The following is a 57,671-nucleotide window of genomic DNA, read 5'->3' on the forward strand; positions in this document are numbered from 1 at the left end:
ACGAGCATATTCTTTCGCAAGCAGATCACATTGATAGTATTACGAAACGGAAGTACGAAAGCCCGGGGCAATTTAAATTAAAGAATCAATTTTTTATTGAAAAAAGCGATGCGCTTTTAGCGGTATATGATGAAGAAAAGCCTGGGAGCCCGAAATATATTGTAGAAGCAGCAAAGAAAAAAGGAGAAATAGAAAATTATCACAGTTATTTCATTCTTTTTTCTGATTTACAAGATATAATAGAAGAGGAACAATGGAATAATGCAGAGTAATATGTAATATAGTGCTCGTATATATGATTGACAAAAGGCGTTGTTTCTGAAAAAATTTAGTTAATGAAAGTTTTGGCAAAAATTTGAGGTGAAGAAAATGATTTCGGATAAAATTAAATTAACGGCGAAAGATATTTTAGAAAAAGAATTTAAAACAGGTATGAGAGGTTATCAGCAAGAAGAAGTAGATAAGTTTCTTGATATGATTATTAAAGACTATGAAGCCTTTCATAAGGAGTTTGATCAATTAAAACAACAAAATGCTCGTTTGAAACGTGAATTAGAAGAACAGAAAGTAGCGGCAACACAAGTTCCGCAACAACCGGTACAAACACCAGTTGCACAACCGGTATATAACAATACGAATACGGATATTTTAAAACGTCTATCTAATTTAGAAAAAGCTGTATTTGGAAGCAAGTTATACGAATAAATTAAGGTAACAAAAAGGTTAAAGCATTTTACATAGAAAAAAACATTGCAAAATCTTTTTGTTTCCACTATACTAATGTTTGTCATAACGTTTGGGTAATCGCTGCAACGCCAACGTTGTAGAGGAAAGTCCATGCTCGCACGGCCTGAGATGGTCGTAGTGTTCGTGCCTAGCCAAGTCATAAGCTAGGGTATTCTGGCTGTGAGGCTAGTTTAACGGCAGGGAAAAAACCTAAGTCCTTTAGGATATGGTTTGACTACCTTTAAAGTGCCACAGTGACGAAGTCCTTGAAGAAATGATAGGAGTGGAACGAGGTAAACCCCACGAGCGAGAAACCCAAATAATGGTAGGGGAATCTTTCCTAAGGAAATGAACGATGGGAAAGGACAGGTTTTCGTAACCTGTAGATAGATGATTACCACCGGAGTACGAGGCGTGGGCCGTTTGCAGTACAAAGGAACAGAACATGGCTTACAGAACGTTATGAACCAACTATGAAATAACTCAGCTCTCCTTTGTTAGAGGAGGGCTTTTTATTTGTATGAAGTTATAAATAGTGAGTTAAAATGGTAAATGAGAAGATTCTTCGTAATATGTAATAATTAATAGGACAACATGTTATTAATTATTGTTTGATTATACATAAGAGGTGAATGCAAATGGGAAAAGTTACTTTAATTGCAACAGCGGCAATGGGTATTGAAGCGTTAGTTGCCCGAGAAGTTCGCGATCTTGGTTACGAATGTGAAGTGGAAAACGGAAAGGTAACGTTTGAAGCGGATGAAAAAGCGATTTGTCGTACGAATTTATGGTTACGTACTGCGGACCGTGTGAAAATTAAAGTCGGTGAATTTAAAGCAACGACATTCGATGAGTTATTTGAAAAAACAAAAGCGTTAAACTGGGGAGATTATATTCCAGAGAACGGAGAATTCCCTGTTATCGGAAAATCTTTGAAATCAACATTATTTAGTGTATCAGACTGCCAACGTATTGTTAAAAAGGCTGTCGTTGAGAAATTAAAAACAACATATAGACGTACAACATGGTTTGAAGAAGATGGTCCGTTATTCCGTATTGAGATTGCAATGTTGAAAGATATTGCAACGTTAACAATTGATGCGAGTGGTGTAGGTCTTCATAAACGTGGGTACCGTCTTGAGCAAGGTGAAGCGCCTTTAAAAGAAACATTAGCCGCGTCTTTAATTAAGTTAACAAACTGGAAGCCGGATCGTCCTTTCGTTGATCCTTTCTGTGGATCTGGAACAATTCCAATTGAAGCTGCATTAATTGGACAAAATATCGCACCAGGATTTAACCGAGGCTTTGCATCGGATGAATGGGGCTGGGTTGGTAAACAAAATTGGCGCGAAGCTCGTCAAGAAGCTGAAGATTTAGCAAATTATGATCAACCATTGCAAATTATTGGATCAGATATCGATCACCGTATGATAAGAGTTGCCCAAGATAACGCAGAAGAAGTTGGATTAGGGGATCTTATATCATTTAAACAAATGCAAGTAAAAGATTTCACGACAAAAGAGGATTATGGCTATGTTGTAACGAATCCTCCATACGGAGAACGTTTAAGTGAAAGAGCGCTTGTTGAAAAATTATATAAAGAAATGGGAGAGGTATTCCGCCCATTAGATACGTGGTCAATGTATTTATTAACAAGTTATGAAGCATTTGAGAAGTGTTACGGAAAAGATGCATCGAAGAAGCGTAAGTTGTTTAACGGCTTTATCCGTACAGATTACTACCAATACTTCGGAAAACGTCCACCGCGTAACTCATAGTATAAAACTCCTCCGGCGCGCATATACTGGCTATTATGTAATGCGTAAAAGGAGGAAGCGATATGGATGGTTTCCAATTATCAATGATTCAAAAGGCTATTCACCGTACGTATGATGAGCTCGGAAAAGAAGTGGATAGTCACGGCGTAATTGCGGATGAAATACAAAAAGCGCAGGAAGAGTATTTATCGGCACTGTCACATGAAACAGCGATTGATAAACGGTATTTAAAGTCATTAATATAGAAAAAAATTTTCCTTTTTCGAAAGGAAATTTTTTTCGTGTATTTTTATGTATCACAACAGGGGAAAAGCAACTGCGCACGTATGAGTAGCAGTTGCTATATCTTTTTATAGAAAAACTTTTTGGTTGGAGGCTAAGGATGTTTACTGAGAAGAGGTTACCATTTGAAGTAGGAAAACAAGATAATTTTTATGATAAGTTGAATGAGTGGATTGGAGATGTGTTTTACGACATCCTTCCGGAAAAAGGCTTCGAAGAACGTGATGAGCAAATTTTTATGGCGTTTCAGTTAGAACGTGCTTTCCAAGAGAAGAAAGTTATGTTTGCAGAGGCGGGAGTAGGAACAGGGAAAACAATTGTATATCTTCTATATGCAATTTGTTACGCGCGTTATACTGGAAAACCGGCTATTATCGCTTGCGCAGATGAAACGTTAATTGAGCAGCTTGTGAAAGAAGAAGGAGACATTGCTAAGTTATCTGAAGCATTAGGACTATCTGTTGATGTTAGACTTGCGAAATCAATGGATAATTATTTATGTTTACGTAAACTTGAAGATGTTATGAGTGGACGAGCTCCAGAAGTAATTGAAGATGTATATTACGAATTACCTCAGTTCGTATTCGATCATGGTACGATGCAAAACTTTACTCACTATGGTGATCGAAAAGAATTTCCACTATTAAATGACGAGGAATGGTCAAAAGTAAACTGGGATTACTTCCAAGATTGCTTCACTTGTGATTCTCGTCATCGTTGTGGTCAAACACTTTCTCGTGAACATTATCGTAAAGCTGCAGATCTAATTATTTGTTCTCAAGACTTCTATATGGATCATATTTGGACGTATGATGCTCGTAAACGTGAAGGGCAAATTCCGTTATTACCTGAAAGTAGCTGTGTTGTATTCGATGAAGGACATCTTGTGGAGTATGCAGCGCAAAAAGCTTTAACATATCGTTTAAAGCAAACAATGATGGAACAACTTTTAACGAGATTGTTACAAAACGATATTCGTGAAGAGTTTGCACATTTAGTAGAAGAAACAATTTGGCAAACTGAACGATTCTTTGAGGTACTACAAGAGAATAAAAAGGAAATTGAAGGTTCTGATCGTTTAGAAATTACTGTAACGGAAAAGGTAACTGCTGAAGCGAATAGACTTTATGCAAAAATCGGTGAGGTTGGTGACGCATTAGTATTTGAAAGTGAAATGCATACAGTAAACACATACGATTTAAATATCGTTGATGAGCATTTAGATGTGTTAGAGCACTCACTACGTCTTTTCATGCACGAGAAAAATGTAATTACGTGGGGTGAAGAAGGTGACGGTGCCTTCACGTTAGTTATTATGCCGCGTGCAGTTGAAGAAGTGTTACAAGAAAAAGTATTCTCGAAGAAAATTCCGTATATTTTCTCTTCTGCGACATTATCGGACAACGATTCGTTTGCATTCACTGCAAATAGTCTAGGGGTAAAAGATTACTTATCATTCTCAGTTGCTTCGCCGTTTGATTATGAAGAGCAAATGACAGTAAACTTACTTCCGTGTGCGGAAGAAAATGAATGGGAAAGAAAGTGTCAATATACACTTGAAAATATACAAAAAACAAATGGACGTACACTCGTATTATTCCGTACAACGCAAGAACTTGCAGCGTTTAAAGAATATGTAAGTAAAGAGCAAATGTCAGTTCCGTTCCTATATGAAGGAGATCAAGAAATTAGTCAGCTCGTTTCTCGTTTCCAAAATGAAGAAGAGACGGTACTTTGTGCCGTTCATTTATGGGAAGGTTTAGACATTCCAGGTTCATCATTATCACATGTTATTATTTGGTCATTACCATTCCCTCCAAACGATCCTGTGTTTGAGGCGAAGCGTAAACATGTAAATGATCCATTCTGGGACGTAGATGTGCCTTATATGATTTTACGTCTTCGTCAAGGAATTGGACGTTTAATTCGTACAAGTGAAGATAAAGGTGCTATATCATTATTCTTATCAGAAAGTGAAGATGAAAAAGTGATAGAAGCAGTGAAGAAAGTGCTTCCGGTAGAAGGAAAAGTACTATAAGTGAAAAAATATTTGTTATAGGAAAAAGCTTGGCGCTTGCCAAGCTTTTTTTCTATTAGAAAAGGAATTTATGTTTTAATGTCGAAATAATTTTGAGGTAGAAAAAGGAGGTTTTTTATACTATGACAGTTGCTACACATGAAGTAGAAAAACAATTTTTAGCATATGTGAAGAAGATAGGGAATTATGGGGAAGCATTAAGTTTAATGTTTTGGGATTTAAGAACAGGTGCACCAAAGCAAGGTGTAGACCAGCGTTCAGAAGTAATTGGAATGCTTTCATCCGAAGTGTTTGTAATGTCAACTTCAGATGAGATGGGGAACTATTTAACTGAGCTAGAATCATTAATTGCTGAAAATAAACTTTCTGAAACGACAAAGAAAATGGTTGAAGAGTGTCGTAAAGAATATGATAGAAATAAGAAAATTCCACAAGCGGAATATGAAGAGTATGTGAAATTAGAAGCGAAAGCGGAAAGTGTATGGGAAGAAGCTCGCGAAAAATCTGACTTCGAAATGTTCCGTCCGTATTTAGAAAAAATTGTTGAATTCAAAAAGAAGTTTATTACATATTGGGGTTACGAAACGTATAAATATAATACACTATTAGACATGTATGAGCCAGGAATCACAGTAGAAGTATTAGATCATGTATTTGGTCAATTGCGTGAACGGATCGTTCCGCTTGTAAAAGAAATTTCTGAGTCTAAAAAAGAACTGAAAACAAATTCTTTATCCGAACATTTTTCAAAAGAGCAACAAAAGAACTTTACTTTAGAGTTATTGAAACAGTTGAATTATAACTTTGAAGCGGGTCGTCTTGATGAAACGGTACATCCTTTTGAAATTACATTAAATAGAGGCGATGTTCGTATTACGACTCGCTATGATGAGAAAGACTTCCGTATGGCTGTTTTCGGCACGATTCATGAATGTGGTCATGCTGTATATGAACAAAACATTGCAGAGGAATTAGAAGGTACACCGCTTTGCAGTGGAACATCTATGGGTATTCACGAATCACAATCGTTATTCTTTGAAAACTTTATCGGCCGTAATAAATCATTCTGGAAGAAAAATTATGATTTATTAAAACAATATAGCGATGGTCAATTTGATGATATATCAGTGGATGAGTTTTATGATGCGATTAACGAATCGAAGCCGTCATTCATTCGTATAGAAGCAGATGAGCTTACATATCCGCTTCACGTTATGGTTCGCTATGAGCTGGAGAAAGAATTATTTGATGGCACACTGCAAGTAAAGGAGTTACCAGCAGCATGGAATGATAAGATGGAAACGTATTTAGGAATTTGTCCGGAAAACGATGCGCAAGGTGTATTACAAGACGTTCACTGGGCTGGCGGCTCATTTGGCTATTTCCCATCTTATGCGCTTGGTTATATGTATGCAGCGCAATTTAAACAGAGGATGTTAAAAGATATTCCGAACTTTGATGCATTATTAGAAGATGGAAACGTGACACCAATTCGTGAATGGTTAACAGAAAACATTCACCAATATGGTAAAACGAAAAAGCCACTTGAAATTTTAGAAGATGTGACTGGTGAAGGGCTAAATGCAAACTACTTAGCTGATTATTTAGAAGCGAAGTATAAAGAGATTTATGAGTTGTAAAAAAAGAGCTGCTTAATTGCAGCTTTTTTTTTTGAAAGGGGAGTGTAGTGATGGGATATGTTTTTACAGTAATGACGCAAAAGGAAGCAGAAGAAATTGCACACAACTGGCATTATGAAGGGGAGTATTCTTTTTATAATATGGAGGCAGATCAAGAAGACTTAGCTGAGTTTTTAAATGGTGAGATGAGGGGAAATCATACATTTTCGGTGAAGGAAAACGATACCATAATTGGTTTCTTTAGTTTTTGTAAAATAAATAATCGAACGGTTGATATGGGACTTGGAATGAGACCTGATATAACTGGAAATGGATTGGGTTTAAAGTTCGTAAACGCTGGACTAGGTTTTAGTAAAGAAAAATACGGCTGCAATTATAGAACATTATCAGTAGCGACATTTAATGAAAGAGCAATTAAAGTATATAAAAGGGCAGGATTTGAAGCAGTTGGGACGTTTATTCAGAAAACAAATGGCAGTTGTTTTGAGTTTTTGAAAATGAACTATCTATGTGAAAATAATTAAAAGTAGAAATAAATGATGTTTGTTTTTATACTTGGTGTAATTTGAAGTTTTGAAATTTTGGAAGAGGGTGTGTATGATTGAACTTAAGTAGCAAATAGCAAGTTTAGCAAGGAGAGATAACATGATTACAATTAAAACGAAAAATGAAATAAATTTGATGCATGAATCTGGAAAATTACTTGCTTCATGTCATAGAGAAATTGCCAAAATGATGAAACCAGGTATAACTACAAAAGAAATTGATACGTTTGTTGAAATGTATTTAAGAGACCATGGTGCAATATCTGAACAGAAAGGTTACAACGGGTATCCATACGCGATATGTGCATCTGTAAACGATGAAATGTGTCACGGTTTTCCTAGTAATGTACCTTTACAGGAAGGAGATATTGTAACAATTGATATGGTAGTAAACTTAAATGGTGCACTCTCAGATTCTGCATGGACGTATGTAGTAGGGGATATTTCTGATGAAGCAAAAAGGTTATTGTTAGTAACTGAGAGTGCTTTGTATAAAGGGATTGATCAGGCGATAATCGGTAATCATGTAGGAGATATTGGCTATGCAATTGAAAGTTATGTAGCTTCTGAAGGTTTTTCTGTTGCAAGAGATTTTACGGGACATGGGATTGGTAAAGAGATTCATGAAGAACCAGCAATTTTTCATTTTGGGAAGCCAGGACAAGGACCAGAACTACAAGAAGGAATGGTAATTACAATTGAACCGATTGTAAATGTAGGTATGAGGTATTCTAAAGTAGATTTAAACGGATGGACTGCACGAACGATGGATGGGAAATTATCTGCTCAATATGAGCATACAATTGTAATTACAAAAGATGGGCCAGTCATCTTAACGACGCAGTAATAAGAAATGTAAGAGTTTACAAAACTCGAACGAAAATAGTGTTTTTATAAAATTCGTACGTGTTTTTTTGATAAATGCTTTTCAAAGTATAAAAAGTGCGTTATAATCCTTCTATAAAATAAATAGTTAGCTACACTCATATAATCGCGGGGATATGGCCTGCAAGTTTCTACCGAAGTACCGTAAATACTTCGACTATGAGTGAGGACGAATATATTTGCTTGTTTAGCATTCTTTTTTGCGAAACTCCAAAAGCACGTCTCTCACTTGTAACGAGTGGTGGCGGCTTTTGGAGTTTTTTTATTGCATAAGAGGGGGAATCAACATGAAAGTATTACAAGAAAAGATTTTGAACGAAGGAAAGGTTTTATCTGGAGATGTATTAAAGGTAGATGCATTTTTAAATCATCAAATTGATCCAGTACTTATGCAAGAAATCGGAAAAGAATTTGCTAAACGTTTTAAAGAAGATAACATTACAAAAATCGTGACGATTGAATCTTCTGGCATTGCACCAGCAGTTATGGCTGCTTTAGAGCTTGGTGTAAAAGTGATTTTTGCAAGAAAGCGTAAATCGTTAACGTTACAAGATAATATGTATGTTGCGAAAGTATACTCATTTACAAAACAAGAAACGAACGAAATTTCATTATCTCGAAATCATATCGATGAAAATGATCGCGTGTTAATCATTGATGACTTTTTAGCAAACGGTCAGGCTGCTTTAGGTTTGATGAGCTTAGTAGAGCAAGCCGGAGCAAGTATTGCAGGAATTGGTATTGTTATTGAAAAAGCATTTCAAGATGGAGGAAAGAAACTGCGTGAACAGGGCGTTCGTGTTGAATCACTAGCAGAAATTGCATCACTTGATAACGGCACAGTTACATTTGTACAGCAAGAAACTGCGGAGGTGAACTAACAATGAAGCAGCACCCATTTAAAATCGCATCGCTTGGTATTCAGCACATGCTTGCTATGTATGCTGGTGCAATTATCGTTCCGCTTATTGTGGGCGGCGGACTTGGTTTAAATCAAAAAGAGTTAACATATTTAGTCTCAATTGATTTATTAATGTGCGGCGTTGCGACAATTTTACAAGCCTTATCAAATCGCTTTTTCGGTATTGGACTTCCAGTTGTACTTGGTTGTACATTTACAGCGGTTGGACCGATGATTGCAATCGGGAAACAATACGGCGTATCTTCTATTTATGGAGCAATTATTGCTGCGGGGTTATTCGTTGTTATTTTTGCGAAATTATTTGGAAAGCTTGTAAAACTGTTTCCACCTGTTGTAACAGGATCTGTCGTTACCGTAATTGGAGTTACACTTGTTCCAGCAGCAATTAATGATATGGCTGGAGGAGTAGGAAGTAAGGATTTCGGTAGTCTTGAAAATTTAGCGTTAGCATTTGGGGTTTTATTATTTATCATCATTATGTATCGTTTCTTTGACGGATTTATCCGTTCAATCTCTATATTACTGGGTCTTTTGTTCGGTACAATCGTTGCAGCATTTATGGGGAAAGTAAGTTTGCAAGCGGTTGGAGAAGCGGATTGGTTCCACGGTATTCAGCCATTTTACTTCGGTACACCAACGTTTGAATTAACACCAATTATTACGATGATTCTTGTTGCTTGCGTAGGGATTGTGGAAGCAACAGGTGTATATTTTGCATTATCTGATATTTGCAATAAAAAGATTGGTGAAAAAGAATTAACAAAAGGTTATCGTGCAGAAGGATTAGCAATGATATTAGGCGGTATTTTCAACGCTTTTCCGTATACAACATACTCTCAAAACGTAGGTCTTGTTCAATTAACTGGAGTAAGAAATCGCGTTATTATTTATACTTGTGGTGGTATGTTAATCGCTCTTGGATTTATTCCTAAAATCGCAGCAATTACAACAATTATTCCGAAATCAGTACTTGGCGGTGCGATGTTAGCAATGTTCGGCATGGTAATGGCTTATGGCATTAAAATGTTAAGTAGTGTTGATTTTGGAAAACAAGAAAATTTATTAATTGTTGCATGTTCTGTCGGAATCGGGCTTGGTGTTACAGTTGTTCCAACGTTATTCTCACAGCTGCCTGAAAGCATTCGTATTTTAACAGATAACGGAATTGTACTTGGAAGTGCATCAGCAGTTCTGTTAAATATCGTGTTTAATATGGTACCGCAGCGTAAAATAAAAGTAAAAGAAGAGCCAGTCTCTATGCAAAGTGCAGTAAGAGAAGCATAAAAAAGCAAGGTCTCATTATGAGACCTTGCTTTTCTTTTTAAGTGGCATCATCTTTCCGTACGTACCCAAGCGCCATATATATTCAAGTGGCCCGTATTGGTAACGAGAAAGCCACCAATGGCTAACAAAGATTTGTAATGTGTAGAACCCGATGCAAAATAGTGGTCCAACCCATAATGGAGCAGGATAATAATTTTTCAAAATTAAGCCGAATACAATTAACGTAATAATTGTATGTGAAATATAGTTTGTTAATGCCATTCGTCCAACGTATTGGAACGGGCGTAATATCTTTTGCCATCTTTCTTTTTGTAACAAACGCATCAGTGTGAAAATGTAGAAGATAAATAATGTTTTTCCACTAAACATTGTAAAGGCTTGCATATAAAATGGTTCATAAGATGGTTTTGATAAGAAGTAACGGACCATGAAGAACCACATTGGTAATGTCAAAATGAACATAATGATTTGCCACTTTTTAAGTTTTGGATCTAACTCTTTTACACGGCGGAAAATATCTTTTTTGCCAGCGTATAAACCAAGTAAAAATAGCCCAACTGTTTCTGGGAGCATGAATACATTTAGTCCAATTCCTTCAGAATAAAATGCATGGAAACGATTTTGTATTTGTGACATCCAATCTTCAAGTGGCATGATCGGTAAGGAAAATCCTAACTCTGCCTTTGGTACTAAGGCAACCACTATACTAGCGATTAGCATGAAAAATTGAAAAATACTTAGTAAAACTAAAGCCCATATTAAAATAGTACGAGGCTCTCTCTTATAAAATAAGAATAAGAAAAATCCAGCGATGGCATAACTATGTAGGATGTCTCCGTCCCATAAAAGAACGTAATGCAAGAAACCAAATAGTAATAAAATGAGCAGGCGGCGAACAAATAAAGTTTTCGGACGATCTGTTTTCGCCTCAGCACGATTCATAAAGATATAGAAACCTAATCCAAATAAAAATGAAAAAATAGTATAAAACTTCGTTTGAATAAACATGTCATAAAATAAGCGAATATAGCTATCTAATCCCTCGTAAACGCCTGAAATGTCTCGAGAGTCAACACCAGCGATAACTGGCCAGTTAACAAGAAAAATACCAAGTACAGCTATGCCTCTAATAATATCGATGGAGTGTATCCTATCGCCTTGTGAAAGATTTTGTGTCATTATTTTCCTCCTTGATAAGTAATTCCCTTTTATTATACAAAATGTAAGATGACGGAGCTAGGGGAGATTTCCAATTTTTAAAACTGTTAAGATGTGTATTATGAGATATAATAAGAGTGCACAACAAGTTTTAAACTTCTTTAAAACAGGCAGTAAAGCTCCTTTTCCCGAAGGAGCTTTCTTTTTTAGAAAATTGTTGATAATGATTCTCTTTAATGATAAAATATATTCAAAAGTGATAATCATTATCAAAAAAGGTTGGTGTGTTAATATGGTATATGCACTTGTTGCAGGAACGGTTGCTATATATGTTGGTGTTACAAAGTATGTATTAAATGGAGTAGGAACAACAAAATGAACGATATGACATAAAATCCCTTTCATTTTTAAAAAGAATGAAAGGGATTTTTTATTTTTGATGAGAATATGCTGAAAATTTAGTATGATAATAAAGTGAAACTTTAATCAGTGAGGAGGTTCATCTCCTGCTGATTAATATCCCACATCAATTGGGCTTTTACTGCCCGTAAATAGTGGGATAAAGTATATACATCTTGGATAAAGGGGAACAAGGGGATGACAAACATAGTACAGACAAACGGTATGAAAAAACTTGTTTGTTTTTATGAAGAGTGGCAAAAACACGGCGATACGGAAAATAGTTTGAAATTGTTTGAGGTGATTCAAAAATATAAACAAGAACAGCTTATGATAGCTTTCTGTGGTCATTTTTCTGCGGGGAAATCGACAATGATGAATCACCTATATAAAGTGCAATTATTACCGACAAGCCCGATTCCAACGAGTGCTAACGTCGTTAAAATTGAAAGAGGATCTGATCGCGTTGTTGTAACGATTAAGTCTGGGGAACAGTATGAATATGACGGTGCATATTCAGCAGAAGAATTAAAACAAATTTGTAAAGATGGTGATGAAGTAATTGGTGTTCATATTTATCGAAATGATGCGCCAATTCCTGATGGGGTTATGTTAGTTGATACACCAGGAATTGATTCTACGGATGATGCCCACCAATTAGCAACAGAATCAACTTTGCATCTTGCAGACGTTATTTTTTACATGATGGATTATAATCATGTCCAATCAGAAGTGAACTTACAGTTTGTTAAAGAATTGAAACAACGTAATAAAACGGTTTATCTCGTTGTAAACCAAATAGATAAACATAAAGAAAATGAACTATCGTTTGAAGATTATAGAGATAGTGTAAAACAATCCTTTTCTAACTGGGATATTGAAGTAGATGGTATTTTTTATACATCATTGCGAATGATGAATCATCCATACAATGAGATTCAAAGTTTAGAGACATTAATCTCTTCTATTATGAAAGAAAAAGAGCAGTATGTAAGAAAGGGAATGGAGCGAGAAACAGAACATTTACTGCAAGAACATTGCTCGTTCATTCTTTCTGGAAATGAAAAACATCTCATGAAATATGAAGAAGAGTTAACATCACCACTGTCACTTTCAGAGATAGTTGAAAAAAGGGAAGAGTTAACTGAAAATAAACATCGCGCGGCTAGTAAAGAATCTGATGTGAGAAATGAATTTATAAAAGGTTTACAAGCTATATTAGATAACGCGTATTTAATGCCATTTGAAATGAGAGAGCTGGCGAATGAGTATTTAGAAACGAAATTAACGAAGTTTAAAGTTGGTTTGTTATTTACGAAAGGAAAGACGGAGCAAGAAAAACAGAGACGTGTAGATGCTTTTTATTCTGCTCTTCAAAAGACTGTTGAAACGCAACTTGATTTTCATGTGAAAGAATTTATTGTAGCCTTCTTAAAAGAAGAAGGGTTATTTACAGAGGAAATCGGGAAAGACATATATGCTTTAGAAATTGCTTTCGGACCAGAAGTGTTGGCTGAAACAATTAAACAAGGGGCTGGATTTACAGGCGATTACTTACTTCTTTATACTGCTGATGTTGCAAATGAGTTGAAGAAAAGATACTTTATGAAATCTCAGCAAATTTTTGAAAAAAGTACGGGTGCACTGCAGAAGAAAGTGAAGATAGAGATTGCTCGTATTGAAGAAGAAATTGAAAAATACACGATGTTACAAACGGCGAAAGAAACGAAATTACAATACATTCAGACGTATGAGAAATATGAGGGCTATTTACAAGATGTTTGGTATGAACGTGTTTCTACACCAGATGGATTGCGAATAGACGAAATATTACAAAGTGAAAAACAAATCGTTAGTGAGAAGTTTACTCTACAAGAGCAAGAAAGCATAAATGATAACATAACGGCTAGGGAGGAAGAGATTAAAGGAACGGCAACATTAAATATCCAGCGCATACTAGAAAAAATGAAGAAGGCTGAAACAATATTAGATCCATTGCCTACACTTAAACATTTACAGCAAGAAGTAGTTAGTAAAAGACAGCGCGTGGAAACGAAGCAATTTACAGTAGCGTTATTTGGAGCTTTTAGTGCAGGGAAATCATCATTTGCCAATGCATTACTTGGTGAAAAGGTACTTCCTGTATCACCAAATCCAACGACAGCAACAATTAATCAAATTTTGCCGGTTACAAAAGAAAAGCCGCATGGAACGGTAATTGTTCAGTTTAAGTCCGAGCAAGCGCTATTAGAAGATATGAAAGCTGTTTATAAAATGTTTCATTATGAAATTGCTACGCTAGAAGAAGCGTTAATACAAATTGATAAAATTATGAAATACCCTTCACCAAGCGGGAAGCAAAAAACAACATTTAGCTTTTTACGAGCGGTACAAAAAGGATATGAGGCAGTTGCTACTCATTTAGGGGAACAAGTACAAGTCACGTTAGAAGAGTTCTCTGATTATGTAGCTAATGAAGAAAAATCATGTTTTGTTGAGTATATGGAGCTTTATTACGATTGTGCTTTAACAAGGCAAGGAGTAGCTCTTGTAGATACACCAGGAGCTGATTCTATTAACGCCCGCCATACGGATGTTGCATTCCAGTATATTAAAAATGCGGATGCTATTTTATTTGTAACATACTATAATCATGTTTTCTCTCGTGCAGATCGTGAGTTTTTAATCCAGCTTGGTCGTGTAAAGGATACGTTTGCACTTGATAAAATGTTCTTCCTAATTAATGCAGCCGATTTAGCACAATCTGAAGAAGAACTTGAAATGGTAAAAGGTTATATTGCGGATCAGCTTTTACAATACGGTATTAGAAATCCACGTTTATTTGCAATTTCAAGTTTATGTGCGCTTGAAGAAAAACAAGGGAAAAGTATTGAAAAAGAAAAGTATGGTATTTTACAAAACTCTGGGATTGCTAAGTTTGAAGAATCATTTACGTCCTTTATGATGAGGGATTTAATGCTTGTATCTGTGCATGCATTATACGGGGCATTACAAGGCGCAAATCAGCTTCTTGTAAACATGATAGATGGCGCGAAGCAGGGAAATGATGAGAAGGAGAAGCAAACAAAAAAATATGAAGCAGAGCGTGATCAGCTACTTCATATTATTTCATCATATAGTGTACTTGCTGAAGAACAAGCAATGCAAAATGAAGTGAAAGAATTGCTTTATTACGTGCAACAGCGACTATTCCTGCGCTATAACGATGTGTTTACTGAATTTATTAATCCAGCATCGCTTCGAACGGATGGAAATGTAAAAGCGCAGTTGCAACAGTGTGTAATGGAATTAGTTTCATTTATTCAACATGATTTATTACAGGAAATGCGTGCGACATCATTACGTCTTGAAAAATGGATAGATGAAGCGATGAAGCGTGCAAAAGATGAAATTGTTTTGAACTGCAAAGTAGAAAATGAATCGATTTCTATGAATGGAACAGTGGATTATGAATATAAGGTTATTACGCATAAAGAGCCGTTTCCTTCAATAGAAATAAAAGATTTTAAAAAGGCACTAGCGCATTTTAAAAATGAGAAAAGCTTTTTTGAAAAAAATGATAAAGCTTTTATGCAAGAAGATGCTAAAGGAGTGCTAGAACCTTTCGTATCAAACTATGTAACTGATGAAGAAGGTTTATTCGTTCATCATTATAAGCAAGAGTGGGATGAAAAATGGAGCTTATTCCAAAAAGTGATGCAGCAAGATATTGAGAATTATTATGAGAGTATATTATTCGCTTTAGCTGAAACAATTGATGTAACACTATATGAACAAAGTAAAGAGCAACTACAAAAGCAGTTAGTAGAAATTGAAAAAGAAATTTATATTATATAGTCGTTATGAAAAAAAGATCCGCTCAATTTTCTTTTGTAGTACAGTATCTAAAGATTTTACGAACCCTGCAAACTCATCAGTAGAAATCATATGTGTAAGAACTAATCGTCTGCCGTCTGGTGTTTCACCGCATAAGACGAATGAAGAAAACTCATATGTTTTGTTTTCTACTACTAATTTTGGATAGGAATATGTGTCGCTCTTCTTTTTCTTTCCGTCAATGGAGATGACGTTGCATTTTTTCTCATTGTTGTCCATGGTGAATCCCTCCTTTCTATTACTTATGGTAGACAAGGAGGGATTAGAACAATAGAGAAAGGAGAAATTTTATGTCTTTTGTAATAGAGCGTATTTCGAAAGAAGCTATACCGAAATCTTTATTGCTTCTTGCTGATCCAAGTGAACGCCAAATTGATGCATATGTACAAAGAGGACTTATTTATGTAGCGAAACAAGAGGAAAGAGTTATCGGTGTCTATGTGCTTTTGGAAACAAGACCAAAGACGATGGAAATTATGAATATTGCGATTGTAGAACATATGCAAGGAAAAGGTATCGGTAAGAAGTTGTTGTTACATGCAATAGAAACTGCTAAAGAATATAATATGTACAAGCTTGAAGTTGGTACAGGTAATTCTAGCGTTTCACAACTAGCATTATATCAAAAATGTGGATTTCGGATTTTTTCTATTGATTTTGATTACTTTTCGAAGCATTATGAAGAAGAGATTATTGAAAATGGAATTGTATGTCGCGATATGATTCGGCTTGCAATGGAATTAAACAAATAAGTATATATTATCTAGGGGGAAAGAGAAGATGGAAGTACATAAAGCAATTACAGCACATTCTCGTAAACAAAATGAAATTGTAAAAACATTTTTGCAATTAGATGCGCAACGTGAAGCAGCAATTGAAGCTGCAATCGCACTTGCATCAAATGGAAAACATTTCTCAGTTGATGCAATAAATATGGTTACAAAGCAAATTAATGACCTTGCAAAACGTGGCGTTGCACCGCAGCGTAAACTTGTTACAGCAGATATGGTTATGGAGTATGTAGATCGTACGCAAGAGAAAGAAGGGCGTTAAGGATGATTGTTACAGTCGAATGGTTGCGTGAGCATTTAGAAGATGAACATGTCCGTATAATCGATTGTCGTTTTGATTTAGCGAATCCAAATTGGGGTAAAGAGAAGTATGAGGAAGAACATATTCCTCATGCATTATATTTTGATTTAAATTTAGATTTATCAAGTCCTGTAATTGAGCATGGTGGCCGTCATCCGTTACCAAATGTAGAGCTGTTTGCGGACAAGCTTTCAAAAGCGGGGATTGATGAACATACGACAGTGATTGCATATGATAGTCAAGCTGGGGCAAATGCTTCTCGTTTATGGTGGTTATTAAACTATGTAGGACATGAGAAAGTATATATACTAGATGGCGGTTTTCCTGCTTGGAAAGAGAATGGATTACATACAACAACGGAAATTCCAATTGTTGCACGAAAAACATTCAAAGCAAACATACAAGATAATATGCTTGTAACGATGGAAACGGTCAAAGAGAACATTCATGCAGGTGCAGATATTACGTTAATTGATTCTAGAGAGCCAAAACGTTATGCTGGTGTAGAAGAGCTTGTTGATCCGAAGGCAGGACATATTCCGACAGCAGTAAACTGTTTTTGGAAGGATGGAATTCTAGAATCAGGACAATTTAAACATGAAGCCCAGCAACAAGAACGTTTCAAAAATCTTTCGAAAGATAAGGAAACAATTGTATATTGCGGCTCTGGTGTTACAGCATGCCCGAACATAGTTGCATTAAAATTAGCTGGTTTTCAAAATGTTAAATTGTATGCAGGTAGCTGGAGTGATTGGATTTCTTATCCAGAAAATCAAATTGCAAAAGAAGAAGATTAATCACTTGCATGCAAAAATAATTTGTATTAAAATAAGGTCACAAGCAAGAGATTGCTTGAAAAATATTATATTTTACACATTGGAAACAATGTGATAATATAACGACAAGTAAATAATACATCCTGCGGTGTACGTAACTTATTTATGTCTAAAACCGATGTTAGTTATACGGAAGCTCAATATTTAGCGACCATTATCAAGCCTTCCTTGTGGAGGAAGATATACGGTAACTGTGAGGGCATCCACCTGCGAGTAGCGGGTTTTTGGACATTTACGAGGGACGGCACGTGCGGGGGTCTTATTTCAACTAACATCATATAAAATTCCTACGGTGTACGTAGCTTGTGTATGTCTTAAACCAATAAGTATAATACGGAAGTTCAATATTTAAATGTAGATAGCAGGCCATCTTTTTAAGAAGGAAGTTACAAACATTTGTGAGAACATCCACCTGTGAGAGCAGGTTTATGGACATCTATAGATAACGGCATATGTGGGGCTATATAAAAACCTTACGTTTTATACGTAAGGTTTTTTTGTTGAATAAATATGTACATCTTATCTCGATTCACCTGTGAAATTTCCATAATAAATATAGCACTTGCGGTCTTCATCAATTTCTCTTGAATCTAGGGTGAATTCCATATGTCTTCCATCTCTTTGGATGTATATAATATCTGAATGGAGAAAGGGTAAGATTTCCTCGTAATTCCACACATCTTTACTTTCTATCATAATTGAGCTTGTTTCCTTTAGTTCCCTAATTTCAAAACCAATGTGCGAGTATGTAGAATCTGAAGGGTCGTTGAAAAAAGCTTCTTTTTGTACATATAGCGCTACTGTTCCGTCTGGATCTACCGAAGTTGCAGTAACGACATATGTATTTCTATCTTTTATAAAATATTCACAAGTCATACGCGCGATAATTTCAGAATTAGAAATATTTACGTAGTTCCATAAAGCAGGATACCCGTTAGTTCCATCATTGAGTCGATATTCTAATCGCATTTTATCCCTCTTCTTCCTTTTTCTTCTACTTTATCATGGCTTCTTATATAATAGAAATATAATTTAAAAAGGGGAGTTCAAGGGTGACAAAAACGAAATGGCTTGTAGGTAGTGTCTTGACGTCATTAATGACGGGGACTCTATTTGGCTGCGCGCAAGATATTCCTCCCGAACCGAATGATAATAGTTGTTCTGATTGGGATTGGGATGATGAACTTGGTGTTTGGCAGTGTAATGATAGTAGTTCAGGGTATCGTGGACATTACTTTTACGGTGGTAAATACTATCAAAATAAATCCACTTTCAAAAATTCATCAGAGTTTAAATCTTATCAATCTTCGGCAGAATTTAAAGGTGGTATTGGAAGCGGTTCAAAGGGTGGATTTGGAGGATAAAAGATGTCGCAATACATAAAGAAACGAAAAGGGTTTTATTCAAATTATCCGCATTTCTGGTCGAATTTATATGAGTGTGAGTATAGTTTATTTCATGTTTTTCCGATAACAGAACAAACTATGAAACAACTACAATTAGCAACTGAACGAATGGGGAAAATATTTTTTAAGACCGCTAGACTTCTACGGAATTTATCCAATGAACAGCTTCTTGAACTTGGTTTTCCATCGGCAAGCTTGCCTTTTATTAGGATGAAGGGTATGTATCCTGAAGCTGTTATTTCACGATTTGATTTTGCCTTAACAGAAGATAATCGTATTAAAATGCTTGAGTTCAATAGTGATACGCCAACTTTTATTGTGGAATGCTTTCAAATGAATGGGAAAGTTTGCGAACAACTAGACTATGATGATCCGAATACAAATCAAGAGCGTTTACTTTCTTCTGGTATTACAAAAGCCGTAATGGAAGCTGCAAAAGGAATAAAAAATCCAAATGTCGTTTTTACAGCTCATCATGAACATATAGAAGATTGGAATACGACTATGTATTTGAGTCAACTATGTCATGTTGAAAATAAAGTGATGTCAATGTCAGAGCTTAGAATTACAGGTGATGCTTTAGTGGATGGAGATGGAATGCCAATTGATGTTCTGTATCGCCAAACGTATCCAATTGAAGATTTGATTGAGGATCAAGATCCTGAGACAGGGGATTTAGTAGGAGTAGAACTTTTACAACTTGTAAAGGAAGGGAAGCTTTTTATTATAAATCCTGTATCAGCTTTTTTACTTCAGCCTAAATCAATTCAATGTCTTATTTGGGGATTAGCAGAAGAAGGTGCTTTTTATACAAGAGAGGAACAACAGTGGATTACGGAATATATGCTACCTACATATTTAGAACCAAATTTGTTTTTAGGGAAAGATTCTTTCGTTCAAAAGCCATCGTTCGGTAGAGAGGGTGACACGATTACTATTCGTGATAAGGATACAAACATTATGATTCGAAATGTACATCAAACGTATAAATCGTCACTTCCTATATTTCAAAAATATATAGATCTTCCAGTTGTATTTTTGGAAACTGAAAAAGGAATTGAAAAATTATCGTATGTGTTTGGGTCATTTTTAATTGCTGGAAAAGCGAGTAGTATCGGTATACGTGCCGGGGAAAAAATTACGGGGAATGAATCGTATTATTTACCGGTAGGTATTAAGAAGGAGGAAAATAAATGATTAATTTTTTACTATATTTAGCAGTATCACTTGTACTTTTATGTATCGGTCTTTTCCTTATGGAAGTGACAACGAAAGTGAAGGAATTTAAGTTAATGGCTCAAGGGAATAAAGCGGTAAGCTACGTACTTGGAGGAAGATTACTTGGTCTTGCTATCGTTTTATATTCAACGGCTGCTAATTCTATTTCACTACTTGATATGGTGTCATGGGGAGCAGTTGGGATTTTAGCACAAATTGTTGTCTATTATTTAGCGGAATGGCTTACACCACGTTTCAATATTAGTAAGAGTCTGGAAGAAGATAATCAGGCAGTCGGTCTTTTCCTTATGTTTTTATCACTTTCAATTGGAATTGTAATTGCTGGCTGTGTAACATATTAAAAGCCTTACGTTTTAAACGTAAGGTTTTTATTGTTCGCTAATTCTTGAAAAATATGTTCGATTAATTTAAATAGTCGAAGGATGCATGTGATGTATATTACCGTACTACATTAGAATTAGTTGTTGTAATAAGGAAAAGTTTCCATACAAAGTGTTGACATCTATTTTAAATAAGAGTAACATTTTCTATGTAATTAAAATAAGTCTCTGTTAGGTGAGGCTCCTGTATAGAGAAATGCTACTGCCCAAAAATGTCGAGAGACGCCAATGGGTCAACAGGAATGATCGAATTAAGGTTTTTCTTAACGTAGCTGGTAATGTACCTATGCTATACAGTGCTAAAACTCGACGAGGGAGAGGTCCATAGATTTCTAATTATATTAGGAATCGTTTATTTGTGCATGTAATGACCTTTGCTCTCTTATGAGTGGGGTCTTTTTTGTTACCAAGCTATGAGTAATTTCATAGTATAGATTATAACTATAAAATAAACGAGGAGGTGAGGAACATGTCAAATTCTGACTCGGTTCCGTTACCCATATACTTCAAAGCAAAATTATATGATGTAGGCAGGAAACGACTTGTTCCTCCCTCTATATTTATCATAATGTAGCGTTTATTCGAGTAGTTAAGCGCTAGACACTTTCACGATAAAGTGGATAAATCGAGAAACAAAGCGTTTCTTCCTATGTTATAAAGGAGGAGACGATAATATGTTATATGCAAATAAAACTGTGGGTAACACGTCATATAAACCAAGTAAAAAATCAATGAAAGAACAAACAATGCTCCAAAAAAATAAAGATTTATTAATTGAAATTGCAACAAGAGATGTAAAATCTGTATTTGCGTATTTTAAAACAACAAGAGACGGACTATCTGTGAAAGAAGCACAGAAACGTATTCAAGTATACGGTCGAAATGAATTAATTTCAAAAAGAGCGCTTCTTGCAGAAGTGATGATAAAGCTAAGTGGAATGATTCCAGGTCTTTCAAAACAAAATGTGAATGATGAATTACAATGTGAAACAGTTACTGTTTCTCGAGTAGCAGGCTGTAACGTAACAGGGCTAAACAATGAATTGAAAATGATGAAGCTACCAGTACAAGAGCTTGTACCTGGAGATATGATCTTTCTTTCCGAAGGTGATACAGTACCGGCAGATGTACGTATTATTTATGCAAATGATTTATTAGTAAATGAATCTGTGCTGACAGGAAACGATGCGAGTATTGAGAAATTTGAAAGTTGCTATCATATTGAACGTAAACGATTTATTCCATTAAAACGGATGAAAGACTATAATCCACTGGAGCTTGAAAATGTTTGTTTCAAAGGGACGTATATTGTTGGTGGCAATGCAAAGGCTGTCGTTGTTTCAACAGGTAAAAATACGTATTCAGGAATACTTCATACTTGTTGTGGTAGAACGTCTTAAGGTGTTAATGATGCTAAATATACAAAAACAATGTATAATAGACAAAGTTGAACAAAAACGTAGAATGGTAATCTATTTATATAACCTTACGTGATAACGTGAGGTTATTATTTTTTGTTAGTAGGAGAGGAATTATGAAAAAAGTATTGTTAGTTGATGGTATGGCACTATTATTTCGTGCTTTTTACGCAACAAGTGTCTATGGACAATTTATGAAACGACAAGATGGTACCCCGACGAATGGGATTCATGGTTATATGAAGCATTTATTAACAGCAACACAAGCAATCAAACCAACGCACATTGTAACGTGCTGGGATATGGGAAGTACGACATTTAGAACGGAATCGTTCTCGAATTATAAAGCGAATCGTGCAGCACCGCCAGAGGAATTAATTCCGCAATTTGATTTAGTGCAAGAAATGACTGCGAAATTATCTATGCCTGTCATCGGTATGAAAGGTTACGAAGCGGATGATTGTATCGGTACGCTTGCAAAACAATATTGCAATGAAGCGGAAGTTTATATTTTGACAGGTGATACAGATTTACTTCAACTTGTTGATACGAATGTTACAGTTATGCTTCTTCGTAAAGGAATTGGAAATTACGAGTATTACACACCAGAGAAAATCATGGAAGAGAAAGGTGTAGAACCTTGGCAAATTGTTCATGCGAAAGCTTTCATGGGAGATACAAGTGATAATTATCCGGGTGTAAAAGGTATTGGTGAAAAAACAGCGTATAAGCTTATTCAAGAACACGGAACAGTATCAGCTGTACTAGAAAATATAGCATCATTAACAAAAGCGCAGCGCACAAAAATTGAAAGTGATTTGGAGAACTTAAATATCTCTTTACAATTAGCGCAAATTCATTGTGAAGTTCCAATTACATGCTCGTTAGAAGAAGGGTTACACACAATGGATGAAGAAAAGCTACGATTCGTTTGCAACGAAATGAATTGGGGAAGACCTGAAATATTAATTAATATGCTTTAAAGAGTATAGAAAGGTAGATCAAATATATTTTTGATCTACCTTTCTTTTTTGTTCACAAAGTTGTCAGAAAATAAACTCGGTTTTCATATGAAGTTCAAATAGATTTCACAACAATCAATTATTATAAGAACACACAGATAATTCCTTATCTTTTATATAAACCATCCCCCAAGGAGGAAAATGAAAATGCGAAAAAAAGTGAGAAAATCCTTTAAACAATTATTAATAGAAAATAAACAATCCCTACTAACTAATAAAGAAAATATGAGAGAGATTGAAGAACGGATTGAGAAACGCCATGTAGCATATAGTGGCTCCAATAATTAAATAAAATAAAAAAAGATAGTCTATAAAGGCTATCTTTTTTTATTTTATATTCAAAAAAATCTATTTCCTTTATAGATTTAATAAATATGCAAGGTATATTTATGGTGTTTTTCTATCAATATTTCCCATTTTTCGAGGTTGAAATTGGTATATACCAATTATTGGGATTTTCTATTCAAAATATTACAAAAAATGTTACAATACACTCAAATTTATAATATAAAATCATTTTAATATGAAAAAATGGAATGAAAAGAAGGGAGAGGAATATGAATAAAGGTGTCGCTTTGAAATGATTATTATCATCATTTCATTAGGAGTTGATGTAAAACGATGAAGAGGTATGAAGAACTGGATTCTATAAGGGGAATTTCTTCATTTTTAGTAATGATTGGACATCATCTAATGATTTTCTCAGCATATCAAAATTACAGTTATGAAGATAATAAACCATTTGTTGTATATCTATTAAAAGAAACGCCTGCTCGTCTTATTTTTAGTAGTGGTAACGAATCTGTTATTATCTTTTTTGTTTTGAGTGGATTTGTTTTGTATGAATCCATTCGAAAAAACTATAGTAGCTATGGATCATACCTTTTAAAACGTATATGCAGAATATATATTCCATATATTGTAGCAATAATTATAGCTATTATATGCCAGACTACAATAAGTGAATATGGTATTTCTTATTTAAGTGAATGGTTTAATCGCTCATGGACGATTGAAAGCTCTTTAAGCTTAATAGCACAACATGTTTTATTGATCGGGAAATATAATACAGATGCATATAACAGTGTGATTTGGTCACTTGTACATGAAATGCGAATATCAATAATTTTTCCGTTAGTTTTAATGATATGTTTACGAAAAACAATTTGGTATTCATTATTATGCTTGTTTAGTTTTAGTATATGTTCTGTCGTAATATTATTTTTATTTCACTCTGGTTTAACATTGACAAGCTATGCATTAACGTTGTATTACACAGTACTGTTTTTATTTGGAGCGCAAGTTGCGAAGTATAAAAAACATTTAATAATGTTTTTTAGTAATTGTACCAAAAACAAGAAAATTTTATGGTTTTTATTAGCGGTTTTTCTTTATATGTATGAAGGGATTATTGGAGAAATTAATGTGCTCAATAATTTCGTATTTCGAGACTACGCAGTAGCGATAAGTGCATGTCTATTTGTCATATTAAGCTTGTCAGTATCAACTTTGTCATCTTTGCTGCATAATAAATACTTGTTATATTTGGGGAAGATTTCTTACAGTCTTTATTTATACCACACTATATCTTTATTTTCCCTTATATACATGCTCCATGAAACAGTACCATTACCTATTGTTTTAATTATGTCGCTTATTATGTCGTTTATACTTGCAACGATTTCGTATGTATTTGTAGAAAAATTTGCATTTAGGGTCGGAAAGTATGTAACAAAGCGAGCGGATAGAGATAAGAAAGAGTTATCTGTAGAAAATGACTTGCAGGACGTTATTCAGACAAAGGCGGTGAAATAATTGAGGCAAGAAATGAGTATAAAAGATTTTCAACAGTTATTGAAAAGAAGATTCGTAACGATTATTTTGACGATGTGTTGTTTAACCGTTTCTCTAGTTCTTATTTCTATGTATGTGCTAAAGCCTTCGTATCAATATTCAGCGCAAATCCTTGTTGGGAATTTAGATGAGTTTAATAAGGAAAATACAGCGAATAAAACACAAGAAAATAAGCAACTCGTAACATCGTTTGTTGATATTTTAAAAAGTCCACTAATTATTTCGACAGTAAAAAACACTTTAAAATTAGAACAATCAAGTTATGAATTAGCACAAAAAATTTCGGTGGTGAATACGGACAACTCGCAAATTGTTACTGTAACAGTAAAAGATTCAGATCCTCAAGTCGTTAAAGAGATTGTAAAGACATTGGCAGAACAATCTCAAAAAAGCTTTCAACAGTATACGAATGTACAGGGCGTAAAAATATTAATTAGTCCAGAGTTACAGGAAAAAGCGGAGAAATTGTTTCCGAAATTACAACTTATTATTCCTATCTCTTTAATTGTTAGTTTTTTTGTTGGCATTGGTTTAGCTGTACTTCGGGATTATTTTGATGAGCGTATATATGTGGAACAAGATTTAGAGAAAATAACAACAGTCTCTGTTATTGGTCACATAAATATGGAGCCAAAAAGAAAGAGAAAATCTACAGAAGTTGAAACGCAATCATCTATATATGGAGGTGAACATGTCGATGTTTAAGAGAAAGAAACAGCTGAAGTTCGATCCGCATGATGCTGTAATGAAAGAGCAATTTTATACTGTATATCATGAGTTGAAAAAATCGGGAAAACAAGTATTCACAGTTAGTTCGACTAAGGATAGAGGCGCTGTTGCTTTACTAATAGTAAATATGGGATTAGTTTTTGCGGAAATGAAGAAAAAAGTGTTACTTGTCGATGTGAATTTTTCTGATCCTAAGCTGCATCTATTGTTACAAAGTAATCATATGACAACAGTAAACGATATAATAAGCTCTTCTACCTTAAATTATGAATCTTTTTCTAGTGATCTTTCTGAATACTTATATTGTATTCCTGCAAAAAAGACTGTACATATTGGAACGCCCTTAGTTGCTATGGATGAATTTGATAATGTAATAGACAAGTGGAAAGAAGAGTTTGATTACATTTTCTTTTATTCATCTGAAGTGTTTGAGCTTCCTGTTACGCATTTTATTGCGGAGAAATGTGATGGAGTAATTTTGGCAGTCAAAAAACGAAAAGATTCATTGAGTGCAGTACAAAAAGTAATCGCGGACATAAAGCGGAAAGAATGTGAATTGCTAGGTATAGTTTTATATTCTTGAATTTGGGGGTAACGATCCATGATTCGTGAAACAAATCAAGCTAAGTTGTATACTATTCCGGCTCAAGAAAAGAGTAGCATTTTGAATCGAAGTGTAAAACGCTTGTTTGATGTAATATTTTCACTCATATTGTTACTAATAATGTTACCACTTATGTTGTTCTTTTGTATTTTGATTGCTTTAGAAACACCTGGGGCTCCAATCTATTTTCAAGAGCGCTTAGGAATAAACGGAAAGAAGTTTAATTTATTTAAATTAAGGTCGATGGTAAAGGATGCTGAAAAGAACGGACCGCAATGGGCAAACGAAAATGATCCAAGAATTACAAAGGTTGGATTGTTTATAAGAAAAACGAGAATTGATGAATTACCACAACTTATAAATATTTTAAAAGGTGATATGTCTTTTGTTGGCCCTAGACCAGAGAGAGAGTATTTTTATAAAAAATTTGAAGCTAATATTCCAGAATTCAAGAACCGTTTATTAGTGAAACCAGGGCTAACAGGATGGGCACAAATAAATGGAGGATATAATCTTGATCCGAGAGAAAAGTTGAAGTTTGATATGGAATATGTGGAATTGAAAACGATTAGGATGGATATTCGTATTTTATGTAAGACAGTTTTTATTGTATTGAATGGGAATGGTGCAAGATAAAAAAACATAGTAAATATAATTGTATACAAATATAGGTAGGTTACATGCAAAGGAGAACTGGTATGGGTAGATCCATTCTAAATAATATTGTACATCTATTTTATAGTACGATTTTAGCTAATCTTCTTCAAGCCATTAGCTTAATTGCTTTAGCCAACTTTTTTAATGCACAAAATTATGGGATGTTTAGTGTTGCGATAGCATTAACGTTTGTTATGTTATTTTTTACAGATTTAGGACTTAGTAATACATTTCTTCGAGAAGGAGCAAAGGAAGGAGTAGATTTAGGGAAGATTGTATCTTCATACATAAAAATAAGGATGCTTCTTCTTATTTTTATTTCTGTAATTGGTTATATAACTATTCATTATGTGTACGATGATAAGGATTTAATTTATATGATGTTAAACGTAATGTTTCTGATGTTAATAGGCCTCACATGGCAAAATATAGGGATTGCCTATTTTCAGCTTATGGAACGTATGAAATATATAGCACTAATTAAAGTTGTATCAGCATCAGTTGTTATTATAATTACATGCTTTTGCATTTTCGGAGAATTACCAGTGTATATAACGGCTCGCTTATATGGTTTTGGTTATATGATCGGTGGTTTATTTAGTTTTTACGTAATGAGAAGAAAAACGAATATGAATATGAAAGTAATAGTTCACAAAGGATTATTTTGGCAATTAACACCTTTTATTGTAAGTGGGTTTTTAATAATGAGTACGCCACAATTAGCACCTATTTTACTCAACTATACATTGTCATTAAGTATGGTAGGTGTTTTCGCGGTTGCTTATCGGATGCCAGCAGCTTTATACCAAGTGCCGGGGGTAATTGCAGGAGCGTTTTTCCCGGTGCTCTTTAAACATTATAACCAAAATAATTTAGAAGAGCATACGAAATTAAATATGCTTCAAATGAAATCAATGGCAGTTGTGGGCATATGTATGACGATAGGCTTATATAATTTAGCGCCATATTTTATTTCTATATTTTTTCATGAGGAATGGAGTAATGCAGTAAAGCCACTTCAAATATTATCTTTCCTTATTGTGTTACAAAGTATAAATATTGCTATCGCTGATGGTTTAACAACGAGTGGGGGTCAAAAAAAAAGAACTGCCGTGCAGTGTATTGCTCTAGTAATTGGTGGGATTATGCTATATAGCTTCAGTAGTATTTGGGGAGTTATAGGAGCAGCTTATGCTATGGTTTTATTTGAGATAGTGGCCTTAGTTGGGTATATAACAGTAAGTGTAGTGAAGAAAAAAATTGCATTTCAAATAGTAATCCCTTATACAATTTACTTTGGCATAACTTTTATAGGAGTGCAATATATGTTGCATACGTACAATTTGATTGCACTTGTACTTCATACGTTTATCGTAGTAGTTGGTATATTCCTATATGATTATGAGTTAAAAAAACTTATTCTTTCATTTATAAGAAAAACACGAGAAAAGGATTATATTACGAAGCAGGGGATATAGCCTATGGAAAATAATATGCAAATTTCGATGAAATGGATTTTTCTTCTAATCTTGTTTGTAATGCTAAGTAAATACAACATATATATCGGATTTTCTTTAAAGATATACATGATTTTTCTAGTCATTTATTTTTGTTTAACAATTAAAGATTTTTATATTCGAAAGCTATATTTTCATGAAGTTGTATTTTTGCTGTTTTATTTCATCTATTGTTTAAGTGGCATTCTTTCTATATATTTAAGCGCTAGTATTCGTATGATTTTTGGCGTATTACTTGTTTTAGGGTGTTATTTTATTATGAGGAATTTATTGGGTAACACCGAAATAGTAGTACTCGAGTCAGCCATTGTCTATGTAGGATTAATATTTAATATTGTGAGTCTCATACTCTATATAGTCGGATTACAACATTTTGGATTACATGGCGGAGAAGAGAGAGAGGTTTATGCTGGATTATTAGTAGATAGAGGGTATCCAAGATTAATCGGATTATTAGATGATCCCAATATTTTTATTTTTTATAATACAATATTTTTTATGTATTATATGACTAATTTAAATAATATAACCAATCTAATAGGATTGATTCTATGTGTTACAACGAGTTTATTAACCTTTTCAAGAGGTGGTATTTTAGCGATTGTACTCGTCATTTTTGTATATGTATGCATGTCCAGTTTTGCTAAAAAAGTAAAACTAATAATGGGTTTAGTATTGTTTAGTGTTGTTGTTTTTAGTTTATCGAATGTATTAATGGGTGGAGAACTAGATGATATATTGAATAATCGGATTTCTGATTTTTCGCACGATAATGGGAGTGGCAGATTTACACTATGGGAAGCTGCTTTCAAATATTTTTTATCTAATCCATATATCGGTATCGGTGCGTTTAATTTCTCGAATTATTATGAGTATCAGTTCAATGAAAAACTATATGTGCACAATACATTTTTAGAAATTTTATCTGAATCGGGTACAATTGGTTTCCTTTTATACAGTGCTTTTTTATGTATTCTAATGGTGAAGTTGACTAAGTATAACTTGTTCCGTGAAAAGCCATATCTTTTATTGACTATGATTGCATTTTTATTTCAGATGATGTCATTGTCACTTATTATTAACGAAGCTTTCTTTCTATTTTTAGCAGTTGTTATGAAATACATTTCAATATATGAAGGAAGGGGAACGATAGATGGTAAAGTGTCTATCAGTACATAACGAGACGCCTCGAGTTTCTATAATAACACCTTCTTATAATAGTCTACGTTTTATAGGTGAGACAATCACATCTGTGCAGAGTCAATCTTATGAAAATTGGGAAATGCTTATCGTTGATGATGCTTCAACGGACCACTCAGCTGTAAAGATTAAAGAGATGATAGAAAGGGATTCACGAATTCGGTTATTATCATTAAATGAAAATATGGGTGCTGCTAAAGCTCGAAATATGGCGATTAAAGAAGCGAGAGGAAGATATATTGCCTTTTTAGATAGTGACGATATTTGGCTACCGAATAAATTGCAGACGCAATTGTTATTTATGGAAGAAACAAATGTTGCGTTTTCGTATACCTCTTATAGTTTAATAGATGAAAATGGTAATGATCTGAATAGAGAGGTGAACGTACCGAAATCTGTTGATTATCATTATTTAATGGGAAATACAATTATTGGGTGTCTAACGGTGATGATTGATCGTGAGAAAGTCCCTTATATTGAAATGCCTAGCGTACAACCTGAAGATACAGCGTTATGGCTAGAATTGTTATATAAAGGATATGAAGCGAACGGGATACAGCAAATGTTAGCAAAATATCGAATTGTTACAAATTCCGTTTCAAGAAATAAAATAAGAGCGGCTTTCCGTTATTGGAAGTTATTAAGAGCGCAAAAACCTCTTAATTTAGTGCAAACTTTCTTTTATTTTAGTAAGTATGCTTATCATGCTTATAGAAAAAATAAAATTAATGTAATGGAGAAGACAAGATTATGAATATATTGTTGATGACAGATAAGTTGATAACTGGGGGAGCCGAGAGTTACTTTTGTAAATTAGAAAATAATTTACAATGTGAGAGTTTTACAATTTATACAGCTGCAGGCGATGGGGAATTATATCAATCTCTTGCTAGAAAAGAAAATTTTATTTTACTTAGTCGATCGAATCATTTAAGAAATATATATTACTTACGAAAAGAAATTTATAAACGAAAGATAGATATCATTCATGCGAATAGTTTGCGAATGGTATTGTATGCTTTCATACTTCAAAAGTTTATTAAAAGAAAGATAAAAGTCGTGTATACGAAACATAATGTAACCATATTAGAAAAGAAAATACCAAGGGTCTTTCGTTACTTCATGAATGAATATGTGAATAATATTATTACAGTAAGTGAGTTTGAAAAGAATAATTTAATTTCAATTCGTGTCGCTGAAGAAAAGATAAGAACAATTTATAATGGTGTGGATATTGAAAAATTTTTATTCCAACAGAAAAAGAAAGAATCTGTTTATAAGATAGGTATATTAGCAAGATTATCAAAGGAAAAAAACCATCAACTATTTGTTAAAATTGCAAATGTGTTGAGAACGAGAAAAGATTTTTTGTTTTACATTGCTGGTGATGGACCAGAGAAAGAATCTATTATGGAAGAAATAGAAAAATATGGTTTGCAACAAAGTGTAAAGATGCTAGGGAATATTTCAGAGCCACATGAGTTTATCGGAAATATGGATGCGTTACTTTTATTATCTTTTCGTGAAGTGTTTCCAATGGTAGTAATTGAAGCGATGGCTACCGGAACACCAATTGTTTCGATAGATGTCGGAGGAATAAATGAAGCGATAATAGATGGAGAATCGGGTGTGCTGATACCTGAATATTGCGATTATTTATTTGCGGATGCACTTAAGGAATTACAGGGAAATGAAGAAAAGGTGAATGATATTAGAGTGAACGCACGAGAAAAAGCAGAAGTATATTTCTCGTTAACTAAAATGGTAGAAGAAACAAAAGGTATATATGAATTAAACAAATGACCATAGAGGTTGTTTGTTTTTTTTATTACAGAAACTCTTAAGAAGAAAACAGCATATGATATGAAAAGAGCAATATGAGGAGTGAATTTATTTTGTCAGAATATATTTCATCACAAGAAAATTGTGCACCAGGAAGTAGTGTTCATATTGATTGTTTTGGAGCCGTTCCGAACTTAGGGAATGATAGTTCATTAGCAATTCAACAAGCTATTGATTATTGTGTGTCGAATCGGATTTCGACGGTGAGAATTACAGGAGTAAATACGTATAAAGTTTTAAAGCCGATCGTTATTAAATCAAATGTAAGGTTAGAGTTGGATCCTACTGTAACAGTGCAAATTGATGGGGATTTTACTGCGTTTGAACTACAAAATAATGCTTCTATAACTGGTGGTACCATTCAAGTTGTAAATCCGATATTTCAATCCCCTGTTATTTATGTTTCTGGATCACGACAAATAGAAATACCTAATCAATCTGTTATATCAAATATAAATATAATAAATGCAACGCCGTCATATAAAGGAATAGCTATACATTTTTATTGTCAAAAAGCGTGGGATTATATTAGTTTCTTTCAAGTTAATTTTATTCAAATTAAAAACTTTCAAACCGCAATATATTTGAAAACAGAATATGTAGATGACATTAATGCCCCTTGCTGGATAAATGCAAATGTATTTCAATCAATTTTTATTGATGGTTGTCAGTATGGAATAGAAGTCGATGGAAATAGTGATTTACCAAATGAAAGTTCAGGAAATACATTTCAGGATATTCAAGTACAATGTAGGCAACAAACGAAAAAAGTAATTCGTTGCTCGGGTGCGTATAATACATTTGGTTGTATGATTTGGGATACGTACCGGATGAGTAGTGAACCAATAGTAATTGAATTTTCTTCTAATTCCTATCGTAATTATCTTTTTTCAAACTTACTTTCAACAACTATTGTAGATATGGGACAATATAATGTTTGTACGTCTACCTATGAGGAATCACTTCGAATTCAGTTACCATTGACATTAAATAAACCACATTTAATAGGGAATCAAGATGATATTTTAGTAAATGCCCAGCAGAAGTATAGTGTTAAGCAAGTAAGTGGGAAATTACCGTACGGAGGAAGTATCGCTAATTGTTTTAATTTAATAGATGAACAAAGTGTAAATTATATTGATGTTCCGGATAGTAATCCAGTTGTTATTGAACTGGACTTTACAAAAAATCCGATAACAATGTTGAATTGTTTTGGGATGTATTTTGGATGGGGAGAGAGTCCTAAGAAAATTAAAATTGAATATGTATTAAGTGCAAATGGAAGTTGGGTTATTGCATCGGATGTCCCGTTAAATGTTGGGGATACAATTATATCGAATATGAAGGCGAGTCAGCTGTATAAAGTAAGAATTACATTAAGCGGTTATGCTCAAGACCATAAGCGTTTTCGAATTAATCGTATTTTTGCAAGGTCTTCTATGGAAAATGGGAATGCTTGGTTGGCGACAACTGGTGGAAGAATGTTTGGAGATATTGAACTAGAAGCGAGTAAAGGTGTGATTATGAAGACTTCTGGTGGAGTGAAATGGAAAGTTACTATAAATGAAGCTGGTCAGCTTATTACGAGTAAAATAACTTGAGATATTCTATTCTTTGCAAAACTTTGTACAAGTATTAGGTGATGTGATGAATTCGATTTAAAAGAGGGAGTGTAGTCCATGGAATGAAAAAAAGCTTGTAGTTTGATATTATCAAACTACAAGCTTTTTATTTTTTTGGATTACTACTACCAAATATAGGTCCAAAAGTAATTTTGTATATGTCGAGGAGCGATGTGTATAAAGCGTTTCCCATTAATGAAGACAGTACCGTTAACAAATTGTAAACTTGCTGGAATCATATCTAAAATGGAAGTACTTATTGTAGGAATAGGGGAATGATTGAATTGGAAATAAGAGTGGAGTGTCTTAGGAAAGAAGAAGTAGAGGATATTGCAGCATTATCTTCTTATATTGGTTGGGATTATAACAGAGAAGAAATAGAAACTATTTTTAATTCAGGTATTGTATACGGCGTATGGAATGAGAGGAAAGAGCTTATTGCAAGCGCGGCAATTATATTATACGGAGAGACGTTAGCGTCTATCGGAATGGTAATTGTACATCCAGATTATAAAGGAAGAGGGATTGGAAAGGCGATAACGGATTTATGCGTTAAAAGCGTATCAACTCAAACTCCAATAGTGCTTATTGCTACGGATGAGGGGAAGCCTTTATATGAAAAACTAGGATTCAGGACTGTGAGCTATGTTTCTAAATACATATGTAACTCGTACAATAAGAATTATAAATGTGTAGGAAATGAAGAGTATATTGTGAATTATGAAGAATGTGATTTAGAAGAAATAATACAAATAGATGAAGATGCATTTGGAACAAATAGAGAAGAGTTTTTAAAGTGTCGAATTATACAAAGTGAACAATGTATTGTTATAAAGGATATACAACAAAATGTATTAGGGTATGGTATGAGTATACAAACGCCAGAAAATAAAATAATAGGACCAGTCGTTGCTAAAAATGATGCGAGGGCAATGAGAATTGTTCATTATTTAGCAAGAGAGCATAATGGTAAATTAAGAATTGATGTACCAGAAGGACAGGGAAATTTCATGAAAGAATTAGAGATTACTGGTTTTCAAAAGGTTAATAAACCACCAATTATGATGAAAAATAGTGATCAATTATTAAAAAGGAATAATGAGCTATATAGTATTGCAGCGCAAATTTTTGGATAAAAAAGAATCCTTTTCACGAAAGGATTCTTTTTTATAGTTAATTTAATCACGATATTGGTCATGTGTAGGTTGAAAGAGGTTTTCCTCAATATCTCTAACAACGGAAAAATGATCAACGTTATAATGACCGTGTAAAGTTTTATTATGGTGCTGAATGATTTGCTCGGCGGATAAGACTTTAGAATCAGTTGTTGAATGGCCATTTTTAATTAAAGTAACATCAAAGCCTTGTACAGTTGCTGTCCTAACCGCAGTATCGATGCAATGTTCTGTTTTACATCCACCTATAACGAGATGATTTATCTTCTCTTCTTTTAAAAGTTCATATAAAGAAGTACCGTAGAATGCATTTGTTGCTTGTTTATTAATAAGTATTGCAGATTGAGGCACTTTAATTTGATTATGTACTTCAAATCCTTCTCCTGTACCAGAAGCAACATCAGTATCTCTTACGAACACAATAAGGGCATTTGAATCTATTGCTTGCTGTACAGCGGTATTTAGTGTAGCTAATAGCTCGGTTTTACGGAAAACTTCATTTTCTTGTTCGTTCCCATCAATTAATTCTTGTTGAGCATCAATAATTAATAGTGCTTGTTTCATTATGTCTCTCCTTTAATACAAAATAATTATCACTTTACATATTCCGTAATATTGTAGAAGAATCCTCTTTTGCTATAGGAGTAGGCGAGCTGTTTACAAAGTTGTCAAAGAAATTTCATTCTCATAGAGTGTAAAAACATGTATGATAGAAGGTGGAGAATTTTTGAGTAGGTGGGAATATCATGCAAACAGTAGAAGATTATCTTTCATTCTTACATACGAAAGGATTTAAGTTATCAGAGGAAGCGCAAGGGTTTATTATGTTTGGACAAGGATATACTGGCGCATCTGATGGAATTGTGAATGCGGCAATAGAAGCGACGATCAAACATCAACTACAGTTTGATGGCAGTTATTTTGTTGCGTTATTAGAACGATTGAAAGAAGAAGAAATTACAGATAAAAAAAGCGCTAAGGCTTTTATGCGGAAGTTACAAGCGTAACTTCACGCAGCCCGCGCTTCTTTTTTTGCATTTGAAGGTAGTTCAACAAAAACCATACCTAGGAAAATACATAGACACCCGATAATGGCAGAAATAGAAAGTTGTTCGTTTGCAACTAGAACGCCTGTTAATGCTGCAAAAACAGGCTCCATTGCGAAAATAATTGCTACTCTCGTTGGAGAAGTGTGTTTTTGTGCAGATGTTTGAATGAAAAAAGCAATTGATGTCGCAAACAGGGAAGTGAGAAATAGAGCGAATAAAAAGGAATGATTCGTCCATAGTGATACTGAAAATAATTTTTCCCAATCTTCAAACAAAAAAGCGCAAATAGAAGAAAACATACCGACAGCTAATACTTGAGAGGTACTTAGTAATAAAGGTGATATTTTCTTAGAAAAGAAACCGTTAACAAGAATATGGGCAGCGAAAGCGACAGCACAACCGAGAACGAGTATATCTCCAATGTTTAATTGAAAAGAATCACCAGCCGTTAATAAGTATAAACCTGCTGTTGCCACAGTAATACCAAGTACGATGAAAATTGTAGCCCGCTGTTTTAAAAAGATAAAAGACAGGATTGGAACCATAACGATACTAAGTCCTGTTAAGAAACCAGCTTTTGAAGAGGTTGTATAGAGTAAACCGAATGTTTGTAATAAATAGCCAACACATAAAAAGAATCCAACAATCAATCCGGCGAGACCACTCTGTTTTATATCTTGTTTTGAAGGTTTTTGTGAGAAAATAATTTGAACGAATAATAAAATAATTCCAGCGAATAAAAAGCGAATTCCATTAAAAGTAAATGGCCCAACAAAAGACATAGCATTTTGAACGACAACAAACGTAGCTCCCCAAATGAAAGAGACAAATAATAAAGCGAGAGGAGCAATCCACTCTTTTTTCACAATCATACCCCCGTTAATTTTGTAAAATAGCTTTTCTAGCTAATTCATCAGCGACTTTATTTTGACTACTTGGAATCCACTTAATAAAAAAGAGATCGAAATTTTTTATGTATTGCAGTGCTTCTTCTAGAAGTGGTGCAAACATTTTATTTTTTGCGTATTCTTTTTCAACAGCTCGCTCAACAAGTTGGGAATCTGTGCGAAAAGATACAATGCTATAATTATGCTCTGCACAATATTTTAATGCTGCAAGTAAAGCGTGGTATTCAGCTTCATGGTTGGACATTGTCCCAAGTGGTAATGATAATTGTACAGGTGGCTGTATGCCTTTAATAAAAACTCCCGCTCCAGAAGGTCCAGGATTTCCTTTTGATGCACCATCGATATATACTTCAATCAAAATGAGAAACCTCCATTTATAAGGTTATCCCCTACGTGAAAACTTTTTAGAAGTAGGGGATAGAGTACTTATCCAATTGTAATGCTATAACGACATGTAAATGTTTCATTCGCTTGTAACGATTGAATTCCTTTTTTTTCTTTAAAATCTTTTGCTTGCTTTATTTCATCAGCAATTCCGTACCAAGGTTCAATACATAAGAAAGGTGCGTTATCTACTGGTGTCCACACGCCGACAAATGGGAAACCATCAAATGCTACTTTTACAAATTTATTATGTTTATGAGAACGAATTGAAATTTCATTCGTATTCATATTTTCAAAAATAAGTGCGTCATTTTTGAATAAATCATATGTAAGTGGCAATTCTTTTGTATTTTCAGCGATTAGTTCCTTTTCATTTGAAAGAAAAGGGCCTTCTAATATACTAGTTTCTAAACGTTCAGATCCATTAAATGATAGATGATAATCTGCAAATGATTCGCCGGCTAATAAAGGACAGTTGAATCCAGGGTGTGCTCCGATTGAAAAGAACATCTCTTTTGAAGCGGGGTTGTTTACTTCATATGTAACATGTATATTTTGTTCGTCTACTTCATAAGAAACGAGTAATTCAAATTCATATGGATAGTTTTTTAATGTCTCTTCATTACTAGTAACGCTATAAGTAATTTTTGTTTCACTTTGTTCTTGTACAGAGAACATTAGATCACGAGCAAAACCGTGTTGTGTTAATGAATAAGGTTTACCGTCTACGTAGTATGTATTTTCTACTAATCGACCGACGATTGGGAACAAAATTGGTGCACGACGTCCCCAATAAGTAGAATCACCTTGCCATAAATATTCTGTGTTGTCTTCTTTTAAGCGAACGCTTTGTAATTCTGCACCTTTGTCAGAAATGGAAACGATCACTTTTTCATTTTGAATTGTTACTGTCATGAAATGGAACCTCCTAAATCTTTCATACGTTATATTATACGTCTTCTATAAGAAAAAGGGTAGTTAATGATAGGAATCTATTGACGGAAGAGTGCATATTGCGTAAAATGTAATCTTGTTGCCTAAAAACGAATAACGTGGTTCGAAACCATCCCACGTAAAAAAACTAAGGAGATTTTGTCATGAATATAAGAACATTAGTCGGTAATGGTATTTTAGCGGCATTATATATTGCTGTTTCTATGCTTATTCAGCCATTTGGCTTTACGAATGTACAGTTTCGTATTTCAGAGATGTTTAACCATCTCGTTGTATTCAATAAGAAAGCAATTTACGGGATTGTATTAGGTGTATTTTTAACGAATCTCTTTTTCTCACCAATGATCGCTTACGATTTAGTATTTGGAGTAGGGCAATCAATTCTTGCATTACTTGCAACTATTATTTCTATGCGCTTCATTAAAGGTGTTTGGGCTCGTATGATTTTTAATACAGTGATCTTTACAGTCACAATGTTTATGATAGCAATCGAACTTCATCTTGCATTTGATCTGCCATTTTTATTAACATGGCTAACGTGTGCAGTTGGTGAATTTGTTGTAATGGCGATTGGTATGCCTGTAATGTACTGGATTAATAAGCGAGTACAATTTGAAAGATTTATGTAATAGGTGAAAGAGCCGTTCCTTATATAGGATGGCTCTTTTTGTATGTGATTATATTGAATATAATACAGTGACTCTTGATAAAATATAATAAAATAAATATAAGAAGTCTTATATAAGGGGAATCTAGTATGAAATATAAAATGCATTGGTTGTATAAAACGAAGCGCGGTTTACAAACTGAATTAACAACAGACTATATGAACATAGAAGAAGTACTTCAATTTGCGGAGGATTTTGAGAAAACAGGAAGGGTAAAAGAGCTTTTATTTTACGATGAAATGGACGCGGAATGGTCATTAAAAGAAATGAAAAAATTGAGTAAGCAAGTGGAGGAAGAGATTCAAGAAATTCAAGTTTATTTTGATGGTGGCTATGATGTGCAGACGAAAGAAGCTGGGGTTGGCATATGTGTATACTATAAAAAAGGAAATACAAATTATCGAATTCGTCGCAATGCATACATAGAAGGCATATATGATAATAACGAAGCGGAGTATGCAGCATTATTATACGGGATAAATATACTTGAGGAATTAGGAATTAAATATGAAGCAGTTACACTTCGTGGAGATTCCCAAGTTGTACTGCAGCAATTAGCTGGTGAATGGCCTTGCTATGATGAACATTTAAATCATTACTTAGATCAAATTGAACAAAAAGCGAAGCAAATGAAATTAAAGTTTGTTTGTGAACCGATATCTAGAAAACAAAATAAAGAGGCACATCAATTAGCAGCGCAAGCATTAGAAGGGACGACAATTGATAGTCATAAAGAAATAACCGAATAGAGAGGTGCACACGTGAATAAAAAGCAACTCATTACAGAGGTAAATGACTTATTAGAAACGTATTGCGAAGGGTGTTTCTTGCAGGAACATAATCGGAGAAATCATAGTAAATACTATGCCCATTCTTTTTGTATACGGCAATGTACGGTTGGAGAGAAATTGAAAAAGTATGGGGAGCAATTGTCATGAAAAAACATCCAGAGAATTTTCTCTGGATGTTTTTTAGTGCTTCGCTTCGTGTAATTGATGCTCGCATTTACTTAATTTTTTTTCTTCATTCATTAGAAATGGCTCATCTAAATCCGTCGCAACGGATTTCATAATTTCCAGCTGAGAACGAGCCGCTTCTACTGCAGTAGTGGCATGTTCTAATGTGTCTGGATCCATTGAAATTGTTGCAGAACCGACCATTTTTTGTGCTGTTTCTACACGGAATTTTACTTCTTCAAAATCATTTACATGTGAACTCATTGTTATTGCCTCCTTTGTATTTTGCGCATTTCACATAGTTTTTGCTCTGTAAAACGGAAATATACAAAGGAATAACAAAGGAGGTTACCAAGTAAGGTAACCTCCTGTCATATGTTGGATTAAAGTTTTACTACGTTAGCAGCTTGAGGTCCACGGTTTCCTTCAGTAATGTCGAAAGATACTTCTTGACCTTCCTCTAAAGCTTTGTAGCCGTCGCCTTGAATAGCAGAGAAATGTACGAATACATCATCAGAGCCTTCCATTTCGATAAATCCAAAACCTTTTTCATTGTTAAACCATTTTACTTTTCCTTGCATGTTACAATTCCTCCTAAAAAACGATTACTTTTTTTCATTTAGTGAAATTCATTTGAAAAGATAATATAAATTAAAAATGCTATATTCTCGAATATTCTGCTAAATGATTAATTTAAATATACACGAATTGGTAGAATTTAGTCAAGTAAGCGGTTTTAAATTTTTGTATTTTTAAATAATTTTTCGTTCAAATTTATAAAAAGGTATAGGACAAGCTGATTATGTAATATTCTTAAATGAATGCTGTACATAATGAGGTGAAAGAATGGGTGAGTCTTATTTATTAGATAATGAAGGAATGAAAAATAGAGACGATATACCGAATTGGGTTGCGAAAGAATTTAATAATTTTTCGAATGTCGTGCTAGAACCCACTTTTCCATGTTATTTCGGTTTGACAGCTTTAAAAAAGAATGAGCTTCGTTATTCATTTCTCTCTCGTAATGATTGGAGTCATTTGCCGAATACAATGTTATCTTTCTTAGAGTTAATGAAAGAGCGACCAATTGTAAGAAGAGGATTTTTTCTTTTTGTAGAACCTGAACGTGAAGAGCAGCCACTCGAATATTATCGTGATTATTTTTGGAAAGTACTACAGTATTTACATGAAAAAGATAATCAAACATGGCCGAAGCAAATTCCGAAAGATCCAGACCATTATTTGTGGGAATTTTCATTTGGGGGTGAACCGATATTTGCGTTTGGGAATGCGCCGGCTTATAAACAGCGAAAGACTAGGCATTTAGGAAATTCCCTTGTTATTGGATTCCAGCCACGCACTATTTTCGATGGATTAGAAGGAGATCGTCCTAAAGGTGCATATTCCAGACAAATGGTCCGTGAGCGAGTTGAAAAATGGGATCAGTTGCCGAAGCATCCTAACATTAGTCACTATGGTGATATAGATCATCGTGAATGGAAACAGTATTTTATTGGGGATGATATTGAGCTGATTAAAGGTAAATGTCCTTTTCATCATAAAGTGAAACTTTAATCAGCGGGGAGGGTTCATCCCCCACTGATTATTATCCCGCAAATAGCGGGATAAGGTAGAGAAATGAGGGCCATCAACTGGATGGCTCTTTTGCATATTTTGGATAAAAAAAGGGTATTTTAATAGTGGATATTTCTTATGAAGCGAGTCTATTTTTCATATTTGCATCATTACTTAGTAGTAAAGGAAGTAGAAAGGATAGAGCGATGTTTGGAGCGATTATACAGCAAATAGTATTAGGTATTTCATTAGCTGCACCGGTAGGTCCGATTAATATTGAGATGTTAAAACGAGGAATTGAACGCGGATTTTGGCATGCTTGGATTGTTGGAATTGGGGGAATGACTGCAGATATTTTGTTTATGCTTCTTATTTATTTCGGTTTATCTTCTGTGTTTATGTATACATATGTACAAGCTTTTATGTATTGCACTGGGTTTTTCTTATTGTTTTATTTAGGATTTCAAAGTGTAAAACAAGGGATTTCTCACGCGAATATGGAATATAAACAAGAAGAGGTAGGTGGACTTAAACAATCTTTTATGGCGGGATTTTTAATCGCGATATCCAATCCGTTAAATCTTGTTTTTTGGTTTGGTATATACGGAAGTACACTTAGCTCATTGCTTACGAAGGTAACGAAACAAGAAGCTTTTTTATACAGTCTTTGTATTATTGTTGGTATTATTTTATGGAATTTAAATATTGCTTTTTCTGTTCATTTTGGAAGAACTTTATTAAAGAAAAAAGCACTTGGCTATATTACAGCAGGAGCAGGTATTATTTTAGTGGGATATTCTATCCATTTTGCATACAAAGCTTTACAGTTGTTCACATAAGATTGAAGGGGAGATTTTTATGTATCGAACCACTATTGACGGAAAAGAAATTATCATCACTTTAGCACCAAAAATTCGAAAAGAAATTACTGATAGAAATCCACTATATGAAGCGGTATTTAACAATGCAGCAAGGTTGCTGCAAACGAAACAACCAACGTTTGCGGTAAATCATGAAGTATTTGGGCTTATTATTGGAGAAGTACAAAGGGGAGAAGTAACAGTATTTGCAGTGGAACACATTATTCCGAAGCAAAATATATTTGGTCCGAACACTTTTTTCTCGACAATAGAGCAGCAGGCAAATTTGTAAAGTGAATAGAATAAGAATAAAATAGAAATAGTCGTAACGATAGGTTGCGGCTGTTTTTTTGGAGAAGGGGGAAGAAAGATGAAGAGAGTGGTAAAGGAGTTCTTTTTACAACATGATATTGTTATTATGTATAGTGTCCTATTAATTTTTATCATTATTTTAAAAATGCAATTTTTCACATGGATCGGTATTTTATCGTGTCTTGCTGGAGTCGTTTTTTATACGCTTAACGAATATGTAACTCACCGTTTTTTATTTCACATTAAGCCACCAAAGAATCGTTTTTTATTAAAAATGCTTCGCAGATTACATTATGATCATCACGTGTATCCAGACGATTTGAAATTATTATTTTTACCTGTTTGGTATAGTTTACCTGGTTTTGCAATTTATTTATTCGTTTTATACGGATTTACAAAGAGTGTTACAGTTACACTCTCCTTTGGAATTGGAATGATCATAATGCTTCTCGTTTATGAATGGAAACATTATATTGCACATAAGCCGATTCGTCCCTTTACTAAGTTTGGAAGATGGCTTAAAAAACAGCATATATTACATCATTACAAAAATGAAAAGTATTGGTTTGGTGTTTCTAATCCAGTGTATGATTTTTTATTCGGTACGTATAAAGATGGGAAAGATGTTGAACTTAGTGAAACGGCTCGTAATTTAGAAAAGAAGAAAGAGACAGAAGTAGTGCAATAGCACTACTTTTTTGCGTCTTAATGAGGGAAAAGATTGATTTAGGTTTCACCTTATTTTGAAAAAGTATATTAAAAATTTAGGGAGAAATGACGAAAAATGTCTATCGAAAAATCTTTGCAGGAACGTAAGGATTGTCTAAAATAAATATAAGTTTCTGAATATTTATAAAATTTAGTCTTTAGGTATACAAGGGGGAATTGTATTTCAAGTAAGAGAGGGGATCGGAGAATGAAACGAGATGATACGTCAGCACGTAAGTTGCAAAATGAGGTGAATTATACAGAGGTTGTTCAGTCAGAAGAATTTCAATTGTTATTAAATAGGAAAAAGAAGTTTATCGTTCCAATGAGTATTTTCTTTTTAAGTTTTTTTATTGCACTACCTATTTTAACATCGTATTCAAAGGTGCTCAATACACCGGCATTTGGTGATATTACTTGGGCGTGGGTATTTGCTGTTGCGCAATTTATAATGACATGGACATTATGTATGATTTATAGCAAAAAAGCAGAATCCTTTGATGAAATCTCGCAAAAAATTCTGCAAGATATGCAAAAAGGGAGGGGCTGAATTTGAATACAACTGCTTTTGCACTATTTTTAATTATCGTCCTTGGTACACTCGTTATAACTTATTTCGCATCGAAAAAAACGAAAAATGCGAGTGAATTTTATACGGCTGGAGGGGGATTAACTGGTTGGCAAAATGGTCTGGCCATCGCCGGTGATTACATGTCTGCTGCGTCATTTCTTGGCATCGCCGGAGCGATAGCATTAACAGGATTTGATGGGTTCTTTTATAGTATAGGTTTCTTAGTTGCTTACTTAGTTGTATTGTACCTAGTTGCAGAACCGCTTAGAAATTTAGGGAAGTATACGTTAGCTGATATGATTGCGGCGCGTTTTGATGCAAAGAAGGTTCGCGGGATTGCAGCATTAAATACGATGACGATTTCAATTTTTTATATGATTGCACAATTAGTTGGTGCGGGTGCACTTATTAAATTATTATTAGGAATTGAATATACGACAGCCGTATTAATCGTTGGTACACTTATGACAGTATACGTTATTTTTGGTGGTATGACGGCTACAAGTTGGGTGCAAATTGTAAAGGCTTTACTACTAATGGCTGGTACTTTTATTATTTCTGTTATCGTTTTTGCAAAATTTAATTTTAGTGTGACAGAAATGTTCGCTCAAATGAAAACAGCTACTCCATTAAAAGATTCGTTTTTAAATCCGGGAGTGAAGTATAAAAATGGTCTTGATACACTTTCTTTAAATTTAGGACTGGTTCTTGGTACAGCGGGATTACCGCATATTCTTGTCCGCTTTTTTACAGTACGTGATGCAAAAACTGCGCGTCAATCTGTTGTATATGCTACGTGGTTAATTGGGGCATTTTATATTATGACAATTTTCTTAGGATTTGGTGCGGCGGCGTTTGTAGGAAATGAGGCAATTATTAAAGCAAATCCAGCCGGTAATATGGCAGCACCTTTGTTAGCGAAAGCGTTAGGCGGAGATTTCTTATTCGCGTTCGTATCGGCGATTGCTTTTGCAACCATTTTAGCTGTGGTAGCAGGTCTTGTATTAACAGCAGCTTCAGCATTTGCTCATGATTTTTATAACGAGATTATTCGCAAAGGAAAATCAACGGAAAAAGAGCAAGTGTCAATGGCCCGCTATGCGTCTATTGGAGTAGCGATAGTATCTATTATACTCGCTTTGTTTGCTCAAACATTGAACGTAGCATTTCTAGTATCGCTTGCATTTGCAGTTGCAGCGAGTGCTAATTTACCAGTTATATTATTTACGATATATTGGAAACGCTTTAATACAACGGGTGCTATTTGTGGCATGGTCGTTGGTCTTATCTCAGCAATTGTTCTTGTAGTGCTAAGTCCAAACGTTTGGAATCCGGTAGCAGGGAAAGCTATTTTTGTTGGAGAGGCGATATTCCCATATACGACACCTGGAATTATTTCTATTCCGCTTGGATTCCTTGCCGCATATTTAGGAACAATTTTCTCTAGTAAGAAAGAAGATGCAGCAAAATTTGATGAAATTCTTGTGAAATCTAATACTGGTCATGGTATTAGTGATGCATCTACACATTAAAAAAGAGGAGCTTTTCGAATTATAAGAAAAGCTCCTTTTTCTTTTGTCATTTTCTTATAAATATTACTTTATTTTTGGTAGGATTTGTCTTGGTTTTGTGGAATGAAAATAGGCAGGGAGAAATTTAACTCATCATGGGACCAGCGCAGCTTTGTGAAAAATAAGTTGTTATGGAAGGTGGAAGAAAGGATGAAAACAAAACAAACAGATGAATTATTAGCAAAAGATGAGCAATATGTTTGGCACGGAATGCGTCCCTTTAGCCCGAGTAGTACAATGGTAGGAGCAAAAGCAGAAGGGTGCTGGGTTGAAGATATACAAGGAAAAAGATATTTAGATGGTATGAGTGGTCTTTGGTGTGTAAATAGCGGATATGGGCGAAAAGAGCTCGCAGAGGCAGCTTATAAGCAATTGCAAACATTGTCATACTTTCCGATGTCACAATCACATGAACCAGCAATTAAGCTCGCTGAAAAGTTAAACGAGTGGCTTGGTGGAGAGTATGTTATATTCTTCTCTAATAGTGGATCAGAAGCGAATGAAACAGCTTTTAAAATAGCAAGGCAATATTATGCTCAAAAAGGTGAACCACATCGTTATAAATTTATGTCACGTTATCGTGGTTATCACGGAAATACAATGGCAACGATGGCGGCGACTGGACAAGCGCAGCGCAGATACCAATATGAGCCATTTGCATCAGGGTTTTTACATGTAACGCCTCCGGATTGTTACCGTATGCCAGAAATGGAATCGCAAAATATTTATGATGTAGAGTGTGTGAAAGAAGTAGATCGTGTTATGACGTGGGAATTAAGCGAAACGATAGCCGGATTTATAATGGAGCCGATTATTACAGGTGGAGGTATTTTAATGCCGCCACAAGACTATATGAAAGCGATTCATGAAACGTGTCAAAAACACGGTGCACTACTTATTAGTGATGAAGTTATTTGTGGTTTCGGCCGTACAGGAAAGGCATTTGGATTTATGAATTATGACGTTAAGCCGGATATCGTTACAATGGCAAAAGGTATTACGAGCGCGTACTTACCATTATCAGCAACAGCTGTGAAAAAAGAAATTTATGAAGCATTTAAAGGAACCGGAGAATATGAATTCTTCAGACATATAAATACATTTGGTGGAAATCCAGCTGCTTGTGCATTAGCGCTTAAAAATTTAGAGATTATGGAAAATGAAAATTTAATTGAGCGCTCTGCACAAATGGGTTCACTTTTATTAGATCAATTAAAAGAAGAAATTGGAGAACATCCGCTTGTTGGGAATATTAGAGGGAAAGGGCTATTAGTTGGAATTGAACTAGTAAATGATAAAGCGACGAAAGAACCAATTGATAACGACAAAATCGCAAGTGTTGTAAATGCTTGTAAAGAAAAAGGGCTCATTATCGGAAGAAACGGTATGACAACAGCAGGTTATAATAACGTCTTAACATTAGCGCCGCCGCTTATTATTTCAAGTGAAGAAATTGCCTTTGTTGTTGGAACGTTGAAGACAGCTATGGAACGTATTTAGTAACTAGGACGAGAGAAGCGAGCTGTAATATAAGGCTCGCTTTTGTTTATTATTTTGATTAGGGGGTGCATTAATAGATAAGTATGATTTTAACCAACATTATCACATTGGCTATTATGAAGATGGGCATGACTTAGAAGTGACCGCATATAAAAGAATAAATGAACCAATTTGGGATGCTTATATTCCACAATATGAGGTAGACGATTTTTATAAAAAGGTGGAGAAAATGAAGCTAGGTGAATATATAGATGACTATGGTATAAAAGTATATTCATTTAGTGATGATATCGATGATGAGGAAGTACGAACTATTTTTGAAAAATGGTTAAAAACGAATGTGATTGTTTAAAGATGAAATGAAAAAGGAGATTCCTATCTTATAAAATAGGAATCTCCTTTTATTATATTAAACTTATTTACTTGCTTTCATTGCTTTATCTTTTGCACCAAAAGTGTATTTTAACATTGGTGGTGTAATCATTGTTGTTAAAATAACGACAATAACGATAGATGTAAAGTAGTCTTGCGCTAATAGACCAGAAGCAAGTCCCGTTTGTGCGATGATAAGAGCAACTTCACCACGAGAAACCATACCAGCACCGATAATTGCAGAAGACTTTGCATCAAATCCAGTCATTCGTGCACCGAATCCACAACCGATTAGTTTTGTGAATACAGCGATTACTGTTAATGCTAAAATGAACCAAATTTGATCACCAATACCGTCAAATGTAATATTCATACCGATACTAACGAAGAAGACTGGTACGAACATAGCATAAGCGATTGGTTCTACTTTCTTTTCTACTTCATGTTTGTAGTTCGTTTGAGAAATTGCGATACCAGCTGCGAAAGCACCGATAATACCAGCAATTCCTAATAGTTCGCCGAAATATGCGAATGAGAAACAGATGATAAGTGCTGCACTTACGATAGACTCAGATACGCGGAGTGGTGATAACCAACGCATAATCGCTGGAACACCTTTCCATCCGATTAAAATAATAGAAGCGAAGAATACTACTTTCTTCAAGATAATCATTGTTAAATTAACATCATCTGTACCTAAGAAGCTCATTGCAAATGCTAATAAAATAACAACAAGAATGTCATCAAATACAGCTGCTCCAAGCATCGTTGTACTTTCACGTGTTTTCATCTTACCTAAATCGCGAAGTGTTTGAACGGAAATACTAACACTTGTCGCACATAGAAGTAATCCTAAAAAGACAGCGTTCCCTTGTTCCATTCCCATAACAAGACCGGCAACATAACCACCTACGAATGGAAGAACGATACCTCCAACCGCAACTGCTAAAGAAGAATTACGGTTTTCATTTAATTCTTTTAAGTCTGTTTCAAGTCCAGCCATAAACATTAAAAGAATAACCCCGACGTTACTTAATTGTGTTAGAAGTTCTGAATTATCAATCCAACCTAATACAGCTGGACCGATAACGATACCGACAATTAATTTACCAAGTACAGAAGGTTGACCTAATCTTACGCTAAGATCGCCAGCAAGTTTTGTACTTAATAAAATAAGTGCGATTTGAAAGAAAAATTCGAATTCCATCTGATCCTCTCCTTATCACTTTGTATTTTTATTAAACGATTTCTCGGAATTTGCTTAATGATGATATGTAAAATTACATTAAACAAAGGGTCTTTTTACAAGTTCTTTTGAACTCGTAATTTGAACCTGTAATTAATATATAATATATTTTATAAAAAATCAACGGAAAAATAGTAGGTTTTCATGAGAGGATTCGTTTTAGAAATGGGGGATATAGCTATATAATAAGAAGTAATAAAGCTTACATATAATGAATGGAGAAAGAAAAATGTTATTAAATCAACGCTTTACAATTGGAGAAATGGCGAAAATGCATAATATAGCGGAATCTACATTACGTTATTATGATGAGAAAGGTATTTTTCATCCGTCAACTGTTGACCCTCAAACCAATTATCGCTATTACACAATTGATCAGTTTTCACTATTAGATACGATTAAATTTTTACGCCAATTGAATATCCCGTTAAAGGAAATCAAGAAATATATTGATGAACGAAACCCCTCTTATGCGCTGAATTTACTTGAAAAACAACAAGAAATGATGCTGAAAAAGCAAAGAGAAATCGAGTATGCTTTGGCAAAAATGGAACATAAAATCCATTTAATGAAGAAAGCGACGAGATCAGAAGCGAATCAAATTATTTATAAAAAGATATCGAAACGAAAAATCACAGCAATTGCAGTTGCGCCTAATACAACGGATGATATGTTTGAGTATTATATCCATTCGCTGCAAAAAAATATAAAGCAAATTGATAATAGTTTATTTTCAGGAGATATCGGTGTAACAGTTTCAAAAAAAGCATTACTTCAAAATGAGTTTCAAGCATATAACAGTGTGTTTATTCTATTGGATTACATGCCTTTTCAAGTACATACTTCAGATGAAATAAAAGAAGGGATATTTGCTTGTTCTTATCATCATGGACCATATGAAGAAACAGATGAAACGTATACGGAATTATTAAAGCACATTGATAACGAAGGATACGAAGTGTGCGGAGATGCGCTTGAGCTTGCGTTAATTGATTGGTCTGTAACAGAAAATCCGAAGGAGCAAGTAACGGAAATTCAAATACCAGTTGCTAAAAAATAAATAAACAATAAGCTTATATATTTTTCAATTCTCTATTGACCTTCAAGTTACTTGAAGGTTTAAACTGTGAACAGAGCGTTGAGAAAAAGGAGCATATTAGTATGGAAGCAACAGAAAAATTAAGAGAAAAACCGATAAAAAGTTTATTTATTTCGTATTTAATACCAGCAGTTCTTGGGATGGTATTAATGTCAGTGAATATCATGATTGATGCGGTCATGATTAGTAGAGGAGTTGGAGCGAACGGTTTAGCAGGAGTAAACGTGGCTGTTCCAGCGTTTTCAATTTTCTTCTCTATCTCATTATGGATTGGAATGGGTGGAGCAACGCTATATTCTATTGCACTAGGTGAAAATAAATTAGAAAGAGCAAGATCTATTTTTACTCAATCTATGACAGTGGCAGTTATTATCGTAGGTGTTTTAGCGGCTATTTGCTTATGGAGAATAGAAGATTTAGCATATCTGTTTGGTGCAAATGAAGTGATTTTACCATATGCGTTAGACTATTTACACGTGTTATTAACATTTGGAATGATATATGTTTTAGAAAATATTTTAAGCACATTTATACGTAACGATGGAAATCCTAATTTAGCAATGGCAGGTCTTGTCGTAACAGCTGTATTGAACATTATCTTTGACTATATCTTTATTTTCATCTTTGGATGGGGCGTAACAGGTGCTGCATCAGCGACTATTCTTTCGGCAGCAATTGGTTTCCTAGTATTATTAAAACACTTCTTTAGAAAAAGTAGTGTTTTAAAGTGGACGAAATTCCATTTTGAATGGGATACGGTTAAACAAATTATGGTGATTGGTTTCCCGAGCTTTACAACTGAAATTACAGTAGCGATTGTAACGGTTGGTTTTAATATTGCTTTTGTTCAATATGCAGGAGAAGTAGGTGTCGCTTCTTATGCGATGGTCAATAGTATTCATGCAATGACATTACTATTATTCTTCGGTGTTGGTGCTGCATTACAACCTATTGCTAGTTTCCATTATGGTGCAAATTTACCAGAAAGACTGCGTGAAGGATTACGGTTGGCTGTAAAAATTGCAGTTGTACTCGGAGGCGTAGCAATTGTTGTCGGTTTATTCTTCGGGAAATATATAATTGGTTTATTTGATGTTCAATCCCCAGAACTATTGGAGTTAACGTTAACAGGTATAAGTTTATTCTTTATCCAATATGTATTTTTAGGCTATAACATCGTGTATGGTGAATATTTCCAATCTGTGCGACAAACGACAAAATCAGTTCTTATTATTTTGAGCCGTGGTTTACTATTTATTATCCCACTGTTATGGATTATGCCGAAATTATTTGGCGTAAATGGAATTTGGCTCGTTATGCCAGTAGCAGAAATATTGACAGCAATCATTGTATTTACGATGAATCGTATGAAACATCCTGTTCCATTAAACTTGGCGGGAAAGAAAGAAGCAATATAATAAAAAAGTCCCCTTGAAAATAATTAAGGGGATTTTTTCATTCCTTTAAACTAATAGCAAAAGATCCATCTGTTTCCTGCACAGAAGCGAAAGCAACGTTTTTAATATTTGTAACGCCTTTCGCCTGTAACTCTGCATGTAACCACTTTACATTTTTATGGATTAGCTTTAAGTTATCGTATTGAATTTGTGAATCAACGATAAGAGCAATTGGTAATCCAGAATACTTAACATCTATATTCATATCTTTCGGAGTCAATGGTATGAGTTCTCTTTTTGGCAAAATACTTATAGATCCATTTGCTTCTAAAATTGCATATTCAATTTCATGAACACTCGGATAGCCTGCAACACGGAGGTTGGATAGTAATTCGGCAATTGGATATCTACTCTTCTTTAGGTTTTCAAAAATAATATCTCCATGTTTTATTAAAATAATGGGATGCCCGAGAATGAAGCGATTCAATTTATTTAATAAGCTTAGCTTTGTAAGTAGTAGATGTAAGCATGTAATGGCAACCATGCCGGAAAAAGCTTGCAAAGCACCGTCGACTGGTATCGCTTGAAAGGCCAAATAAGATAAAAAGATAATTGCGCCAAAATCATGAGGAGTTAGTTGTGCTAGTGCGGATTTCCCTAATAACTTAAGTGATATTAAAAATAAAATAAAAAAGAACGATACATTACATAAAAAGACGAGCAATATGTACACTCCTTCGTGCGAAGTTGTACTTACTATTCCCAAAGATATGATAAATATTACTTTTAGAGGGGAATTTAGACTGAATTGGAATTTATCTGTATACAAACGACTTAGTGGATATTATGATGAACAAATAGAGAAAATAGGAGTATATGTGAATGCTAAAGAAAAAAATTATTAAGTATAGTTTAGTTATGTTGATGATTTGCGCTGTTTATGTGGGATTTTTACAATATAACATTTATAAGCATGGTCATATGAAAGCACCAGATGAAGTGGATTACATGATTGTACTAGGCTCGAAAGTAAATGGAACGAAACCGTCTTATTCACTGCAATATCGTATCGATAAAGCAGCTGAGTATTTAAAATCACATGAGAAAACAATTGCTATCGTATCTGGAGGGCGAGGAAAAGGCGAAGATATTTCAGAAGCTTTAGCAATGAAACAAGGATTAATGAAACAAAATATTGCAGAAGACCGAATAATAATGGAAGACCGTTCGACGAGTACGGATGAAAATATTAAATTCTCAAAACCTCTTATCTCTGAAAATATGAAAAAAGGGATGATTGTAACGAACGATTTTCATATGTTTCGAGCGAAAAAGATTGCGGAAAAACAAGGATTAACATTAGAAGGTCTCCCGGCAAAAACACCGAAACCAATTATCATCCAATCGAACGTTAGAGAATATTTAGCAATCACACAATATTGGTTATTAAATCGAATATAATCAACTTGAATCCCACCTGAAATTTTAGGTGGGATTTACCTTAATGTAAATCTTACAAATATGTCATCTTAATGAAAGGTAAAGCGATAGTTTCTAAAGTGGTTTCCTGACATAATGAAGGTAACAAAAAACTTTAGAGGTGAATCGTATGAAAGGGAATAATATATTATCTTCGCTATGTTACTTTAGTATCTTTTTTGCACCATTTTTACTGCCAATTATCGTTTATTTCGTTGCGGAAGATGAAGTGAAATATCATGCAAAAAAAGCATTTTGGTCCCACGTTTTCCCGTATGTAATCCTATTTGGTGGATTAGCATTATCAGGAGTATACGGCTTAAGCTTCAATCAGTCTGAGAGCGTTGGAATTGGGATGATTATAACGTATGCAGTGTTTATTCTTGTAGGGATTTACTATTTCATTTGGAATATTGTTAAAGGTATTAAAGTTTTGAAAGCGGCTTAACAAGAATTACTATCATATAAATCCGTCGTTATTTGTCGAAACGTCGATATAATTTCATTTACCGTAACAAAAGACACTTTAAAAAAAGAGTAATTCGCAAAGAATTGCTCTTTTTGTGCTTATAAGTTGTGAATAATGAAAAAGATATGTTAATTTTTCATTATGGAGAGAAAAAAGGAGGGATTTTTATGAATGAGATTATACATAAAATGGAGCAACACGTTTCAGTTCGTAAATATAAAGAAGAACCAATTTCAAAAGATGTAGTGGAAAGAATGGTGCAAGCTGCTCAGCATGCCGCTTCTTCACATTTTGTCCAGGCGTACTCGGTTATTTCTGTAACAGATAAGGAACTAAAAGTTAAATTAGCTGAGCTATCTGGAAATCGTCATGTGAAAGATTGCGCAGCATTCTTTGTTTGTTGTGCAGACTTAAAGAGACTTGAAATTGCATGTGAAAAACATGGTACAGAGATAAAACATGAAGGGGTGGAAGACTTTATCGTTGCGACGGTAGACGCTTCACTTTTTGCACAAAACTTAGCACTTACAGCAGAATCATTAGGATACGGTATTTGTTATATCGGTGGAATTCGTAATAATCCGAAAGAAGTAAGCGAATTGCTTCATTTACCGGATAAAGTATATCCTGTGTTCGGAATGACAGTCGGTGTACCAGATGAAGATCATGGAGTTAAACCGCGGTTACCAGTAGCAGCCATTCTTCATGAAAATGGATATAATGAAAAGAAATATGATGAATTGTTAAACGAATACGATGATACGATGAGCGCGTATTACAAAGAAAGATCGTCAAATCAAAAAAAAGTAACATGGACGGAATCAATGAGTTCATTTATGGCCAAAGAGAAGAGAATGCATATGAAAGAGTTTTTGAGTGAGAAAGGATTTAATAAGAAATAAGTAAAAGGACAAACCTGAGATGTGGGTTTGTCCTTTTTTAGAGGAGAAATATAATAATTTTCGAATATGTATAGAGGGGGAAGATAACATGAAGAAAGCTTTGATTTTTCTATTTGATGGATTTGCAGAATTTGAAGTGAATATAGCAAGTTTATGTTTGATAAGTAAAGGGTTTGAAGTAATAACAGCAACTGTAGACGGGACAACAGTTACAGGAGAAGGTGGATTTTTGTGTCGACCACATGTTTCTATAGGTCATATTGAAGTAGTGGATTATGAAGTGTTTATTGTACCAGGAGGGCATATTTTTCACCATTTAGAAAATGAACAACTGTTATCTATTGTGAGCGAATTACATAAGCAAAATAAATGCATAGCGGGGATTTGTGCCGGGACATCTCTACTGCATGCAGCTGGAGTGCTTAATGAGAAAAAATTCTCAACATCATTAACACCAGAGGTAGAACATTTAGCACATCTACATAAATGGGAATATAAACAAGAAGAAGATGTAACTGTGGATGGGAAAATTATTACAGCAGTAGGATCTGCATATGTTGAATTTGCTATTGAAATTGTGAAACAGCTCAATTTATTTAATGAAAGTGAAGTTAATGAAAATCTTCAATACTTTAAAAATATAAAAACAGTATGTGGTGAGACGTTAGTTTAAGTTATAACATCACTTGTAAAACCGAAGCTAAGAAAGTGGGACCCGCTTTCTCAACTTCGGTTTTTTAGTTGTTATTATATAAAATGAAAATAAAAATTGATAAATTTTTAAAAAAGTGATAGAAAATGAGAAGGGATTTCCAATAGTAAGTAAAAGCAGTTGCTAAAGGGGAACTGAGGGAGGAAGATGCTTATGATTTTCGATTCTGAAGAGGATTTAATTATAGCAATGTAAAAAGCGGCCAAATAGCCGCTTTTTATTGTGCAGTTAATATTCTAGTGATGATCCTGTAGGTTTAAAATATTTTTCTCCTGAAGGAGTCGTTACTTGGATTGCTAATAAACAGGAAAGGAAAAGGATGAGTAAAGAGCTACTTATCACAGTAATTTGAACGGAAAGAAACTGTGCAGATGCTCCAATTGCTAAAATGAAAAAGATTTGGATAAAGTTTTTTATTGAGTCAAATACGCTATCGATACGTCCTATCATATGTACAGGGATGTTATTTTGATAAAATGTTATAAATCCAGTACCAGCAAATGATGAAGCGATCCCAAGTAAAATGAAACCACTTGCTGCGACCGTAAATGAATTTGAAAAGGCGAAAATCACATAGCCTACTGCTGTAAAAATCATACCTAAGCCGATGCAATATTGAATCGGTAATCGTTTTACAAAGAGAGAGACAAGAAATGAACCACAAACGTAAGCTGCCCCGGTTATACTAACGAGCATGCTATATTTTACATCCGATAAAAACAGTACTTGTCTTGTAAAAACAACTTCTTGTGAATCCAGTGCCATTGAGACAAGCATTGTGGCTTGGAATAGAACGAATACGAGAATAATGTAAGTTTCAGTCCGTGCGAATGAAAAGACTTGTTTCCAATCGCTTCGTAATGTTTGTACGAAAGTATTTGTAACCTCTTTGTTTTGCTTTGTTTGTAATGTGATGTTTGGCAAGAAGTAAATGAGAATGGTAGAAAGTAGAAATGAAATTGAGTTGCAGTAAATAACAAAGGCTGCCGAGTATGTAGTGAGAAGTATTCCAGCAAGAGCCGGACCGATAATAAAAGCCCCATTTGTACACAGGCTATTCCAAGCATTAAATTGAGCACGTTCTTCAGCTGGTATGAGCATGGTTTTATAAGTGAATGAAGCTGGATCGAAAAATGATGTAGCAATACGAGTCAAAAAGATAAAAATATAAATTGCCCAAATAGAATCAAATAGTGGAATACAGCCGATGAGCACTGCTCGAATAATATCTGTGATAAGCATAATTGACCGTTTGTTTAAACGATCTACTATACTACCAGACCATATTTTTGTGACAACGGTGGCAATTGGACCAACGATCCATAATCCTGCTACAGCAGCGGGAGAGTTTGTACTATTTAATACCATTAAGTTTAGAGCTATGAGGTACATAAAATCACCTAAACGAGAAATGCCTGTTCCCGACAATAATAATAGTTTATTTTTCATGGGCATATGGACCTTTCTTTCATTGTTTTTTTATACGGCAGGAAATAGCGTATTCCTTTTCAGAGTTTGATTGACGAGCGGTTTTGTTTTCCCAGCGTAATAAAACTTGTGAAATCTCCCAAGTGAGTTGTTGTAATTCCTCTGGAGTTAAAAATAAATGAGAAACAATGTGGCTCCCTGTATTTGTTCCTTCCGTGCCCGCTTCTTCAATATAAAAATGAGCAGACTTTGCTTTGTAATATTTTTCTATAATTCCCCGTTTTTCTTTTGTATCTACTAATTCAAGTAACCCTCCGTCATATAAAATTTGAATGTGATAGTGAACACTGCCAGCAGATTTATTTAGTTTAGTAGCTACTTGCTTTGCAGTGAGTGTTTCGTCTTTTAAAAGGTGAAGAATTTGAATACGAGTTGCATTGGAAATTAGCTTTTGTTGTTCAGCTGAAATGGTAAGTCGATCCTCAAACATTATGGTAGCTCCTTTCTTATAATCTAATTTTATTGTACGTTCTAAAAAATTAGAACGTAAGAGAAATAAATCGCCTTTTTCCTATGAATTTCGACATAAATAAAAATAGCATGTACATAAACATGCTATTAAGCTATTTTAGATTCTTCACTTAGTTCCCCGCGATAAAACAAGAAAATCCATATAAAACTAACGAAAATACAGCATATAGCTAGCGAACTACCGATTATTTGCGGAGAAAATATTTCTAAAAGCCATCCTGTTATAAACATTGATAACTGAATAAGAGATCCGTAAACGAAGACTCTGTTATGTTATAGACGAATGTTAATACAGCTGCAGTATGAAACCAATCTCCAAGTATACTGAATGTTTGACCTTAAAATAGTTTTTGGAAGTTTTCCTCTCAATCCTTTCGACATATGCTGAAGAGCTCCCAACATCATGGTTGCATCCCTTTTTGAATATTAGTAATACTTACTTACAAATTAAAATCTTTAATTTTATTTAATTATTATTTATAAGTATACTTAACGTAATAATATTTTGAATATTTGCAAAATAATCATTCAAACACTTGCAAATGAATAAAGGGGGGGAATCATTTAATGAGTTATAATTTAGACGAAAATCTGAAAAGAAGTGCAAGTAAGTTCCCAGACAGTATCGCTTATATCTATAGAGATAAAAGTGTTACTTATAAAGAACTAAATCAGCAGGTAGATCAATTGGCTGCTGGTTTGTCTGCCCGAGGAATTGGGAAGGGAGATGGAGTGGCTCTTTTATTAAGAAATAGCCCGGAATTTCTTATTACGTATTACGGCATTTTACGATTAGGTGCATTTGTTGTTCCGATGAATCCTTTGTATACCAAAGAGGAAATCAACTACATTTTAGACGATAGCCAAGTTAAAGCGGCTATTGCTCACGTATCTGTAGAACCGAAGTTATCAGAAGTAAAGGAACAATTGAAAAATCTAAAGGTAGTCATTTATACAGATGCCGAGGATCAGGAATGTACATGGGAGCATCTGATGGAAACAAATAATAATGTTTGGCTAAGCCCTTTCATTGATCAGGAAGACCTTGCAGTCATTTTATACACATCAGGAACAACAGGGAAACCAAAGGGTGCGATGTTATCACATCGGAATTTGGCTTCGAATGCAGACGCCATTTCAGAATTAATTGAACTTCATGGTAAAGATTGTGTAGTAGCTGTTCTACCGATGTTCCATGTTTTTTGTATGACTATTTGCCTGAATGCCCCAATTGCTTGCGGGGCAACTGTCCTGATCCTACCTAAATTCAGCCCTCTTGATGTAATCAATACCATTCGAGAAAAAAAGGCAACAGTGTTTGCTGGAGTTCCTACGATGTATAATTTTATCTTGCAATTGCCTGAATCCACTGCAGAAGATTTCTTATCCATTCGCTTGTGTATCTCAGGAGGCGCATCGATTCCGGTCGAGCTGCTACAAAAATTTGAAAACAAATATAACGTTTTTATTTTGGAAGGGTATGGCCTTTCGGAAACTGCTCCTCTTGTCGCTATTAATCCTTTAAAGGGAACCCGCAAACCAGGTTCTATCGGCCTAAATATACCAGGACTCAAGAGCAAAATTGTCAATGAGAACGGAAAAGAATTGCCCAGAGGAGAAGTCGGAGAATTAGTAGTTCAAGGGCCAAACGTAATGAAGGGATACTTGAGGATGCAGGAAGCTACATCAGCAGTCTTAATAGATGGATGGTTTTACACTGATGATCTAGCAACAATGGATGAAGAAGGATACATCTGCATCGTGGATCGCAAGAAGGACATGATTATTGTTGGTGGATACAATGTGTATCCTCGTGAAGTGGAGGAAGTTCTGTATCAACATCCTGCTGTTATAGAGGCGGCCGTAATCGGAG

General features: G+C 34.4%; 64 protein-coding genes, 3 other RNA genes, 1 pseudogene and 3 riboswitches (2 of these 71 running past the window's edge). Of the genes and pseudogenes, 53 read left to right on the forward strand and 15 right to left on the reverse strand.

Features of this window, described 5'->3' with window-relative positions; genetic code table 11:
* The 11 genes from MR109_RS08935 to pbuX all read left to right on the forward strand — a co-directional run.
* Positions 1-272, forward strand: the end of a protein-coding gene (locus MR109_RS08935) for an SLOG family protein (RefSeq protein WP_242271798.1). 283 nt of this gene lie to the left of the window's left edge; only the last 272 of its 555 coding nucleotides appear in the window; its start codon lies beyond the left edge, outside the window; it ends in the stop codon at positions 270-272.
* Between the two features lie 97 nt (positions 273-369).
* Positions 370-705 (forward strand): cell division regulator GpsB, encoded by a 336-nt coding sequence (gpsB, locus tag MR109_RS08940; protein WP_000622426.1) that lies wholly within the window; start codon positions 370-372, stop codon positions 703-705.
* Positions 706-792: 87 nt separating this feature from the next.
* Positions 793-1,184: RNase P RNA component class B (rnpB, locus tag MR109_RS08945), an RNA gene on the forward strand.
* A gap of 180 nt (positions 1,185-1,364) precedes the next feature.
* On the forward strand, positions 1,365-2,504 hold the full coding sequence (locus MR109_RS08950; protein ID WP_002171204.1) for a THUMP domain-containing class I SAM-dependent RNA methyltransferase: 1,140 nt from the start codon (positions 1,365-1,367) through the stop codon (positions 2,502-2,504).
* A gap of 62 nt (positions 2,505-2,566) precedes the next feature.
* On the forward strand, positions 2,567-2,749 hold the full coding sequence (locus MR109_RS08955; RefSeq protein WP_002171205.1) for a DUF3921 domain-containing protein: 183 nt from the start codon (positions 2,567-2,569) through the stop codon (positions 2,747-2,749).
* A gap of 137 nt (positions 2,750-2,886) precedes the next feature.
* Complete coding sequence (locus MR109_RS08960; RefSeq protein ID WP_242271799.1) at positions 2,887-4,824, forward strand: ATP-dependent DNA helicase; 1,938 nt, start codon at positions 2,887-2,889, stop codon at positions 4,822-4,824.
* Positions 4,825-4,946: 122 nt separating this feature from the next.
* On the forward strand, positions 4,947-6,464 hold the full coding sequence (ypwA, locus tag MR109_RS08965; protein WP_048373232.1) for a carboxypeptidase: 1,518 nt from the start codon (positions 4,947-4,949) through the stop codon (positions 6,462-6,464).
* 50 nt (positions 6,465-6,514) lie between these two features.
* Positions 6,515-6,988, forward strand: a complete 474-nt coding sequence (locus tag MR109_RS08970; protein WP_242271800.1) for a GNAT family N-acetyltransferase — start codon at positions 6,515-6,517, stop codon at positions 6,986-6,988.
* A gap of 121 nt (positions 6,989-7,109) precedes the next feature.
* Positions 7,110-7,856, forward strand: a complete 747-nt coding sequence (locus tag MR109_RS08975; protein WP_242271802.1) for a type I methionyl aminopeptidase — start codon at positions 7,110-7,112, stop codon at positions 7,854-7,856.
* 116 nt (positions 7,857-7,972) lie between these two features.
* Positions 7,973-8,074: riboswitch (purine riboswitch) on the forward strand.
* Positions 8,075-8,181: 107 nt separating this feature from the next.
* Positions 8,182-8,775, forward strand: a complete 594-nt coding sequence (locus MR109_RS08980) for a xanthine phosphoribosyltransferase (protein WP_002171210.1) — start codon at positions 8,182-8,184, stop codon at positions 8,773-8,775.
* Between the two features lie 2 nt (positions 8,776-8,777).
* On the forward strand, positions 8,778-10,100 hold the full coding sequence (pbuX, locus tag MR109_RS08985) for a xanthine permease PbuX (protein ID WP_242271803.1): 1,323 nt from the start codon (positions 8,778-8,780) through the stop codon (positions 10,098-10,100).
* A 15-nt stretch (positions 10,101-10,115) separates the two neighbouring features.
* Here pbuX and MR109_RS08990 read toward each other — a convergent pair whose 3' ends face one another.
* Positions 10,116-11,279, reverse strand: a complete 1,164-nt coding sequence (locus MR109_RS08990) for a DUF418 domain-containing protein (RefSeq protein WP_242271804.1) — start codon at positions 11,277-11,279, stop codon at positions 10,116-10,118.
* Between the two features lie 100 nt (positions 11,280-11,379).
* Here MR109_RS08990 and MR109_RS08995 point away from each other — a divergent pair, with 100 nt between their 5' ends.
* Both MR109_RS08995 and MR109_RS09000 read left to right on the forward strand, forming a co-directional pair.
* The gene (locus MR109_RS08995) at positions 11,380-11,637 is read left to right on the forward strand and encodes a hypothetical protein (RefSeq protein ID WP_176547734.1); all 258 of its coding nucleotides are present in this window, start codon (positions 11,380-11,382) and stop codon (positions 11,635-11,637) included.
* A gap of 218 nt (positions 11,638-11,855) precedes the next feature.
* Positions 11,856-15,515, forward strand: coding sequence for a dynamin family protein (locus MR109_RS09000; RefSeq protein WP_242271805.1), 3,660 nt, complete (start codon positions 11,856-11,858; stop codon positions 15,513-15,515).
* A 3-nt stretch (positions 15,516-15,518) separates the two neighbouring features.
* Here the strand turns inward: MR109_RS09000 and MR109_RS09005 are convergent, their stop codons facing one another.
* Positions 15,519-15,773, reverse strand: a complete 255-nt coding sequence (locus MR109_RS09005) for a DUF3931 domain-containing protein (RefSeq protein ID WP_000369740.1) — start codon at positions 15,771-15,773, stop codon at positions 15,519-15,521.
* A 71-nt stretch (positions 15,774-15,844) separates the two neighbouring features.
* Here MR109_RS09005 and MR109_RS09010 point away from each other — a divergent pair, with 71 nt between their 5' ends.
* From MR109_RS09010 to ssrS (MR109_RS09030), 5 genes are all read left to right on the forward strand, one after another.
* Complete coding sequence (locus MR109_RS09010; protein WP_242271806.1) at positions 15,845-16,306, forward strand: GNAT family N-acetyltransferase; 462 nt, start codon at positions 15,845-15,847, stop codon at positions 16,304-16,306.
* A 28-nt stretch (positions 16,307-16,334) separates the two neighbouring features.
* A complete protein-coding gene (locus tag MR109_RS09015; protein ID WP_002171215.1) occupies positions 16,335-16,607 on the forward strand; it encodes a DUF2533 family protein in 273 nt (90 codons plus the stop codon).
* 2 nt (positions 16,608-16,609) lie between these two features.
* A complete protein-coding gene (locus MR109_RS09020) occupies positions 16,610-17,443 on the forward strand; it encodes a sulfurtransferase (protein ID WP_242271807.1) in 834 nt (277 codons plus the stop codon).
* Positions 17,444-17,559: 116 nt separating this feature from the next.
* Positions 17,560-17,742: non-coding RNA, 6S RNA (gene ssrS / locus MR109_RS09025), on the forward strand.
* Between the two features lie 21 nt (positions 17,743-17,763).
* Positions 17,764-17,947: non-coding RNA, 6S RNA (ssrS, locus tag MR109_RS09030), on the forward strand.
* Between the two features lie 54 nt (positions 17,948-18,001).
* Here the strand turns inward: ssrS (MR109_RS09030) and MR109_RS09035 are convergent.
* Positions 18,002-18,451, reverse strand: a complete 450-nt coding sequence (locus MR109_RS09035) for a hypothetical protein (RefSeq protein ID WP_242271808.1) — start codon at positions 18,449-18,451, stop codon at positions 18,002-18,004.
* Between the two features lie 83 nt (positions 18,452-18,534).
* Between MR109_RS09035 and MR109_RS09040 the strand changes: the two genes are divergently transcribed.
* The 15 genes from MR109_RS09040 (at position 18,535) to MR109_RS09110 (ending at position 32,951) form a co-directional block, all read left to right on the forward strand.
* Positions 18,535-18,846, forward strand: a complete 312-nt coding sequence (locus MR109_RS09040; RefSeq protein WP_048373253.1) for a hypothetical protein — start codon at positions 18,535-18,537, stop codon at positions 18,844-18,846.
* Between the two features lie 3 nt (positions 18,847-18,849).
* A complete protein-coding gene (locus tag MR109_RS09045) occupies positions 18,850-20,085 on the forward strand; it encodes a glutathionylspermidine synthase family protein (RefSeq protein ID WP_242271809.1) in 1,236 nt (411 codons plus the stop codon).
* On the forward strand, positions 20,082-20,468 hold the full coding sequence (locus MR109_RS09050) for a DUF350 domain-containing protein (RefSeq protein ID WP_025147182.1): 387 nt from the start codon (positions 20,082-20,084) through the stop codon (positions 20,466-20,468). Before MR109_RS09045 ends, MR109_RS09050 begins: the two co-directional genes overlap by 4 nt.
* Before the next feature lie 199 nt (positions 20,469-20,667).
* Positions 20,668-20,833: riboswitch (M-box (ykoK) riboswitch) on the forward strand.
* A gap of 348 nt (positions 20,834-21,181) precedes the next feature.
* On the forward strand, positions 21,182-21,907 hold the full coding sequence (locus MR109_RS09055; RefSeq protein WP_071720990.1) for a P-type ATPase actuator domain-containing protein: 726 nt from the start codon (positions 21,182-21,184) through the stop codon (positions 21,905-21,907).
* Between the two features lie 134 nt (positions 21,908-22,041).
* On the forward strand, positions 22,042-22,908 hold the full coding sequence (locus tag MR109_RS09060; protein WP_002171218.1) for a 5'-3' exonuclease: 867 nt from the start codon (positions 22,042-22,044) through the stop codon (positions 22,906-22,908).
* A gap of 186 nt (positions 22,909-23,094) precedes the next feature.
* Positions 23,095-23,235: an FbpB family small basic protein gene (locus MR109_RS09065; protein ID WP_071720988.1), complete on the forward strand. Its 141-nt coding sequence runs from the start codon at positions 23,095-23,097 to the stop codon at positions 23,233-23,235.
* A 333-nt stretch (positions 23,236-23,568) separates the two neighbouring features.
* A complete protein-coding gene (locus MR109_RS09070) occupies positions 23,569-24,762 on the forward strand; it encodes an acyltransferase family protein (protein ID WP_242271810.1) in 1,194 nt (397 codons plus the stop codon).
* Complete coding sequence (locus MR109_RS09075; protein WP_242271811.1) at positions 24,763-25,506, forward strand: YveK family protein; 744 nt, start codon at positions 24,763-24,765, stop codon at positions 25,504-25,506. It abuts the gene before it with no gap.
* On the forward strand, positions 25,493-26,113 hold the full coding sequence (locus tag MR109_RS09080) for a CpsD/CapB family tyrosine-protein kinase (RefSeq protein WP_071720983.1): 621 nt from the start codon (positions 25,493-25,495) through the stop codon (positions 26,111-26,113). The genes MR109_RS09075 and MR109_RS09080 overlap by 14 nt, the downstream gene beginning before the upstream one ends.
* Before the next feature lie 18 nt (positions 26,114-26,131).
* Positions 26,132-26,770, forward strand: a complete 639-nt coding sequence (locus MR109_RS09085; protein WP_242271814.1) for a sugar transferase — start codon at positions 26,132-26,134, stop codon at positions 26,768-26,770.
* A gap of 62 nt (positions 26,771-26,832) precedes the next feature.
* A complete protein-coding gene (locus tag MR109_RS09090) occupies positions 26,833-28,269 on the forward strand; it encodes an oligosaccharide flippase family protein (protein ID WP_242271816.1) in 1,437 nt (478 codons plus the stop codon).
* 3 nt (positions 28,270-28,272) lie between these two features.
* A complete protein-coding gene (locus tag MR109_RS09095; protein ID WP_098306095.1) occupies positions 28,273-29,487 on the forward strand; it encodes an O-antigen ligase family protein in 1,215 nt (404 codons plus the stop codon).
* Positions 29,462-30,262 carry a glycosyltransferase family 2 protein gene (locus MR109_RS09100; RefSeq protein WP_071720974.1) on the forward strand — a complete coding sequence of 267 codons (801 nt, stop codon included), beginning with the start codon at positions 29,462-29,464 and terminating at the stop codon, positions 30,260-30,262. Before MR109_RS09095 ends, MR109_RS09100 begins: the two co-directional genes overlap by 26 nt.
* Entirely contained in the window at positions 30,259-31,311 is a 1,053-nt protein-coding gene (locus MR109_RS09105) for a glycosyltransferase family 4 protein (RefSeq protein ID WP_098789026.1), read from the forward strand. Before MR109_RS09100 ends, MR109_RS09105 begins: the two co-directional genes overlap by 4 nt.
* A gap of 92 nt (positions 31,312-31,403) precedes the next feature.
* Positions 31,404-32,951 carry a glycoside hydrolase family protein gene (locus tag MR109_RS09110; RefSeq protein WP_242271818.1) on the forward strand — a complete coding sequence of 516 codons (1,548 nt, stop codon included), beginning with the start codon at positions 31,404-31,406 and terminating at the stop codon, positions 32,949-32,951.
* A gap of 146 nt (positions 32,952-33,097) precedes the next feature.
* On the opposite strand, the gene MR109_RS30385 is transcribed toward MR109_RS09110, so the two are convergent.
* Entirely contained in the window at positions 33,098-33,211 is a 114-nt protein-coding gene (locus MR109_RS30385) for a hypothetical protein (RefSeq protein WP_374202572.1), read from the reverse strand.
* A 36-nt stretch (positions 33,212-33,247) separates the two neighbouring features.
* Here MR109_RS30385 and MR109_RS09115 point away from each other — a divergent pair, with 36 nt between their 5' ends.
* Positions 33,248-34,108 carry a GNAT family N-acetyltransferase gene (locus MR109_RS09115; protein ID WP_242271820.1) on the forward strand — a complete coding sequence of 287 codons (861 nt, stop codon included), beginning with the start codon at positions 33,248-33,250 and terminating at the stop codon, positions 34,106-34,108.
* 42 nt (positions 34,109-34,150) lie between these two features.
* Here the strand turns inward: MR109_RS09115 and MR109_RS09120 are convergent, their stop codons facing one another.
* Positions 34,151-34,711 (reverse strand): cysteine hydrolase family protein, encoded by a 561-nt coding sequence (locus MR109_RS09120; RefSeq protein ID WP_242271822.1) that lies wholly within the window; start codon positions 34,709-34,711, stop codon positions 34,151-34,153.
* Between the two features lie 182 nt (positions 34,712-34,893).
* On the opposite strand from MR109_RS09120, the gene MR109_RS09125 reads away from it, so the two are divergent.
* Positions 34,894-35,154: a DUF6123 family protein gene (locus tag MR109_RS09125; protein WP_001195212.1), complete on the forward strand. Its 261-nt coding sequence runs from the start codon at positions 34,894-34,896 to the stop codon at positions 35,152-35,154.
* Positions 35,155-35,156: 2 nt separating this feature from the next.
* Here the strand turns inward: MR109_RS09125 and MR109_RS09130 are convergent, their stop codons facing one another.
* From MR109_RS09130 to MR109_RS09140, 3 genes are all read right to left on the reverse strand, one after another.
* Complete coding sequence (locus tag MR109_RS09130) at positions 35,157-36,062, reverse strand: DMT family transporter (protein ID WP_141548719.1); 906 nt, start codon at positions 36,060-36,062, stop codon at positions 35,157-35,159.
* 13 nt (positions 36,063-36,075) lie between these two features.
* Complete coding sequence (locus tag MR109_RS09135) at positions 36,076-36,462, reverse strand: reverse transcriptase-like protein (protein ID WP_048373284.1); 387 nt, start codon at positions 36,460-36,462, stop codon at positions 36,076-36,078.
* A 68-nt stretch (positions 36,463-36,530) separates the two neighbouring features.
* Complete coding sequence (locus MR109_RS09140; RefSeq protein ID WP_242271825.1) at positions 36,531-37,403, reverse strand: aldose 1-epimerase family protein; 873 nt, start codon at positions 37,401-37,403, stop codon at positions 36,531-36,533.
* 131 nt (positions 37,404-37,534) lie between these two features.
* Positions 37,535-37,579, forward strand: a riboswitch (PreQ1 riboswitch).
* A gap of 6 nt (positions 37,580-37,585) precedes the next feature.
* Here MR109_RS09140 and MR109_RS09145 point away from each other — a divergent pair.
* The 3 genes from MR109_RS09145 to MR109_RS09155 all read left to right on the forward strand — a co-directional run bounded on the left by MR109_RS09145 (position 37,586) and on the right by MR109_RS09155 (position 39,048).
* The gene (locus MR109_RS09145; protein ID WP_002171225.1) at positions 37,586-38,071 is read left to right on the forward strand and encodes a QueT transporter family protein; all 486 of its coding nucleotides are present in this window, start codon (positions 37,586-37,588) and stop codon (positions 38,069-38,071) included.
* 128 nt (positions 38,072-38,199) lie between these two features.
* Positions 38,200-38,859, forward strand: a complete 660-nt coding sequence (locus MR109_RS09150) for a ribonuclease H family protein (protein ID WP_002171226.1) — start codon at positions 38,200-38,202, stop codon at positions 38,857-38,859.
* Between the two features lie 12 nt (positions 38,860-38,871).
* A complete protein-coding gene (locus MR109_RS09155) occupies positions 38,872-39,048 on the forward strand; it encodes a zinc-finger domain-containing protein (protein WP_033795353.1) in 177 nt (58 codons plus the stop codon).
* 33 nt (positions 39,049-39,081) lie between these two features.
* Here the strand turns inward: MR109_RS09155 and MR109_RS09160 are convergent, their stop codons facing one another.
* Entirely contained in the window at positions 39,082-39,330 is a 249-nt protein-coding gene (locus tag MR109_RS09160) for a DUF2564 family protein (RefSeq protein WP_048373299.1), read from the reverse strand.
* 119 nt (positions 39,331-39,449) lie between these two features.
* Positions 39,450-39,647 (reverse strand): cold shock-like protein CspB, encoded by a 198-nt coding sequence (gene cspB, locus MR109_RS09165; RefSeq protein WP_002171227.1) that lies wholly within the window; start codon positions 39,645-39,647, stop codon positions 39,450-39,452.
* 265 nt (positions 39,648-39,912) lie between these two features.
* Between cspB and MR109_RS09170 the strand changes: the two genes are divergently transcribed.
* The 8 genes from MR109_RS09170 (at position 39,913) to MR109_RS09205 (ending at position 46,515) form a co-directional block, all read left to right on the forward strand.
* Positions 39,913-40,641, forward strand: a complete 729-nt coding sequence (locus MR109_RS09170) for a YqcI/YcgG family protein (RefSeq protein WP_242271827.1) — start codon at positions 39,913-39,915, stop codon at positions 40,639-40,641.
* Positions 40,642-40,847: 206 nt separating this feature from the next.
* Positions 40,848-41,480, forward strand: a complete 633-nt coding sequence (locus tag MR109_RS09175; protein ID WP_025147163.1) for a LysE family transporter — start codon at positions 40,848-40,850, stop codon at positions 41,478-41,480.
* 19 nt (positions 41,481-41,499) lie between these two features.
* Entirely contained in the window at positions 41,500-41,793 is a 294-nt protein-coding gene (locus MR109_RS09180; RefSeq protein ID WP_002171230.1) for a hypothetical protein, read from the forward strand.
* 78 nt (positions 41,794-41,871) lie between these two features.
* Entirely contained in the window at positions 41,872-42,501 is a 630-nt protein-coding gene (locus MR109_RS09185) for a sterol desaturase family protein (RefSeq protein WP_002171231.1), read from the forward strand.
* 228 nt (positions 42,502-42,729) lie between these two features.
* Positions 42,730-43,071 (forward strand): DUF485 domain-containing protein, encoded by a 342-nt coding sequence (locus MR109_RS09190; protein WP_071720957.1) that lies wholly within the window; start codon positions 42,730-42,732, stop codon positions 43,069-43,071.
* Between the two features lie 2 nt (positions 43,072-43,073).
* Positions 43,074-44,624 carry a solute symporter family protein gene (locus MR109_RS09195; RefSeq protein WP_025147162.1) on the forward strand — a complete coding sequence of 517 codons (1,551 nt, stop codon included), beginning with the start codon at positions 43,074-43,076 and terminating at the stop codon, positions 44,622-44,624.
* Between the two features lie 189 nt (positions 44,625-44,813).
* Positions 44,814-46,163: an aspartate aminotransferase family protein gene (locus MR109_RS09200; protein ID WP_002171234.1), complete on the forward strand. Its 1,350-nt coding sequence runs from the start codon at positions 44,814-44,816 to the stop codon at positions 46,161-46,163.
* A 73-nt stretch (positions 46,164-46,236) separates the two neighbouring features.
* Positions 46,237-46,515, forward strand: a complete 279-nt coding sequence (locus MR109_RS09205) for a DUF3986 family protein (RefSeq protein ID WP_242272025.1) — start codon at positions 46,237-46,239, stop codon at positions 46,513-46,515.
* Positions 46,516-46,578: 63 nt separating this feature from the next.
* Here MR109_RS09205 and MR109_RS09210 read toward each other — a convergent pair whose 3' ends face one another.
* On the reverse strand, positions 46,579-47,742 hold the full coding sequence (locus MR109_RS09210; RefSeq protein WP_098789020.1) for a cation:proton antiporter: 1,164 nt from the start codon (positions 47,740-47,742) through the stop codon (positions 46,579-46,581).
* Between the two features lie 268 nt (positions 47,743-48,010).
* On the opposite strand from MR109_RS09210, the gene MR109_RS09215 reads away from it, so the two are divergent.
* Complete coding sequence (locus MR109_RS09215; RefSeq protein ID WP_098306069.1) at positions 48,011-48,841, forward strand: MerR family transcriptional regulator; 831 nt, start codon at positions 48,011-48,013, stop codon at positions 48,839-48,841.
* Positions 48,842-48,942: 101 nt separating this feature from the next.
* Entirely contained in the window at positions 48,943-50,298 is a 1,356-nt protein-coding gene (locus MR109_RS09220; RefSeq protein ID WP_242271829.1) for an MATE family efflux transporter, read from the forward strand.
* Positions 50,299-50,335: 37 nt separating this feature from the next.
* Here the strand turns inward: MR109_RS09220 and MR109_RS09225 are convergent, their stop codons facing one another.
* Positions 50,336-51,001: a DUF421 domain-containing protein gene (locus MR109_RS09225; RefSeq protein WP_071720948.1), complete on the reverse strand. Its 666-nt coding sequence runs from the start codon at positions 50,999-51,001 to the stop codon at positions 50,336-50,338.
* 158 nt (positions 51,002-51,159) lie between these two features.
* Between MR109_RS09225 and MR109_RS09230 the strand changes: the two genes are divergently transcribed.
* The 4 genes from MR109_RS09230 to MR109_RS09245 all read left to right on the forward strand — a co-directional run bounded on the left by MR109_RS09230 (position 51,160) and on the right by MR109_RS09245 (position 53,800).
* Positions 51,160-51,738, forward strand: a complete 579-nt coding sequence (locus MR109_RS09230) for a YdcF family protein (protein WP_002171240.1) — start codon at positions 51,160-51,162, stop codon at positions 51,736-51,738.
* Positions 51,739-51,886: 148 nt separating this feature from the next.
* Positions 51,887-52,204: a magnetosome magnetite crystal formation protein family gene (locus MR109_RS09235; RefSeq protein WP_098306063.1), complete on the forward strand. Its 318-nt coding sequence runs from the start codon at positions 51,887-51,889 to the stop codon at positions 52,202-52,204.
* Positions 52,205-52,392: 188 nt separating this feature from the next.
* Entirely contained in the window at positions 52,393-53,127 is a 735-nt protein-coding gene (gene nfsA / locus MR109_RS09240; protein WP_242271831.1) for an oxygen-insensitive NADPH nitroreductase, read from the forward strand.
* 88 nt (positions 53,128-53,215) lie between these two features.
* Positions 53,216-53,800 carry a DJ-1/PfpI family protein gene (locus MR109_RS09245; protein ID WP_242271833.1) on the forward strand — a complete coding sequence of 195 codons (585 nt, stop codon included), beginning with the start codon at positions 53,216-53,218 and terminating at the stop codon, positions 53,798-53,800.
* A 267-nt stretch (positions 53,801-54,067) separates the two neighbouring features.
* On the opposite strand, the gene MR109_RS09250 is transcribed toward MR109_RS09245, so the two are convergent.
* From MR109_RS09250 to MR109_RS09260, 3 genes and pseudogenes are all read right to left on the reverse strand, one after another.
* The gene (locus MR109_RS09250; protein ID WP_242271836.1) at positions 54,068-55,288 is read right to left on the reverse strand and encodes an MFS transporter; all 1,221 of its coding nucleotides are present in this window, start codon (positions 55,286-55,288) and stop codon (positions 54,068-54,070) included.
* Between the two features lie 19 nt (positions 55,289-55,307).
* On the reverse strand, positions 55,308-55,757 hold the full coding sequence (locus tag MR109_RS09255; RefSeq protein ID WP_048373317.1) for an ArsR/SmtB family transcription factor: 450 nt from the start codon (positions 55,755-55,757) through the stop codon (positions 55,308-55,310).
* 128 nt (positions 55,758-55,885) lie between these two features.
* A pseudogene (locus MR109_RS09260) lies at positions 55,886-56,056 on the reverse strand (MFS transporter); the annotation flags it as partial.
* Positions 56,057-56,365: 309 nt separating this feature from the next.
* Here MR109_RS09260 and MR109_RS09265 point away from each other — a divergent pair.
* Positions 56,366-57,671: the 5' portion of a long-chain-fatty-acid--CoA ligase gene (locus MR109_RS09265; protein WP_242271838.1), read on the forward strand. Its footprint extends 209 nt past the window's final position; only the first 1,306 of its 1,515 coding nucleotides appear in the window; its start codon is at positions 56,366-56,368; the stop codon falls past the right edge of the window.

Source organism: Bacillus cereus group sp. BfR-BA-01310 (genome assembly GCF_022664325.1).
Lineage (GTDB): Bacteria > Bacillota > Bacilli > Bacillales > Bacillaceae_G > Bacillus_A > Bacillus_A paramycoides.

Bases quoted from the DNA above. Each gene is read 5' to 3' on its own strand.
- MR109_RS09185 (WP_002171231.1), top strand. From the start codon at position 41,872: ATGAAGAGAGTGGTAAAGGAGTTCTTTTTACAACATGATATTGTTATT.
- MR109_RS08970 (WP_242271800.1), top strand. From the start codon at position 6,515: ATGGGATATGTTTTTACAGTAATGACGCAAAAGGAAGCAGAAGAAATT.
- MR109_RS09080 (WP_071720983.1), top strand. From the start codon at position 25,493: ATGTCGATGTTTAAGAGAAAGAAACAGCTGAAGTTCGATCCGCATGAT.
- MR109_RS09250 (WP_242271836.1), bottom strand. From the start codon at position 55,288: ATGAAAAATAAACTATTATTATTGTCGGGAACAGGCATTTCTCGTTTA.
- MR109_RS08975 (WP_242271802.1), top strand. From the start codon at position 7,110: ATGATTACAATTAAAACGAAAAATGAAATAAATTTGATGCATGAATCT.
- MR109_RS09085 (WP_242271814.1), top strand. From the start codon at position 26,132: ATGATTCGTGAAACAAATCAAGCTAAGTTGTATACTATTCCGGCTCAA.
- MR109_RS08980 (WP_002171210.1), top strand. From the start codon at position 8,182: ATGAAAGTATTACAAGAAAAGATTTTGAACGAAGGAAAGGTTTTATCT.
- MR109_RS09100 (WP_071720974.1), top strand. From the start codon at position 29,462: ATGGTAAAGTGTCTATCAGTACATAACGAGACGCCTCGAGTTTCTATA.
- MR109_RS09070 (WP_242271810.1), top strand. From the start codon at position 23,569: ATGAAGAGGTATGAAGAACTGGATTCTATAAGGGGAATTTCTTCATTT.
- MR109_RS09000 (WP_242271805.1), top strand. From the start codon at position 11,856: ATGACAAACATAGTACAGACAAACGGTATGAAAAAACTTGTTTGTTTT.
- MR109_RS09105 (WP_098789026.1), top strand. From the start codon at position 30,259: ATGAATATATTGTTGATGACAGATAAGTTGATAACTGGGGGAGCCGAG.
- MR109_RS09020 (WP_242271807.1), top strand. From the start codon at position 16,610: ATGATTGTTACAGTCGAATGGTTGCGTGAGCATTTAGAAGATGAACAT.
- gpsB (WP_000622426.1), top strand. From the start codon at position 370: ATGATTTCGGATAAAATTAAATTAACGGCGAAAGATATTTTAGAAAAA.
- MR109_RS09145 (WP_002171225.1), top strand. From the start codon at position 37,586: ATGAATATAAGAACATTAGTCGGTAATGGTATTTTAGCGGCATTATAT.
- MR109_RS08960 (WP_242271799.1), top strand. From the start codon at position 2,887: ATGTTTACTGAGAAGAGGTTACCATTTGAAGTAGGAAAACAAGATAAT.
- MR109_RS09180 (WP_002171230.1), top strand. From the start codon at position 41,500: ATGTATCGAACCACTATTGACGGAAAAGAAATTATCATCACTTTAGCA.
- MR109_RS09245 (WP_242271833.1), top strand. From the start codon at position 53,216: ATGAAGAAAGCTTTGATTTTTCTATTTGATGGATTTGCAGAATTTGAA.
- MR109_RS09090 (WP_242271816.1), top strand. From the start codon at position 26,833: ATGGGTAGATCCATTCTAAATAATATTGTACATCTATTTTATAGTACG.
- MR109_RS09140 (WP_242271825.1), bottom strand. From the start codon at position 37,403: ATGACAGTAACAATTCAAAATGAAAAAGTGATCGTTTCCATTTCTGAC.
- MR109_RS09220 (WP_242271829.1), top strand. From the start codon at position 48,943: ATGGAAGCAACAGAAAAATTAAGAGAAAAACCGATAAAAAGTTTATTT.
- MR109_RS09015 (WP_002171215.1), top strand. From the start codon at position 16,335: ATGGAAGTACATAAAGCAATTACAGCACATTCTCGTAAACAAAATGAA.
- MR109_RS09235 (WP_098306063.1), top strand. From the start codon at position 51,887: ATGAAAGGGAATAATATATTATCTTCGCTATGTTACTTTAGTATCTTT.
- MR109_RS09060 (WP_002171218.1), top strand. From the start codon at position 22,042: ATGAAAAAAGTATTGTTAGTTGATGGTATGGCACTATTATTTCGTGCT.
- MR109_RS08955 (WP_002171205.1), top strand. From the start codon at position 2,567: ATGGATGGTTTCCAATTATCAATGATTCAAAAGGCTATTCACCGTACG.
- cspB (WP_002171227.1), bottom strand. From the start codon at position 39,647: ATGCAAGGAAAAGTAAAATGGTTTAACAATGAAAAAGGTTTTGGATTT.
- MR109_RS09175 (WP_025147163.1), top strand. From the start codon at position 40,848: ATGTTTGGAGCGATTATACAGCAAATAGTATTAGGTATTTCATTAGCT.
- MR109_RS09005 (WP_000369740.1), bottom strand. From the start codon at position 15,773: ATGGACAACAATGAGAAAAAATGCAACGTCATCTCCATTGACGGAAAG.
- MR109_RS09115 (WP_242271820.1), top strand. From the start codon at position 33,248: ATGATTGAATTGGAAATAAGAGTGGAGTGTCTTAGGAAAGAAGAAGTA.
- MR109_RS09035 (WP_242271808.1), bottom strand. From the start codon at position 18,451: ATGCGATTAGAATATCGACTCAATGATGGAACTAACGGGTATCCTGCT.
- MR109_RS09120 (WP_242271822.1), bottom strand. From the start codon at position 34,711: ATGAAACAAGCACTATTAATTATTGATGCTCAACAAGAATTAATTGAT.
- MR109_RS09065 (WP_071720988.1), top strand. From the start codon at position 23,095: ATGCGAAAAAAAGTGAGAAAATCCTTTAAACAATTATTAATAGAAAAT.
- MR109_RS09170 (WP_242271827.1), top strand. From the start codon at position 39,913: ATGGGTGAGTCTTATTTATTAGATAATGAAGGAATGAAAAATAGAGAC.
- MR109_RS09010 (WP_242271806.1), top strand. From the start codon at position 15,845: ATGTCTTTTGTAATAGAGCGTATTTCGAAAGAAGCTATACCGAAATCT.
- MR109_RS09210 (WP_098789020.1), bottom strand. From the start codon at position 47,742: ATGGAATTCGAATTTTTCTTTCAAATCGCACTTATTTTATTAAGTACA.
- MR109_RS09095 (WP_098306095.1), top strand. From the start codon at position 28,273: ATGGAAAATAATATGCAAATTTCGATGAAATGGATTTTTCTTCTAATC.
- MR109_RS09200 (WP_002171234.1), top strand. From the start codon at position 44,814: ATGAAAACAAAACAAACAGATGAATTATTAGCAAAAGATGAGCAATAT.
- MR109_RS09255 (WP_048373317.1), bottom strand. From the start codon at position 55,757: ATGTTTGAGGATCGACTTACCATTTCAGCTGAACAACAAAAGCTAATT.
- MR109_RS08990 (WP_242271804.1), bottom strand. From the start codon at position 11,279: ATGACACAAAATCTTTCACAAGGCGATAGGATACACTCCATCGATATT.
- MR109_RS09125 (WP_001195212.1), top strand. From the start codon at position 34,894: ATGCAAACAGTAGAAGATTATCTTTCATTCTTACATACGAAAGGATTT.
- MR109_RS09150 (WP_002171226.1), top strand. From the start codon at position 38,200: ATGAAATATAAAATGCATTGGTTGTATAAAACGAAGCGCGGTTTACAA.
- ypwA (WP_048373232.1), top strand. From the start codon at position 4,947: ATGACAGTTGCTACACATGAAGTAGAAAAACAATTTTTAGCATATGTG.
- MR109_RS30385 (WP_374202572.1), bottom strand. From the start codon at position 33,211: ATGATTCCAGCAAGTTTACAATTTGTTAACGGTACTGTCTTCATTAAT.
- MR109_RS09230 (WP_002171240.1), top strand. From the start codon at position 51,160: ATGCTAAAGAAAAAAATTATTAAGTATAGTTTAGTTATGTTGATGATT.
- MR109_RS08995 (WP_176547734.1), top strand. From the start codon at position 11,380: ATGAGATATAATAAGAGTGCACAACAAGTTTTAAACTTCTTTAAAACA.
- MR109_RS09190 (WP_071720957.1), top strand. From the start codon at position 42,730: ATGAAACGAGATGATACGTCAGCACGTAAGTTGCAAAATGAGGTGAAT.
- MR109_RS08950 (WP_002171204.1), top strand. From the start codon at position 1,365: ATGGGAAAAGTTACTTTAATTGCAACAGCGGCAATGGGTATTGAAGCG.
- MR109_RS09055 (WP_071720990.1), top strand. From the start codon at position 21,182: ATGTTATATGCAAATAAAACTGTGGGTAACACGTCATATAAACCAAGT.
- MR109_RS09215 (WP_098306069.1), top strand. From the start codon at position 48,011: ATGTTATTAAATCAACGCTTTACAATTGGAGAAATGGCGAAAATGCAT.
- pbuX (WP_242271803.1), top strand. From the start codon at position 8,778: ATGAAGCAGCACCCATTTAAAATCGCATCGCTTGGTATTCAGCACATG.
- MR109_RS09045 (WP_242271809.1), top strand. From the start codon at position 18,850: ATGTCGCAATACATAAAGAAACGAAAAGGGTTTTATTCAAATTATCCG.
- nfsA (WP_242271831.1), top strand. From the start codon at position 52,393: ATGAATGAGATTATACATAAAATGGAGCAACACGTTTCAGTTCGTAAA.
- MR109_RS09160 (WP_048373299.1), bottom strand. From the start codon at position 39,330: ATGAGTTCACATGTAAATGATTTTGAAGAAGTAAAATTCCGTGTAGAA.
- MR109_RS09050 (WP_025147182.1), top strand. From the start codon at position 20,082: ATGATTAATTTTTTACTATATTTAGCAGTATCACTTGTACTTTTATGT.